This is a genomic window from Streptomyces sp. NPDC058697 (assembly GCF_042715345.1).
In the GTDB taxonomy this organism is placed as follows: domain Bacteria; phylum Actinomycetota; class Actinomycetes; order Streptomycetales; family Streptomycetaceae; genus Streptomyces; species Streptomyces liliifuscus.
The window spans coordinates 1-55,931 of the sequence record NZ_JBHXSU010000046.1 but is presented as its reverse complement, the minus strand read 5'-3'; the positions used below and the strand labels follow the sequence as shown (position 1 = coordinate 55,931).

General features: G+C 70.0%; 51 protein-coding genes (1 of these 51 running past the window's edge). 22 read left to right on the top strand and 29 right to left on the bottom strand.

Translation table 11 applies throughout. The features are described 5' to 3' along the window. Window positions 1-1,760, bottom strand: the 5' portion of a protein-coding gene (locus tag ACFWXQ_RS46195; protein WP_383954768.1) for a PhoX family protein. It extends 313 nt beyond the left edge of the window; the window shows 1,760 of its 2,073 coding nt (coding positions 1-1,760); it begins with the start codon at window positions 1,758-1,760; its stop codon lies off the left edge, out of view. A gap of 246 nt (window positions 1,761-2,006) precedes the next feature. Between ACFWXQ_RS46195 and ACFWXQ_RS46190 the strand changes: the two genes are divergently transcribed. Then, the gene (locus ACFWXQ_RS46190) at window positions 2,007-3,980 is read left to right on the top strand and encodes a VWA domain-containing protein (protein WP_383954766.1); all 1,974 of its coding nucleotides are present in this window, start codon (window positions 2,007-2,009) and stop codon (window positions 3,978-3,980) included. Between the two features lie 177 nt (window positions 3,981-4,157). Beyond that, window positions 4,158-5,882 (top strand): methionine--tRNA ligase, encoded by a 1,725-nt coding sequence (gene metG / locus ACFWXQ_RS46185; protein WP_383954764.1) that lies wholly within the window; start codon window positions 4,158-4,160, stop codon window positions 5,880-5,882. A gap of 110 nt (window positions 5,883-5,992) precedes the next feature. Here metG and ACFWXQ_RS46180 read toward each other — a convergent pair whose 3' ends face one another. Together ACFWXQ_RS46180 and ACFWXQ_RS46175 are read right to left on the bottom strand one after the other, a co-directional pair. Continuing rightward, complete coding sequence (locus tag ACFWXQ_RS46180; protein WP_383940050.1) at window positions 5,993-6,709, bottom strand: class E sortase; 717 nt, start codon at window positions 6,707-6,709, stop codon at window positions 5,993-5,995. Between the two features lie 145 nt (window positions 6,710-6,854). Further along, window positions 6,855-7,904, bottom strand: a complete 1,050-nt coding sequence (locus tag ACFWXQ_RS46175; RefSeq protein WP_383940047.1) for a saccharopine dehydrogenase family protein — start codon at window positions 7,902-7,904, stop codon at window positions 6,855-6,857. A gap of 71 nt (window positions 7,905-7,975) precedes the next feature. Here ACFWXQ_RS46175 and ACFWXQ_RS46170 point away from each other — a divergent pair, with 71 nt between their 5' ends. Next, a complete protein-coding gene (locus ACFWXQ_RS46170; protein WP_383940044.1) occupies window positions 7,976-8,986 on the top strand; it encodes a helix-turn-helix domain-containing protein in 1,011 nt (336 codons plus the stop codon). 19 nt (window positions 8,987-9,005) lie between these two features. Here ACFWXQ_RS46170 and ACFWXQ_RS46165 read toward each other — a convergent pair whose 3' ends face one another. Then, a complete protein-coding gene (locus ACFWXQ_RS46165; protein ID WP_383940040.1) occupies window positions 9,006-9,284 on the bottom strand; it encodes a helix-turn-helix domain-containing protein in 279 nt (92 codons plus the stop codon). 72 nt (window positions 9,285-9,356) lie between these two features. On the opposite strand from ACFWXQ_RS46165, the gene map reads away from it, so the two are divergent. Further along, window positions 9,357-10,124: a type I methionyl aminopeptidase gene (map, locus tag ACFWXQ_RS46160; protein WP_383940037.1), complete on the top strand. Its 768-nt coding sequence runs from the start codon at window positions 9,357-9,359 to the stop codon at window positions 10,122-10,124. Window positions 10,125-10,216: 92 nt separating this feature from the next. Here map and ACFWXQ_RS46155 read toward each other — a convergent pair whose 3' ends face one another. Next, window positions 10,217-10,633: an ATP-binding protein gene (locus tag ACFWXQ_RS46155; protein ID WP_383940034.1), complete on the bottom strand. Its 417-nt coding sequence runs from the start codon at window positions 10,631-10,633 to the stop codon at window positions 10,217-10,219. 223 nt (window positions 10,634-10,856) lie between these two features. On the opposite strand from ACFWXQ_RS46155, the gene ACFWXQ_RS46150 reads away from it, so the two are divergent. Both ACFWXQ_RS46150 and ACFWXQ_RS46145 read left to right on the top strand, forming a co-directional pair. After that, window positions 10,857-11,708, top strand: a complete 852-nt coding sequence (locus ACFWXQ_RS46150; protein ID WP_383940031.1) for a helix-turn-helix domain-containing protein — start codon at window positions 10,857-10,859, stop codon at window positions 11,706-11,708. An 8-nt stretch (window positions 11,709-11,716) separates the two neighbouring features. After that, window positions 11,717-11,914, top strand: a complete 198-nt coding sequence (locus ACFWXQ_RS46145; RefSeq protein WP_383940028.1) for a DUF397 domain-containing protein — start codon at window positions 11,717-11,719, stop codon at window positions 11,912-11,914. A 56-nt stretch (window positions 11,915-11,970) separates the two neighbouring features. Here the strand turns inward: ACFWXQ_RS46145 and ACFWXQ_RS46140 are convergent, their stop codons facing one another. After that, entirely contained in the window at window positions 11,971-13,314 is a 1,344-nt protein-coding gene (locus tag ACFWXQ_RS46140) for a polysaccharide lyase family 1 protein (protein WP_383940026.1), read from the bottom strand. Window positions 13,315-13,432: 118 nt separating this feature from the next. Next, complete coding sequence (locus tag ACFWXQ_RS46135; RefSeq protein ID WP_383940053.1) at window positions 13,433-14,266, bottom strand: DUF3152 domain-containing protein; 834 nt, start codon at window positions 14,264-14,266, stop codon at window positions 13,433-13,435. A 339-nt stretch (window positions 14,267-14,605) separates the two neighbouring features. Between ACFWXQ_RS46135 and ACFWXQ_RS46130 the strand changes: the two genes are divergently transcribed. Genes ACFWXQ_RS46130 through ACFWXQ_RS46120 form a run of 3 tightly spaced genes read left to right on the top strand, consistent with a single transcriptional unit; the run spans window position 14,606 to window position 17,434 of the window. Then, window positions 14,606-15,304, top strand: coding sequence for a response regulator (locus tag ACFWXQ_RS46130; protein ID WP_383940024.1), 699 nt, complete (start codon window positions 14,606-14,608; stop codon window positions 15,302-15,304). 58 nt (window positions 15,305-15,362) lie between these two features. Continuing rightward, the gene (locus tag ACFWXQ_RS46125) at window positions 15,363-16,874 is read left to right on the top strand and encodes an ATP-binding protein (RefSeq protein WP_383940020.1); all 1,512 of its coding nucleotides are present in this window, start codon (window positions 15,363-15,365) and stop codon (window positions 16,872-16,874) included. Continuing rightward, window positions 16,871-17,434, top strand: coding sequence for a hypothetical protein (locus ACFWXQ_RS46120; protein ID WP_383940018.1), 564 nt, complete (start codon window positions 16,871-16,873; stop codon window positions 17,432-17,434). Before ACFWXQ_RS46125 ends, ACFWXQ_RS46120 begins: the two co-directional genes overlap by 4 nt. 57 nt (window positions 17,435-17,491) lie before the next feature. Here the strand turns inward: ACFWXQ_RS46120 and ACFWXQ_RS46115 are convergent, their stop codons facing one another. After that, on the bottom strand, window positions 17,492-18,178 hold the full coding sequence (locus ACFWXQ_RS46115) for a hypothetical protein (RefSeq protein ID WP_383940016.1): 687 nt from the start codon (window positions 18,176-18,178) through the stop codon (window positions 17,492-17,494). Between the two features lie 422 nt (window positions 18,179-18,600). Here ACFWXQ_RS46115 and ACFWXQ_RS46110 point away from each other — a divergent pair, with 422 nt between their 5' ends. Next, on the top strand, window positions 18,601-19,077 hold the full coding sequence (locus tag ACFWXQ_RS46110; RefSeq protein ID WP_200397143.1) for a hypothetical protein: 477 nt from the start codon (window positions 18,601-18,603) through the stop codon (window positions 19,075-19,077). A 57-nt stretch (window positions 19,078-19,134) separates the two neighbouring features. Here ACFWXQ_RS46110 and ACFWXQ_RS46105 read toward each other — a convergent pair whose 3' ends face one another. The 3 genes from ACFWXQ_RS46105 to ACFWXQ_RS46095 are packed head-to-tail and all read right to left on the bottom strand — an operon-like array spanning window position 19,135 to window position 22,399. Continuing rightward, complete coding sequence (locus ACFWXQ_RS46105; RefSeq protein WP_383940013.1) at window positions 19,135-20,991, bottom strand: carbohydrate-binding domain-containing protein; 1,857 nt, start codon at window positions 20,989-20,991, stop codon at window positions 19,135-19,137. Beyond that, window positions 20,988-21,776, bottom strand: a complete 789-nt coding sequence (locus ACFWXQ_RS46100; RefSeq protein ID WP_383940010.1) for a polyphosphate polymerase domain-containing protein — start codon at window positions 21,774-21,776, stop codon at window positions 20,988-20,990. Before ACFWXQ_RS46100 ends, ACFWXQ_RS46105 begins: the two co-directional genes overlap by 4 nt. Continuing rightward, on the bottom strand, window positions 21,773-22,399 hold the full coding sequence (locus ACFWXQ_RS46095; RefSeq protein ID WP_383940007.1) for a DUF4956 domain-containing protein: 627 nt from the start codon (window positions 22,397-22,399) through the stop codon (window positions 21,773-21,775). The genes ACFWXQ_RS46100 and ACFWXQ_RS46095 overlap by 4 nt, the downstream gene beginning before the upstream one ends. Before the next feature lie 324 nt (window positions 22,400-22,723). Here ACFWXQ_RS46095 and ACFWXQ_RS46090 point away from each other — a divergent pair, with 324 nt between their 5' ends. Together ACFWXQ_RS46090 and ACFWXQ_RS46085 are read left to right on the top strand one after the other, a co-directional pair. Next, window positions 22,724-26,404 (top strand): tetratricopeptide repeat protein, encoded by a 3,681-nt coding sequence (locus ACFWXQ_RS46090; RefSeq protein WP_383940004.1) that lies wholly within the window; start codon window positions 22,724-22,726, stop codon window positions 26,402-26,404. Window positions 26,405-26,424: 20 nt separating this feature from the next. Beyond that, the gene (locus ACFWXQ_RS46085) at window positions 26,425-26,802 is read left to right on the top strand and encodes a hypothetical protein (RefSeq protein WP_383940001.1); all 378 of its coding nucleotides are present in this window, start codon (window positions 26,425-26,427) and stop codon (window positions 26,800-26,802) included. Here the strand turns inward: ACFWXQ_RS46085 and ACFWXQ_RS46080 are convergent, their stop codons facing one another. Genes ACFWXQ_RS46080 through ACFWXQ_RS46070 form a run of 3 tightly spaced genes read right to left on the bottom strand, consistent with a single transcriptional unit; the run spans window position 26,803 to window position 28,289 of the window. After that, window positions 26,803-27,261, bottom strand: coding sequence for a hypothetical protein (locus tag ACFWXQ_RS46080; RefSeq protein ID WP_383939998.1), 459 nt, complete (start codon window positions 27,259-27,261; stop codon window positions 26,803-26,805). A 2-nt stretch (window positions 27,262-27,263) separates the two neighbouring features. Further along, window positions 27,264-27,443 carry a DUF397 domain-containing protein gene (locus ACFWXQ_RS46075; protein ID WP_383939996.1) on the bottom strand — a complete coding sequence of 60 codons (180 nt, stop codon included), beginning with the start codon at window positions 27,441-27,443 and terminating at the stop codon, window positions 27,264-27,266. Between the two features lie 3 nt (window positions 27,444-27,446). Further along, window positions 27,447-28,289 (bottom strand): helix-turn-helix domain-containing protein, encoded by an 843-nt coding sequence (locus ACFWXQ_RS46070; protein ID WP_383939993.1) that lies wholly within the window; start codon window positions 28,287-28,289, stop codon window positions 27,447-27,449. 248 nt (window positions 28,290-28,537) lie between these two features. Here ACFWXQ_RS46070 and ACFWXQ_RS46065 point away from each other — a divergent pair, with 248 nt between their 5' ends. Next, window positions 28,538-28,957 (top strand): ATP-binding protein, encoded by a 420-nt coding sequence (locus tag ACFWXQ_RS46065; RefSeq protein WP_383939990.1) that lies wholly within the window; start codon window positions 28,538-28,540, stop codon window positions 28,955-28,957. 88 nt (window positions 28,958-29,045) lie between these two features. Beyond that, window positions 29,046-30,494, top strand: a complete 1,449-nt coding sequence (locus ACFWXQ_RS46060; RefSeq protein ID WP_383939987.1) for an ATP-binding protein — start codon at window positions 29,046-29,048, stop codon at window positions 30,492-30,494. A 72-nt stretch (window positions 30,495-30,566) separates the two neighbouring features. Here ACFWXQ_RS46060 and ACFWXQ_RS46055 read toward each other — a convergent pair whose 3' ends face one another. The 10 genes from ACFWXQ_RS46055 to ACFWXQ_RS46010 form a co-directional block, all read right to left on the bottom strand. Continuing rightward, the gene (locus tag ACFWXQ_RS46055; RefSeq protein WP_383939984.1) at window positions 30,567-30,959 is read right to left on the bottom strand and encodes a hypothetical protein; all 393 of its coding nucleotides are present in this window, start codon (window positions 30,957-30,959) and stop codon (window positions 30,567-30,569) included. Window positions 30,960-31,210: 251 nt separating this feature from the next. Next, window positions 31,211-32,200 (bottom strand): intradiol ring-cleavage dioxygenase, encoded by a 990-nt coding sequence (locus tag ACFWXQ_RS46050; RefSeq protein WP_383939981.1) that lies wholly within the window; start codon window positions 32,198-32,200, stop codon window positions 31,211-31,213. A gap of 101 nt (window positions 32,201-32,301) precedes the next feature. Then, window positions 32,302-33,264, bottom strand: coding sequence for a JmjC domain-containing protein (locus tag ACFWXQ_RS46045; protein WP_383939977.1), 963 nt, complete (start codon window positions 33,262-33,264; stop codon window positions 32,302-32,304). Window positions 33,265-33,273: 9 nt separating this feature from the next. Beyond that, complete coding sequence (locus ACFWXQ_RS46040; RefSeq protein WP_383939974.1) at window positions 33,274-34,710, bottom strand: hypothetical protein; 1,437 nt, start codon at window positions 34,708-34,710, stop codon at window positions 33,274-33,276. Then, complete coding sequence (locus tag ACFWXQ_RS46035) at window positions 34,707-36,128, bottom strand: MFS transporter (protein ID WP_383939971.1); 1,422 nt, start codon at window positions 36,126-36,128, stop codon at window positions 34,707-34,709. The genes ACFWXQ_RS46040 and ACFWXQ_RS46035 overlap by 4 nt, the downstream gene beginning before the upstream one ends. After that, a complete protein-coding gene (locus ACFWXQ_RS46030; protein ID WP_383939968.1) occupies window positions 36,125-36,976 on the bottom strand; it encodes a hypothetical protein in 852 nt (283 codons plus the stop codon). The genes ACFWXQ_RS46035 and ACFWXQ_RS46030 overlap by 4 nt, the downstream gene beginning before the upstream one ends. After that, window positions 36,973-37,866: a DUF692 family multinuclear iron-containing protein gene (locus ACFWXQ_RS46025; RefSeq protein ID WP_383939965.1), complete on the bottom strand. Its 894-nt coding sequence runs from the start codon at window positions 37,864-37,866 to the stop codon at window positions 36,973-36,975. The genes ACFWXQ_RS46030 and ACFWXQ_RS46025 overlap by 4 nt, the downstream gene beginning before the upstream one ends. A 21-nt stretch (window positions 37,867-37,887) precedes the next feature. Further along, window positions 37,888-39,687, bottom strand: coding sequence for a B12-binding domain-containing radical SAM protein (locus ACFWXQ_RS46020; protein WP_383939961.1), 1,800 nt, complete (start codon window positions 39,685-39,687; stop codon window positions 37,888-37,890). 1 nt (window position 39,688) lies between these two features. After that, the gene (locus tag ACFWXQ_RS46015) at window positions 39,689-39,997 is read right to left on the bottom strand and encodes a hypothetical protein (protein WP_383939959.1); all 309 of its coding nucleotides are present in this window, start codon (window positions 39,995-39,997) and stop codon (window positions 39,689-39,691) included. A 77-nt stretch (window positions 39,998-40,074) separates the two neighbouring features. Continuing rightward, entirely contained in the window at window positions 40,075-40,245 is a 171-nt protein-coding gene (locus tag ACFWXQ_RS46010) for a hypothetical protein (protein ID WP_160147698.1), read from the bottom strand. A 369-nt stretch (window positions 40,246-40,614) separates the two neighbouring features. Between ACFWXQ_RS46010 and ACFWXQ_RS46005 the strand changes: the two genes are divergently transcribed. Next, on the top strand, window positions 40,615-40,905 hold the full coding sequence (locus ACFWXQ_RS46005; RefSeq protein WP_383939956.1) for a hypothetical protein: 291 nt from the start codon (window positions 40,615-40,617) through the stop codon (window positions 40,903-40,905). A 139-nt stretch (window positions 40,906-41,044) separates the two neighbouring features. Here ACFWXQ_RS46005 and aspS read toward each other — a convergent pair whose 3' ends face one another. Then, window positions 41,045-42,808, bottom strand: coding sequence for an aspartate--tRNA ligase (gene aspS / locus ACFWXQ_RS46000; RefSeq protein ID WP_383939953.1), 1,764 nt, complete (start codon window positions 42,806-42,808; stop codon window positions 41,045-41,047). A gap of 179 nt (window positions 42,809-42,987) precedes the next feature. Between aspS and ACFWXQ_RS45995 the strand changes: the two genes are divergently transcribed. After that, window positions 42,988-45,228 carry a SpoIIE family protein phosphatase gene (locus ACFWXQ_RS45995; RefSeq protein WP_383939950.1) on the top strand — a complete coding sequence of 747 codons (2,241 nt, stop codon included), beginning with the start codon at window positions 42,988-42,990 and terminating at the stop codon, window positions 45,226-45,228. Here ACFWXQ_RS45995 and ACFWXQ_RS45990 read toward each other — a convergent pair. Further along, entirely contained in the window at window positions 45,225-46,322 is a 1,098-nt protein-coding gene (locus ACFWXQ_RS45990) for an AI-2E family transporter (protein ID WP_383939947.1), read from the bottom strand. The genes ACFWXQ_RS45995 and ACFWXQ_RS45990 overlap by 4 nt on opposite strands. 91 nt (window positions 46,323-46,413) lie before the next feature. Here ACFWXQ_RS45990 and ACFWXQ_RS45985 point away from each other — a divergent pair, with 91 nt between their 5' ends. Beyond that, window positions 46,414-47,820: a cytochrome P450 gene (locus tag ACFWXQ_RS45985; RefSeq protein ID WP_383939944.1), complete on the top strand. Its 1,407-nt coding sequence runs from the start codon at window positions 46,414-46,416 to the stop codon at window positions 47,818-47,820. Between the two features lie 137 nt (window positions 47,821-47,957). Here ACFWXQ_RS45985 and ACFWXQ_RS45980 read toward each other — a convergent pair whose 3' ends face one another. Next, window positions 47,958-48,929: a pirin family protein gene (locus ACFWXQ_RS45980; protein ID WP_383939941.1), complete on the bottom strand. Its 972-nt coding sequence runs from the start codon at window positions 48,927-48,929 to the stop codon at window positions 47,958-47,960. A gap of 230 nt (window positions 48,930-49,159) precedes the next feature. Continuing rightward, window positions 49,160-49,657: an SseB family protein gene (locus ACFWXQ_RS45975; RefSeq protein WP_055615632.1), complete on the bottom strand. Its 498-nt coding sequence runs from the start codon at window positions 49,655-49,657 to the stop codon at window positions 49,160-49,162. A gap of 275 nt (window positions 49,658-49,932) precedes the next feature. Here ACFWXQ_RS45975 and ACFWXQ_RS45970 point away from each other — a divergent pair, with 275 nt between their 5' ends. From ACFWXQ_RS45970 to ACFWXQ_RS45960, 3 genes are all read left to right on the top strand, one after another. Beyond that, on the top strand, window positions 49,933-51,759 hold the full coding sequence (locus ACFWXQ_RS45970; RefSeq protein WP_383939938.1) for an acyl-CoA dehydrogenase: 1,827 nt from the start codon (window positions 49,933-49,935) through the stop codon (window positions 51,757-51,759). A 280-nt stretch (window positions 51,760-52,039) separates the two neighbouring features. Next, window positions 52,040-53,338, top strand: a complete 1,299-nt coding sequence (locus tag ACFWXQ_RS45965) for a M18 family aminopeptidase (RefSeq protein ID WP_383939935.1) — start codon at window positions 52,040-52,042, stop codon at window positions 53,336-53,338. Between the two features lie 181 nt (window positions 53,339-53,519). Next, complete coding sequence (locus ACFWXQ_RS45960; RefSeq protein WP_200397116.1) at window positions 53,520-53,765, top strand: hypothetical protein; 246 nt, start codon at window positions 53,520-53,522, stop codon at window positions 53,763-53,765. A gap of 35 nt (window positions 53,766-53,800) precedes the next feature. On the opposite strand, the gene ACFWXQ_RS45955 is transcribed toward ACFWXQ_RS45960, so the two are convergent. Next, window positions 53,801-54,202, bottom strand: coding sequence for a cupin domain-containing protein (locus tag ACFWXQ_RS45955; protein ID WP_383939933.1), 402 nt, complete (start codon window positions 54,200-54,202; stop codon window positions 53,801-53,803). 52 nt (window positions 54,203-54,254) lie between these two features. On the opposite strand from ACFWXQ_RS45955, the gene ACFWXQ_RS45950 reads away from it, so the two are divergent. Together ACFWXQ_RS45950 and ACFWXQ_RS45945 are read left to right on the top strand one after the other, a co-directional pair. After that, window positions 54,255-55,301 carry a GlxA family transcriptional regulator gene (locus ACFWXQ_RS45950; RefSeq protein ID WP_383939930.1) on the top strand — a complete coding sequence of 349 codons (1,047 nt, stop codon included), beginning with the start codon at window positions 54,255-54,257 and terminating at the stop codon, window positions 55,299-55,301. After that, entirely contained in the window at window positions 55,298-55,792 is a 495-nt protein-coding gene (locus ACFWXQ_RS45945) for an LURP-one-related/scramblase family protein (RefSeq protein WP_383939927.1), read from the top strand. The genes ACFWXQ_RS45950 and ACFWXQ_RS45945 overlap by 4 nt, the downstream gene beginning before the upstream one ends. Window positions 55,793-55,931 lie beyond the last annotated feature (139 nt).

The following is a 55,931-nucleotide window of genomic DNA, read 5'->3' as shown; positions in this document are numbered from 1 at the left end:
AAGGCCACGTTGTCCGGGCAGGAGATCTGGCTGACCTTCTCCTTCGGGAAGCCCGCGAAGTAGGTGGCCGGGTCCTTCGGGTCGCCCGCGACGAGGAACAGCGACCAGGCGAAGGTCGTGGCGTCGGCGCGGTTGCGGCGCTCGGTGAGCTCCAGGATGTGCCCGTGCTTGTTGGCGTTGCGCGGGTTGGCCTCGTCGGCCTTGGCGTTGGAGCCGACACCGCGGTTGGTGTTGTTGGTGAGGGCGACGTAGACCTTGCCGGTGTGCGGCGAGGGCTGGATGTCCTCGGGGCGGTCCATCTTCGTGGCGCCCACCTTGTCACCGGCGAGGCGCGTGAAGACGTACACCTCCTCGGCGGTCATGCCCTCGACGTGCGAGACGGCGCCCTTGGCGGTGGCGGTGGCCAGCGGGATCCACGTACCGCTGCCGTCGAACTCGCCGTCCGCCGGGAGCTTGCCCGTGCCGTCGATCTCGGTCGCCGGGGAGTCGCCGGTGAGCTTGGCGACGTACAGGGTGCCCTCGTCGAGGAGGGTCAGGTTGTGCTCGCGGGCGGAGCGGCTGTTGCCGTGGCGCATCCGCTTGCTGCCGACGAACTTGTACATGTAGTCGAAGCGCTCGTCGTCACCGGTGTAGGCGACCGGGCGGCCGTCCTCCGTGAGACGGATGGTCGCGCCCTCGTGCTTGAACCGGCCGAGCGCGGTGCGCTTGCGGGGCGTCGAGGTGGGGTCGTACGGGTCCAGCTCGACGATGTAGCCGAAGCGGTGCACCTCGTTCGGCTCCTGGGCGACGTCGAAGCGCTTGTCGAAACGCTCCCACTTGCGCTCGGAGGCGCCGGTGCCGATGCCGTAGCGCGCGTCCGTGGGACGGCTCGCGTTGGCGAAGTACTGGTTGAAGTTCTCCTCGCCGTGCAGCGTGGTGCCCCAGGGGGTCTCGCCGCCGGCGCAGTTGTTGAGCGTGCCGAGGACCTTCTTGCCGGTCGGGTCGACGGAGGTCTTGAGGAGGTTCGAGCCGGCGGCGGGGCCGGTCACCTTGAACTCGGTGGTCGCGGTGACGCGGCGGTTGAGGTGGTGGCGGGGTACGGCGGTGAGTCTGCCGCTCTTCCGGTCCTCCTCGACCACGACGACGCCCAGACCGTGGGCGGCCCAGGCGATCTCCACCTGCTCGCGGGTGGGGTTGGCGGCGTCGTATCCCTTGAACATCAGGATTTCGTCCGTGTACTCGTGGTTGGCCACGAGCAGCTGGCGGCCGCGCTCGCCCCGCAGCGGGAGCAGGGCGAGGAAGTCGCAGTTGTAGCCGAACTGGCCGGCCTGCGCCTGGGCGGTCTGCCGGTTCGGGTCGAAGGCGGGGGCGCCGCGCAGGATGGGCTCGCCCCAGCGGATCACGACGTTCTGGCCGTAGCCCTCGGGGACGGTCACGGCGTCGGCGGTGTTCGGCGCGACGGGCGTGAAGCGGAGGCCGCGGGCGGCCTTGCCGCCGGTGAAGGCGGCGGGCGTGCCCTCGGGCGCCTGGGCGGCGGCCGGGGTCGCGCCGGCGCCGACGACCGCGCCCCCGGCGGCGGCGGTGACGGTCACGGCGGCCGCCGCGCGCATCATGGAACGGCGGCTGAGCGCTCCGGCGATGACGTCGCCGACGTATTCGTTGTCGCTGGTGTTGGGCGCCGGGTGAAAGCAGGCGTTACCACAGCGGTACCGACAGGTCATCTCGGAACGGCCGCCCGGGTGTGAGCCGGTCGAGCCGATCAACGGCAGCAGGTTGCGCACGTTCCCTCCCCTATGTCTGTGTCCGGCGTGACGCTATGGGCACGCCCGTGCGGGGGCGCAGCCAAGAGGTGAACGGGGGGTGAACCCCCGGAGTCCGCAGGGGAGTCGAGGCAAAGGGAAGGTAAGGGGAACCTAACTTGGGGGCCATAATCGACCCTGCCCAAGATCTCCAAATCCTGCGGCTAACCTTACGTGTCCGTCCTGGCCAGGGATTGACGGAACCAACTCATGCGAAGGGTTGCGCACATGGGCATTCTCACCCGCCTGCGGAATGCGTTCGGAAAGTCACGCAAGGGGGACGCTGCCGTTGCTGCCGCCACCCCTGCCGCCGAGCCGAGCGTGCCGGCGGCCCGACAGGAGACGGCTCCCGAGCCGGCACCGGCACCTACGGCGGCCGAGCCGCAGGCCACCGAGCCCAAGGCATCAGTGGTGGACGAACTGGTGTCGGCGGCCTTCGACAATGTGACGGTCCCGAAGCAGTCGTCTCCGACGGCTGAACAGACAACCAAGGCTGAGCCGACCGAAAAGGCCAAGCCCAACCCGGCGATCGAGACGAAGCCGACGCCGGAGCCGAAGGCTGAGCCGGCGCCGGAGACGAAGGTTGAGACCGAGCCGGCGCCGAAGGTTGAGGCCGAGCCGGCGCCAGAGCCGACGGTTGAGGCCGAGCCGGCCGTCGAGCCGACTGCCAAGGCTGAGCCGGTCATCGAGGCTGAGCCGGCGGTTGTGGCTGAGCCAGCGGTTGTGGCTGAGCCGGTGGCAGAGGCCGAGCCGGTCGTCGAGACCAAGCCTGAGCCGGAGACGAAGGCCGAGCCGGTCGTGGAAGCGGAGGCTGAGCCGGTCGTCGAGGCCAAGGCGGAGCCCATCGTCGACGCCGAGCCCGTCGTCGAGGCTGAGCCGGTCGTGGATGCCAAGGCCGAGCCCGTCGCCGAACCCGAGCCGGTCGTTGAGCCCGAGGCCGAGGCGAAGCCCGTCGTGGAGGCGGAAGCGGAGACTGAGGCGGAGGCGGAGTCCAAGGCCGAGCCCGTTGTCGCCGTCGAGCCGGAGGCCAAGGTCCAGGCCGAGCCCGCCGTCGAGCCCGAGCCAGTCGTCGAAGCCGAGCCCGAGCCGGAGCCCGTCGTCGCCGACGTGACCCCGGAGCCCGAGCCGGTCGTCGAGCCCGAACCCGAGTCCGTGGTTGTCGAGACCGTCCCCGAAGCCGAGCCCGAGCCCGTGGTTGCTGAGGTCATTTCCGAGGCAGAGCCCGTCACCGCACAGGCGGACGAGCCCGCAGTCGCCGACGGCGATGACGCCCCACAGGGGCCACCCGCAGTCGACGACGAAAGCATCACGGGCGGTGCGGGTGGGAAAACCGACGCGGACGAAGGCGAAGCCGAGTCCGAAGTGCCGGCACCCGAAATCACCACCGAACCCGACCCGGCCCTCCCGGCGGAGCCCATCGCCGCCGACGGCGGTCAGGCCCCACAGGGGCCACCGGCAGTCGACGACGAAAGCGTCACGGGCGGAGCGGGTGGGGAAACCGGCGCGGACGAAGGCGGAGCCGAGTCCGAGGGGGCGGCACCCGCCACCACCCTCACCACGCTCAAGACCCGCGCCCCGGGCCTAACCACCGCCTACAACGCCGCCGCCACCACCCTCACAAAGAACAACCTCACCGGCACCCGAGCCAAGGTCTACCTCGTCCTGGACCGCTCCGCGAGCATGCGCGCGTACTACAAGGACGGCTCCGCCCAGGCCCTCGGCGAGCAGACCCTCGCCCTCGCCGCCCACCTGGACCCCACCGCCACGGTCCACGTCGTCTTCTTCTCCACCGAACTGGACGGCACCGGCGAACTCGCCCTCCCCGACCACGAGAACAAGATCGACGAACTCCACGCAGGCCTCGGCCGCATGGGACGTACGAGCTACCACGCCGCCGTACAGGAAGTCCTCACCCACCACGAGAAGTCGGACGCCCCCACGGCCCCGGCCCTCGTGATCTTCCAGACGGACGGCGCCCCGGACGCCAAGACCCCCGCGACCCAGTCCCTCACGGACGCGGCGAAGAACCACCCCGGCGTCTTCTTCTCCTTCGTCGCGTTCGGCGAGCAGGACAACAAGGCCTTCGACTACCTCCGCAAGCTCAAGACGGACAACACCGCGTTCTTCCACGCGGGCCCGACCCCGCGCGAGCTCACGGACACGGAGGTCTACGAGGGCGTACTGGCGAACTGGCGCCCGTAAACCCACCGGCGTAGCCCCACAGAAACAACCCCCGGGCCGCCCGCCTCCCACCCCTTAAAAGGGGGAGCGGGCGGCCCACCCATGTCGGCTACGATTTCAAGGTTCGTAAGACGGTCGACGATCGAAGCATCACCCACCGAACCGTCACCCCACGTAACGACCCGGGAGCAGCCCGCAATGGCTCGACACCTCATCACCAGCGCCCTTCCGTACATCAACGGGATCAAGCACCTGGGCAACATGGTGGGGTCCATGCTCCCGGCGGACGTGTACGCCAGGTACCTCCGCCAGCGCGGCCACGACGTCCTCTACATCTGCGCGACGGACGAGCACGGCACCCCGGCCGAACTGGCGGCGAAGGAGCAGGGCCTGCCGGTCGACGAGTTCTGCGCCCAGGCGCACGACGCCCAGAAGGCGGTCTACGACGGCTTCGAGCTGGCCTTCGACTACTTCGGCCGCAGCTCGTCCCCGCAGAACCGCGAGATCACGCAGCACTTCGCCCGCCGCCTCAACGAGAACGGCTTCATCGAAGAGCGCGCGATCCGCCAGGTGTACTCCCCGGTGGACGGCCGCTTCCTCCCCGACCGTTACGTCGAGGGCACCTGCCCCCACTGCGGCTACGACAAGGCCCGCGGCGACCAGTGCGAGAACTGCACCCGCGTCCTGGACCCCACCGACCTGATCAACCCCCGCTCGGCGATCTCCGGTTCGACGGAGCTGGAGGTCCGGGAGACGAAGCACCTCTTCCTCCTCCAGTCGAAGCTGCAGCACGAGGTCGAGGAGTGGGTGGCGCGGCACGAGGAGGAGTGGCCGCAGCTGGCCTCCTCCATCGCCCGCAAGTGGCTGACCGAGGGCCTGCACGACCGCGCGATCACCCGTGACCTGGACTGGGGCGTCCCGGTCCCGGCGGACACCTGGCCGGAGCTGGCGGCCGAGGGCAAGGTCTTCTACGTCTGGTTCGACGCCCCGATCGAGTACATCGGCGCGACGAAGGAGTGGTCGGACAAGGACCCGGAGAACCGCGACTGGAAGTCCTGGTGGTACGAGGCGGACACGGGCGAGAACCCGGTCCGCTACACGGAGTTCATGGCGAAGGACAACGTCCCGTTCCACACGGTGATGTTCCCCGCCACGGAGCTGGGCGTACGCGAGCCGTGGAAGAAGGTCGACTACGTCAAGGCCTTCAACTGGCTGACGTACTACGGCGGAAAGTTCTCCACGTCCCAGAAGCGCGGCGTCTTCACCGACCACGCCCTGGACATCCTCCCCGCCGACTACTGGCGCTACTTCCTGATCGCCAACGCCCCGGAGTCGGACGACTCGTCCTTCACGTGGGAGCACTTCACGGCCACGGTGAACAAGGACCTGGCGGACACCCTCGGCAACTTCGTCAACCGAGTGCTCTCCTTCTCCAAGAAGCGCTTCGGCGAGGAGGTCCCGGCGGGCGCGGAGGCGGGCGGGCCCGAGACGAAGCTGGGCGAGGAGATCGCCGCCCTGCTCTCCGAGTACGAGACCCAGATGGAGGCCCTCCAGTTCCGCAAGGCCGCGGCCGCCCTGCGCGCCCTGTGGTCGGCCGGCAACTCCTACCTGGAGGAGAAGGCCCCCTGGCTGGAGATCAAGACCAACCCGGACGGCGCGGCCCTCACCCTCCGCGTCGCGATGAACCTCATCCACCTCTACTCGGTCATCTCCGAACCCTTCATCCCGGCCTCCTCCAAGGCGATGCGCTCGGCGTTCGCCCTGCCGGACGACACGGCGACGTGGGTGACGGCGGCCGAGGCGAAGTCCCTGAACTTCCTCCCCGCGGGCACCCCCTTCACGGTCCCCCCGGTCCTCTTCGCCAAGATCACGGACGAGGACCTGGAAACGTACAAGGAGCGCTTCGGCGGCGCACCGGAGTAACCGCAGCACGCACATAGGAGGCGGGGAGGGTCGTCGCACGACGACCCTCCCCGCCTCCCGCGTTCCTCCTGCGCAGTCGACGTCAGAACACCGACGTCAGGACACCGACGTCAGAACACCGACGTCAGTACGCCGATCTTGTCGATGCGGTGTTCGGGATTGCCCCGGTCGTCGCGCCAGAAGTTCCCGGCCGCGTTGTCCTCGGGGGTCGCGCACGTGGAGATGGTGATCATGGCCTGGGTGGGGGTCCTGTCCGGGAAGCCCGGCACCGCCGCCCGCTGTTCGGCGAGCGAGCGCTCGGAGCGGAAGGAGGTCTCCCTGGTGCCGGTGATCTCGTACTCGTACACCGTGCCGCCGGACGTGACGACGACCGAGTCGCCCTCGTCGAGGGACGGGAGTTCGCGCAGCGGGCCGCCGGCGGAGAGACGGTGGGCCGTGACGAGGTAGTTGCCGACCTCACCGGGCCCGACCCCGCCACGACTCCCGTACGGACTGGCTCCGACGCCGTCGTTCTGGATCCGCGTGCCCGGCCAGTCGTCGGTCGTCCCCTCGTACGGGACGACGCGCAGGTCCTTGAGCCCGATCGCGGGGATGGCGAGCCGGGCGGTCCGGGTCCGGGTGTCGCTCTCCGGGGGTGACGGGCTCGCGGAGGAGGACGGGGTCGGGGCCGGGGTGGCGGGAGCCGTCGGGACCTGGGCCGTCGCGGGGGCGGTGTCCGTTGGGGGCTTGGCAGAAGTGCCCGTCGGAACCGTCTCACTGGAACACCCCAGGAGCAGCGCGACAACCGCGCCCGTGAGCGCGCCGGAAAGTGCTCGGGAACGGGACATGGCACTCGGGATCGGTAGCCGGTTCGGGTCGTACCACCACGCGTCGTACCACCACGCATGGCGGCCACCCCACTCAAAGACAAGAACGCCCGGACCGGCCCAGGCGTTCCCGCACGACGCGACAGCGGAACGCTCTGCCTCGCTGCTAACCCAATTCGACTTCGACAGTGATGTGTGGCGCCAGTGCACGCAGAAGGTCGGCGGCGTCGAAGATCTCCCCCGCGGAGGCGACGCCGACCGTGCGGGTCCGGCCGGTGAGGATGCGGTGGACCGCCTCCACCGCGAGCGGCGCGGTCACGGCGTAGATGTCCTGGCCCCGCGCCACGGCGTGCCGTGCGCTGTCGCCCAAGCGGACGACGACGTCGACGAGGAAGGTCTGGTCGGAGCGGCCGTGCTCGTCGACCGCGGAGGGTGCCGGGGTGTCCGGGGCGGCCAGGTCCCCGGCAGCCTCGACCGTCATATAGGTGCGTACCTCGGGGATGGTCAGATGGCTGGGGATCGTGACGACGTCGGCCATCGTGAACTCTCCGATGACCGCGCGGGTGCCCATCGGGTCGGGGAAGGGCCACTTCAGGGTGGGCAGGGCGTCGCTGTGGTACTCCAGCCGCCCGTTCATGTAGCGGACGCGTCGGCCGTTGCGCCGCTCCCCGGAGATCCGGCCCGCCTCGCGGGTCCCGGGCGTGGGGTGCCAGCTGTTCAGGCCGTACGCGATGTGCGCCTCGTCGGCCGTCGTCCAGTCGCCCATCGCCGCGGTGACCAGCAGGTCGCCGAGGCCGCCGTAGAAGGCCATCGCGGGGACGATCACCGCTCCGGCGGTGCGGGCGCGGTCCGTGAAGTGGGCGAACGTGTCGGCGTTGGCCTCGATCTCGGCCGCGACGTCCACGTACGGGATCCCGGCGCGCAGGGCCGCCTCGATCACGGGTGCGGCGGTGGTGGCGAAGGGTCCGGCGCAGTTGATCACCGCCGCCGTGCCGGCGAGGGCCCGGTCGAGCGAGGCCACGTCGTCGACCGACGCCGGCCGGACGGCGAGCCCGGGACCGGACGCCGCCGCCAGCTCCCTCAGCCGGCCCTCGTCACGGCCGGAGAGCACCGGCACGAACCCGCGCTCCAGCAACTGCGCCACCACGAACCGCCCGGTGTGCCCGTACGCGCCGAACACGGCCACCGTCTGCCCCGAACCCGCCTCTGATCTCATACGGACATCCTGACGAGGACGGGCACCCCACCGTGAGTGTCCGGAACGCCATGCCCCATACAATTACGGACATGAGCGGGGACATGAAAACGGTCACGGGCACGACCGCAGGCGGGCGAACGGGCACGAGCACTGTCGCGCTGGCCGTCACCGACGGGATGCTGCACTTCGAACTGTCCGTGGCGTACGAGGTGTTCGACTCCGCGCCGGTCGGCGTGGCCGGTCCCTGGTACGACGTGGCGGTCTGCGGGTCGGCCGCCGTGCAGGTGGGACGGTTCAGGCTGGAGCCCGACCACGGGCTCGACCGGCTCCGATACGCCGACACCGTGATCGTCCCCGCCTGGGCGGACGTGGACGAGGACCCGCCCGCCGACCTGGTCGACGCGGTGCGTGCCGCCCATGAGGCGGGCGCCCGCGTGGCCTCCCTCTGCACGGGCGCGTTCGTGCTGGCCGCGGCGGGCCTGCTGGACGGACGGCGCGCGACCACGCACTGGGCGCACACCGACGTCCTGGCCGCCCGCCACCCCGAGGTGGAGGTCGACCCGGACGTGCTCTACGTGGACAACGGGAGCGTGCTCACCTCCGCGGGCAAGGCCGCCGCGCTGGACCTGTGCCTGCACCTCGTGCGCCTCGACCGCGGCTCGGCGGTCGCCAACGCCGTCGCCCGCCGCCTGGTCGTGCCGCCGCACCGGGCGGGCGGCCAGGCCCAGTTCGTCGCCGCGCCGGTGCCGGCCCGGGACGACCATCCGCTCGCCGACCTGCTCCCCTGGGCCGTCGACCGTCTGGACCAACCGCTGACCGTGGAGGACCTGGCCCGCCAGGCACGTATGAGCTCCCGCAACCTGGGCCGCCACTTCCGAGCGGCCACCGGCACCACCCCACTCCAGTGGCTCCTCACCCAACGCATCCGCCGGGCCCAGGAACTCCTGGAAACCACCGACAACAGCATCGACACCATCGCCACGGCCACCGGAATGGGCACCGCCACGACCCTGCGCCGCCACTTCAACCGCACGATCGGCGTGCCACCGGACACGTACCGCCGCACGTTCCGCACGGGGACCCCGCGGCCGGAAGGCTGAGCGGCCGGGCGGGCAACGGTCAGGCGGACATGGCCTGCTCACCTCCATCGGCGTCTCCGGCCGCACAGGCGGTGACCAGGTCGTCCAGGGACAGGTGCAGTGCGTGGGCCAGGGCGGCCACGGTGAAGAAGGCCGGGGTCGGGGCCCGGCCGGTCTCGATCTTGCGGAGTGTCTCGGCGGACACTCCGGCGGCGGCTGCCACGTCGGCCATGCTGCGGTCACCGCGGGCCCGGCGGAGCAGGAACCCGAAGCGCTCTCCGCGTTGCCGCTCCTGCGGACTCAAAGGAACTCTCACCATGACCGTGATACTAATACCGGTATAAGTATTGGGCAGCGTCGCATGGCGTCGCACGGCAGGGAGTCACGACACATGGTGGAGATCAAGACGGACACGGCACTGGAGGCGATGCGGGAAGCGGGGCGCGTCGTGGCCCACGCACTCGCGGCGGCCCGCGCGGCGTCGGCTGTGGGAGTTCGCCTGCGCGAGCTCGACGAAGCGGCCCGCACCGTGCTCACCGAGGCCGGAGCGAGCTCTCCGTTCCTGGGCTACCAGCCCTCCTTCGCCCCGGTCCCGTTCCCCGCCGTGATCTGCGCCTCCGTGAACGACGCCGTGTCGCACGGCATCCCCGGCGACTACCGTCTGCGCGACGGCGACCTGGTGAGCATCGACTGCGGAGCGGAACTCGACGGCTGGACCGGCGACGCGGCGATCAGCTTCACCGTCGGCACCCCTCGCCCCGCCGACGTCGAACTCATCGCCGCCACCCAGCAGGCCCTCGACGCCGGTATCGCCGCCGCCACCGTCGGCAACCGCATCGGCGACATCTCCCATGCCATCAGCACGGTCGCCCGCAAGGCCGCCTGCGGTATGCCGTCCGACTTCGGCGGCCACGGCATCGGCCGCCAGATGCACGAGGACCCCCACGTCCCCAACCACGGACGCCCCGGCCGCGGCTTCCCCCTGCGCCACGGACTCGCCCTCGCCATCGAGCCCATGCTCATGGCCGGCGGCCACAACGACTACCGCACCGACCCCGACGGCTGGACCCTGCGCACGATCGACGGCAGCCAGTCCGCCCACATCGAACACACCATCGCCATCACCGACTCCGGCCCCCGAATCCTCACCCTCCCCTGACAAGCCCGACGCCGGCATCAGCCCTCCTCGAAAAGCCCCGCGGCCTCGGTCGCATGCACCGCCCGCCGCGCCCAGAGCTCGATGCCAACGCGCTACGCGGCACCAAGGTCACACCACACGTACTTGCCGCGGTCGGCGCCTCTGGCCAGCGGGTGCCAGCCCCAGACGTCGGCGCAGGCCTGGACGAGGGTCAGGCCTCGGCCCGTTTCCGAGTCCAGGGAGGACTGGCCCAACGCCGGTGCGGGGTCAGGGGGTTCGGGGTTCGCGTCCCACGCTCCGATACGGAGGACTCCGTCGCGCCAGCGGAGGCGTAGGGCGGCGGGGCCCTTCGTATGGCGTACGGCGTTGGAGATCAGCTCCGTCGCCAGGAGTTCGGCGACGTCCGTGAGGCGGATCAGGCCGTGGATCGTGAGGATGAGGCGGAGGGTTCGGCGGCAGACCGTCACCGCGCGGGGGTCGTGGGGGATGTGGAGCGTGTACTCCCAGGGCTCGATGGCGTTTTGTGGCATGCGTGAACTCCGTTTCGTGAGTGAGGGGTTGAGGTGGGGAAAGGTGGCATGCCGCAGCCGTCGTGGCAGGACGGAGCGGTGCGCTTCCGGGCCCCGTTGATTTCACAGAGTGCGCCTCGCGTCACCGACGGTATGGGTAAAATTTGGTGCCACGCAAGCCGCAGCCATAATCTGCCCCTCGAACGAGTCACTGCCTCACGACAGTTGAGGCAAGGAGGAAGCCATGCCGCGTAGACGGCAGCCCACCGCACGCCAGGAGCGCCTGGGCACTGAACTGCGGAAACTACGCGAAGCCGCAGGGCTCAAGGCACGCGAAGCCGCCACGCTGGTCGGCTCCGACTCGGCGCAGATGAGCCAGATGGAGTCCGGGATCGGGGGTGTGAGCGAACAGCGCCTGCGCAGACTTGCCGCTCATTACTCCTGTACGGACACGGAGTTGATCGAGTCGCTGGTGGCGATGGCGGCCGATCGGACGCGCGGCTGGTGGGAGGAGTTCCGGGGCCTGTTGCCCACACCGTTCCTGGACATCGCCGAGCTGGAACACCACGCTGTGCAACGGCGCGACGTGGAGTCCCTGTACGTCCCCGGACTTCTTCAGACAGAGGACTACGCCCGCGCCGTCTTCTCGTACCGGGTACCTGAACTTCCCGAATCCGAGACGGAGTTGCGAGTTCGCCACCGGATGCAGCGCAAGCTCGTCGTCGAGGGCCCCGCCCCCATCCCGTACGAAGCGGTGATCCATGAAGCCGCGCTGCGCATCAGGGTCGGCGATCGCGCCGCTGCACGGGCTCAGCTGACCCGCGTCCTGGAACTCTCCGAAGCGAACCACATCACCGTGCGGGTCATCCCCTTCGACCTGGACGGCTTCGCCGGAGCCTGGAGCACCATGATGTACGCGGGCGGAACCGTGCCCGAACTGGACACGGTCGTACGCGACGCACCTCACGGCGTCGCCTTCATCGACTCCCAAGCCCAGCTCAGCGCCTTTCGAACGCTCTTCCGTAAAGTGAAGGCTGCGTCACTCGAACCCGAACGGTCGCGTGACTTCATCCACAGGCTCACGAAGGAACTGTGAGGCGCACCATGACCACGCCCCAGAACTGGCAGAAGTCGTCGTTCTCCGGCGGCGGCGATGGCAACAACTGCGTCGAACTCGCCTCCACCCCCCACACCATCCACCTCCGCGAGAGCGACGCCCCCTCCATAGAACTCGTCACCACCCCCACCCCCCTCTCCCACCTCCTCCACGGCATACGTTCCGGCACCCTCGGCGGTGTATGAGAGAGGCCCGGGACGGCGGCAAGTCCCGGGCCCAGCTCACTTGTTCAACGGTGACGTCAGGAAAGAACCCCCGCACCCGTCGTCTTCAGCAGCTCAGCCGGCAGGCCGTTCGCCGACGTCTGGAGGCCCGCCGTCAGGGTCGGCTTCCAGTTGACCGTCGTCTTCAGCTTCTTCGAGTTCGCCGTGTTGTACGCGGCGACGAGGTCCGTGGACTTGCCGTTGACGAGGTTGCCGCTGCCGGCGACCGAGCCCGTGCCGTCGCCGCTCAGGAGCTTGGCGACAGACGCGCCGGACGGGAGGGTCCAGGAGTTGTGCTCGGCGACGACCTGGGCCTTGGCGCGGGAGTCGAGGCTGTACTTGGGGGCGTAGCCGTTGAGGGTCGTCGTGTCGTAGACGTTGTTGTAGAGGTGGATCTGGCCGATACGGGCCAACGGGGCGCGCTGGGTGATGCCCTTCCACACGTTGTGGTGGATGGAGACGCGCAGCTTGCCGACGCTGTCGGTGTCGCTGCTGCCGATCAGCATCGTCTTGTCGTGGTTGGTGAACTGGTTGCGCTCGACGGTCACCAGGTCCGATCCGTTGGTGATGTCGAGGGCGCCGTCGTGGATCTGGTACTTGCGGCCGAAGTACGTCTGCTCGGACTTGTCGAAGAACGGCGCGTCGCTGAACGTGTTGTGGTCCGCCCACACGTGGGTCGCCCCGCGCAGCGTCACCGAGTCGTAGTTGGAGTTCCACTCGCCGGCGGAACCGTCCGTCGGGTCCCACTGCGGGAAGCAGTCCTCGGTGGCGGTGAGGGAGAGGTTGCGGATGATGACGTTGTCGACGTCCTGCACCTGCAGACTCCCGCCGGTGATCCCGGCCTTGGTGCCCGGGACGCCCACGACGGTGGTGTTGGCCGGGACCCGGAAGACGATGCTCTTCTTCTGCTTGGTCTGGGCGGCCGCGCGGGCCTTCTCCTGCGTGCCCGCGGGCGCCTTCTTGCCGTACGTGGCCGGGTCGAACGCCTTCAGATACGCCGAGAGTGAATAGCCCGTGCCTGAGGCGTAGTCGGCGCAGGTCAGCTTCTTGCCTGCGGCGTCCGTGTTGGCGTCGATCGTGCCCTTGACCTTGATGATCCTCGGCGTGGTGTCGGTCGCCGAGCCGAGTGCCTTCACCAGCTCGGCGCGGGTGGCGACGGTGAAGGTGTGCGCCGCGTCGGCCTTCGAACCGCCGGTCGTGCCCGAACCGGACGCCGCCCAGCCGTCCTTGGCGGGCAGGGCCTGGTGCGCCAGGTCGACGGCACCCGCGTTCGCGTTCATCACGAAGGGGACGGCGCCGAGACCCGCGGCCGCCACGGCGGCGACGGAGAGAAGAGCGGTGCGCCGCTTGCGGAGGGACCTGCGGTGGGAGGGGGATGCCACGGATGAGTCCTTACGTGGTTCTTGTGGGGCTCGTGCGTTGTGTGGAGCCCCTGTGAAAGGGGTTCCGACTCATCTGTGGTCGCGGCGACCGGAAAGGTTGCCATGAGTTTTCCGGTCGTCAGGACACCGCCGGCCCCGTGACGAACCGTCCCTTCGCGTCGTACGGCCAGACGTTGGGCTTGCAGCCGAGCATCCCCTTGATCTGCTGCATCATCGCCGGGGCCGGCTTCCCCGCTCCCGGGCACGTCACATGGCCGTGGCCGAGGAAGTGGCCGACCTCGTGGTTGATGATCAGCGCGCGGTAGGCGTCCACGTCGGCGGCGTACACCGGGGTCGCCAGCAGCCACCGCTTGAGGTTGACCACGACGTCCTTGCCCACGTTGCAGTTGACCTCGCCGCGCGTGTTCAGGCCGTACTTGCCGCAGATCGCGTCCACCGTTCCCGGCGTGGCGAACCGTACGACGAAGTCGGCCGTACCGCTGGAGACGCGCCGGAAGCCCGACCGGCCGTCGGCCGTCCAGCCGCGCGGGTCGGCGAGTATGCCCTCCACCTGCTCGGCGACATCGGCCGCCGACTGCGTGAGGCCGTCCTCCACGACGACCTTGTAGCTCAGGACCCGGCTGCCCTTCCCGACGGTCCCGCTCCCCCCGCCCGCGGTGGCGAACGTCCCGGGACCCGAGGCCGGGATGCTGGGCGCGGAGGAGGAGGACGAGGACGCGGAGGGGCTGCCCTTTCCGGACGGCTCGCTGCCGGCCTCTTCGCCGGCCTTCCCGCCGTCCTCCTCGGCTGGCTTCCCGCTCGCCCCGGCCGACTCCGTCCCGCCGCTCGGTTCCGGTGTCAGGTCCGGCGTCGAAGCGGAGGGCGACGAGGAGGCGGATCCGTCGGCGGCGTCGGAGGACGAGGACGTCGTCCAGTTCACGGCCACAGCGGCGGCGATCACCAACGCGACCAGCGCCGCCAGGCCGCCGAGTAACGGACCCTTGCCCCTCCGGCCGCGCCCGCCCGAACGCCCGCCGGACTGCCCCCGGCCACCGGATTGCGCGGAGCCTCTGCGACGACGCCGGGACGGTCTGGAGGCGGAGGACCCCCTGGTCGAGGACGGCTTCGTGCGACGGGCAGTCGTGTTCATGGTCATCAAGAGTGAGTACGGCATGTGATGGGATATCGCTCAGCGGATAACGAAAAGATAACGGTCGATCACCCGTCCGGCCTATGTGATCGTCCCGTAACAGTTCCCCCGCCGACGCCGGTGGCTCCCTCAACTCTCCTGAGCCGTACGGATACTGAGCACATGCCACGCGTCCTGCTGATCGAAGACGACCGCGCCGTACGGGAGGGCGTCCGGCTCGCACTGCGCCGCCAGGGACACGACGTCACCACCGCCGGGACCGGCGAGGACGGACTGGCCCTGCTGCGGTCCTTCCGGCCGGACGTCGTCGTGCTCGACCTGATGCTGCCCGGCCTCAGCGGCCTTGAGGTGTGCCGCCGGATCCGTACCGAGGACCAGGTGCCGATCATCATGGCGACCGCCCGGGGCGAGGACACGGACATCGTGGTCGGTCTTGAGGCCGGGGCGGACGACTACGTCGTCAAGCCGGTGCAGGCACGCGTACTCGAAGCCCGTATCCGCGCGGTCCTGCGCCGGGTCGGCGGCGCGCCCAACCCCGACGGCATACCGAAGATCGAGACCCACGGCGACGACGGCGAACTGACCATCGACCGGGCCGGGTTGGCCATCACCCGGCGGGGCGCGCCCGTCGCCCTCGCCCCTTCCGAACTGCGGCTCCTGCTGACCCTCTCCGCCTCGCCCGGCCAGGTGTTCTCCCGGCAGCAGCTGCTGGAGGCGGTCTGGGAGCACAGCTACCACGGCGACTCCCGGCTGGTGGACGCGTGCGTCAAGCGGCTGCGCACCAAGATGGGCGAGCCGGCGGGACAGCCGCGCTACATCCAGACCGTGCGCGGCTTCGGCTACCGGTTCCAGTCCCGGTGAGCGGCACCTGGATACGTACCTGGGTACGCGGGTCGGCCGAATACGGACGGGCGACCCGGTGAAGCGACCGCTGCGCGGTCTGCGTGGCCGGCTGCTCGTCGCCTTCGTGCTGGTCACCGCCGTCGCCACCCTCACCACCGGTGCCCTCACCTTCCGGGAGGCCCGCATCGCCGTGCTCCAGCAGAGCCAGGACACCATCATCAAGAGGCTGCGGGCTCACGTCGACGGCCTGGCGCCCGGCATCGCCTACCCGCCGACCCAGAGCGACCTGGAGCTGGTCGCCCAGGAGGTGGCCGCCGCCGAACCGGCCCAGAACTGGCGGGTGTTGGCCACCTACCGCGGCCTGCGGGCCACCTCCAGACCACAGGACACGTTCGCCGAGCTGACGGCCGACATGCGGTCGGCCGTGGGATCCCGGCGGGCCGCCGTCTTCCAGCGGGTGAGCGCGGACGGCCGCTCCTCGCTCGTCGTCGGCCTGCCGGTCACCTTCGGCGAGCCCGCCGAACGCCCCGCGTCCGGGGTCGCGGTCTTCCTGACGGTGCCGCAGACCGGCGAACAGGGATACGTCGACGCCCTGGTCACCGCCATCGGACGCGCCGTCGTGCCCGCCATCGGCCTCGCCGTCCTGCTCGCCCTGCTGGCCGCCCGCGGAGTGCTGCGCCCCGTACGCGAACTGCGCCGCGCCACCCGGAGCATCGCCGAGGGCCACCTGGACACCCGGCTCGCCGTCAACGGCTCCGACGAACTCGCCGACCTGTCCCACACGTTCAACGAGACCGCCGCCGCGCTTGAGGAGTCCGTGGCCGAGCTGCGCCGCATGGAGGCCCGCGCCCGCCGTTTCGTCGCGGACGTCTCGCACGAGCTGCGCACCCCGCTGGCCGCGATGTCGGCCGTCACCGACGTCCTGGACGAGGACGCGGCCCGGCTCGACCCGGACACCGCGATGGCCGTACGGCTCATCAGCGGAGAGACCGTGAAGCTGGCCCGGCTCGTGGGCGACCTGATGGAGATCTCCCGCTTCGACGCGGGCGCGGCCGGCCTGCAACTGGACGACCTCGACCTCGCGGAGTCCCTGCGGCGCACCCTCGCCGCCCGCGGCTGGCAGGACACGGTGGACACCCGGCTCCCCGGGCCCGGCGAACTGCGCGGCCGGGTCGACCCCCGCCGCCTCGACGTGGCCGTCGCGAACCTGGTCGGCAACGCGCTCCGGCACGGCGCACGCCCCGTACAACTGCGCCTGTACGCAAGGGAGATGCCGGACGCCGCCGACGGCACGGCGTGGGCCGTCATCGAGGTGACGGACAGTGGGCCCGGCATTCCGGCGGACGTCCTGCCGCACGTCTTCGACCGCTTCTACAAGTCGGACACCGCCAGGACCCGTTCGGAGGGCAGCGGCCTCGGACTCTCGATCGCGGCGGAGAACGTCCGGCTGCACGGGGGTACGGTCCGGGCGGCGAACCGGGCGGAGGACGGCGGGGCCGTGTTCACGGTCGAGATCCCCCTGCGCCAGGAGGAGAAGGATGAAAGAGAGGAAGAAGAAGAGAAAGACGAAGAGGTACGAGGGATATGAGGCGGCTGCTCACGAGGCGAGGGCAGCGGGCGGTGCGGTGCGGGCTTTCGCTCACGGCCGCCGCGTTGCTGCTCTCCTCCTGCGGGATTCCCTCGACCGGTGTGGTGGAGGCGGGCGAGGCGGCCACCGGCATACGGCCGGCCTACGTCCTCTACTTCGTCGGGCAGGACACCCTGCGCGGCGTCCGCAGCCAGGTCCCCGGCACCTTCGGCATCGGGACGGCGGTGGACCTGCTCTTCCGGGGGCCGGACGCCCTGCCCGGCCGCGAGGGCCTCACCACGGAACTTCCCCTGCTGACGTCCCCGCCGGCCGTCCGGGCGAACGGGGCGCGGGTGTCGGTCGAACTGCCCCGGGGCACCAGGCCCCTGACCAGGACGGCCCTCGCCCAGCTGACGTGCACGATCGCCGACGCCCACGTTGTCGCATCCGCGGGCTCTGGGAATGGGGGCGGGGGCGGGGATGACACAGCCTCGTCGACGAAGGTGACCGTGACGATCCCCGGAGTCGGACAGGCCGAGGGCTCGGCCAAGACGTGCCCCGGCTCCGCGACAGCGGAGTGACCGGGGTGCCGCGCGCGCCCGGCTGCAGTCCTGCGCGCGCGGCTATCCGGGCCAGTGTCAGGAACCCTGCGGAACGCGGTTCGGGTCAACCGGGGACACCATGTCGCCCTTCTCGCGGGTCGTGAGGTCCTCGTCGTCGTCGCTCGGGGTCTCCAGCTTCCTCCACTTTTCGTCCCAGACGAAGTCGCTGCCGTCCGTGTCACCGTGCGTCTCGTAGACGCGGCCGTTCGTCGTCAGCACCTTGACCCAGGCCTCGTCCCCATCGGTCGAGATGGAGATGGCGCAAGCGTTCTTGGGGTAGTTCCGATTGTCGCTGATCTCCTCCCACTCGTAGTCGCCCGGCGGCGTCGAGAAGAGGTCTCGCCGCTGCCCGACGTACGCCTTCTTGCCGGTCAGCACCGCGCTGTACTCCTCGTCATCGCCCGCAGCGACCGAGTCGATGTCCGAGCACTCGTGCTTGTCGCGGTCCCGGTCGCGGTCCTCGCACTTGTCGTGACCCGGTCCGACGGGCGTCTGGGCCTTCCCCTCCACGGGGTAGTCGTGGTGCCCGTTCTCCTTCTTGCAGTCGTCGTCGTTCGACGGGTCCGCCACGACGGTGCCGGCACCCGGGGTGACCGAGGCCGACGCGGGAGTCGCGACGCCGGCGAACACGAGGGCGAGGGAGGCGACAGCGCCGCCGGTCAGCCACGCGCCACGAGCGGCGAGCGGGCTCAGAGAGGACTTGGCCCTGAGTACAGGACTCATACACTGCTCCTTTGATCCGAAATGTACAGGTGTGCGAGAGCACCGGAAGCAAGTTCGAGCTTCCCCTGCAAACATCGGGTCGCAGACGCAACGACTGAAGGACTTCTCCGTACGATCAACACATCAGCCGACACGCGAAACTCCAATGGGTTCCTGCGCGAAAGCGAATCGGAAACCGGGTATTGGGCAAGCCGCGTCAAGGCGGACGGGGTCACGTACGGACGGTCTCCCTGGTCGAGTCGCCGACAGTTGTGTTGCCATGAGGCCGCCGATCTGCCTCGGCGCGATCGGGAGGCACAACCGTCGGAAACGAGTCGAACAAGGCGAACGTCTCGAACACACCTTGCATCCGCACGGAGTCCGAGGACTGTTACGGTGGCCCCGCCTGTGGCATGTCCACGATTCATCCGTATGGTTTCGCCATGGCAGTCCCCGAGGTCATCCCGATCGCCTACGAGCCGCGCCACCGCACCGAGGCCATCGGTCACTACGCGGAGGGGCAGTTCCTGGGGTCGATCACGTACGCGTTCCCCGAGGGGTACCGGCCCGACGACGGCTGGGAAGAGCACAAACGTCTCTACGCGGTGCTCCACACCTTCGACGCCGAGGGCCGTTACCGGGACTCGGACATCTGGTGCGCCGGCACGTGGGCCGAGCAGCAGCGCGCCCCGCACGGCCAGGACTCTGTCCTGGCCCGGGCCCAGGCCCACCTGGCCAAACTCCTCAGAAGCCTCCCCCGGCGCCGCTACACGGACATCGCGATCCGTCCCTTCCGGCTCACCGTCGACGGCGTGCTGTTCGGCATGCTGACCGGCGAGGACGAAGGGGAGCCGTGGGCAGAGCTCTACCCGGACCGGCTGGGCTTCGGCCCACCCTGGGACGGGCTGTACGAGACCTGACGGGGCACGCTGTACGAGACCTGATCCGGCACCTGTACGGGACCTGACCGGGCGCGCCTAGGGCCGTCGCCCGCCCCCGAAGCCTCCCTCCGGGGCCTCGCCCGCCGTCACCGTGGCGATCCGCTCGGCCGAGCCCAGGGTGCCCGAGGAGGCCAGACCTCCCGTACCGGTGCCCGACTTCGTGCCGCCCGAGTAGATCTCGTACTCCTCGCCGCTCTTCACCGCGGACGACGAGTACACGACGTTCTGGATCGACTTCGAGGTGACGTACGTGGCGACCACCTCGCCGTCGGAGTCGACGACGTGGAGGGTCGTGCCGGCCGGGACCGACGAGTCGAGGGTGGCGGAGAGCCAGCCCTGTTCGGAGTCGGTGGACGGGGCGACGGCCATGCCCGCGCTGCCGGCGGCCAGCAGGACTCCGCCGCTGATGCCGAAGTCGCCGTTGACGTCGAGGGCACCGTTGCCACCCTGCTGCGGGCCGTTGACGACGACCGTGCCGCCGGTGATCTCGGCGGTGCCGTTGGAATCGAGCCCGTCGCCCTCGGAGTCGACCACCAGGGTGCCGCCGGTGACGATCAGCTTGTAGTCACCGACGCCCTCACCGCCACCCGGGCCTCCGCCCCCTCCGGAGGAACTCGTACCACCGGCCGCGTTGATCCCGTCGTCGCTGGACCGGATGTCCACCGTGCCGCCGTTCACGGAGATGTCGGCGCCCTCGACGCCCTCGACGGCGGACGTGACCTTCAACGTCCCCTTGTCGACGGTCAGATCGCCCTCCGCGTGGACCCCGTCGTCACCACTCGCGGCCGTCACCTTCGCGCCGTTGACGTGGACCGCGCCGTCGCTGTGGACGGCGTCGTCCGAGGCGTTCACGGCGACGGTGCCGCCCTCCAGGACGTTGATCACGCCCGCCTTCAGCCCCTTCGTGGACGCGTCGTCCGAGGGCTGCGTCCCGCTGCCGCCGCCGCTCTCGACGGTCAGCGTGCCGCCAGTGGCCACCAGATCGGTGGCCGCGTCGATCCCGTCCCCCTCGGCGGTCACCTTCACTGTGCCGCCGCCGACAGCGACGTAACCGGAGTCCTCGTCCTCGGAGTTGTCGGCCTTGAGCCCGTCGCCACCGGCCGTGACGGTCACCGAACCGCCCTCGACGATCAGGTAGTCCTTGCCGCGGATGCCGTCGTCGACAGCGTCGACCACGATCGTGCCGGAGGCGATCACCAGACCGTCCGTGCTCGCGATCCCGTCGTTTCCGTTGCCCCGCACGGTGAGCTTCCCGTCACCCGTGACCGTCAGGTCGGCGGCGCTGTGGAGCGCGGCGTTGGCTTCGACATCATCGGCGTACGAATCGGCGTCGCCGAGGGTGTTCTCGCTGCCGTCGGCGAGGATCACGACGGCCTCGTCCGCCTCGGTGACGTCGATCGCCGCACCGGAGGAGTGGGAGATCTTCACCCCGTCGAGTACCAACTTCACTTCCTGGTCAGGTGCGTTGACGACGATCTGCCCGTCGGCGAGGGTGCCGCTGATGCGGTAGGTACCGCCGGCGGTGACGGTCACGGTGGCCCCGTCAACCGTGACGCCGTCCCCGCCCCCGTCCACGGAGGCCGATTTGCCGTTGAGCCGAACCGCGACGGCGTCCGACTCCTCCCATTCGGCGTCGGAGTCATCGGAGTCCTCGGCGTGCGACTCCTTGTTGTCGGCGAGCACGGCGGCGGCGTCCTGGCCTCCGTCCACGGCGGCCGCAGACCCACTGGAACCCGAACCGGCGGACGAGGAGCCGGAGTCGGAATCGGAGTCGCTCCCGGAGGAACACCCGGCCAGCGCGGCCGTGGCGAGCACCAGCGAGGCGAGGCCACCGGCCGCCTTCGTACGAAACCGTCGTGCCGTCCGCGAGGACTTGCTGAGGTACGTGTTCATGCGGGGCTCCCGTCGAGCGCGGTCGGAAAGTGGCGCCGCAGTACGGGCAGCCAGCGGTTGGAGGGCAGATCGGGGCGCAGTGCGGCGAGCCCGGTGCCGTACTTCGACACGGGACAGGGCCGGTGCTTGAGCGACCAGAGCAGCCGGTCGGCGCCCGAGCCCGCCCGGCCCGCCTTCGTCTCGACGATGGCCCGGTCCGGGGTCGCCAGCGAGGCCCCGTCGGGCAACGCCCACATCAGATCCGTGTCGACGGTCAGCCGGCTCCCGGTGGCCGGGAGGAAGAGGGTCGTACGCCGGTAGTACGTGGTCAGCGCGGGTACGAAGCGCAGGCGCCCGGAGTTGATCCCGGCCTCGGCGAGCACGGTGTCGGCGTACGCCCGGGCATCGGGTCCGAGCCGCCGGACGTCCCCCTCGTACGGGATGCGCTGCTTGACCGTGGTGCCGCGCGGGCCCCGGGTCTTGACTTCGAAGAAGTGCAGACCTGAGTCGAGGTAGGTACGGATCCGCAGCTTGAACCGCCGCCGCCGGTGCCGGGCGGCGCCGAGGTACCCGTCCATCTCCGGGGTGTCGAAGTAGACGGACCGGTACGCGAACTCCCGCGCTCCGTCCACGTCCAGGACCCGAGTGTCCTCGTCGAGGCCGCCGAGCACGAGGGGCAGATCGGCGACCGGCAGCATGTACTTGCGGTCCAGCCGGGTCAACAGCGAGGCCTGAGCGACGAGTTCGTCAAGCCCGATGGCCGGCAGCGCACCGACCACGCGTGAGAAGGGGGCGGGGGCTGTCATGCCCGTACTCCGCGCCCGCGGGGGGAGTCGTCGGTACGGGGGCTGCCCTCCCGGGGCTTGGCAACTGCCGCCCGGGACGCGTTCGGCACCACGTACCGGACCTCGACGAGGGTCGTGTCGTTGACGAGGTCGATGCCCTTGACCGAAATGTTCAACACCCGCCCGTCCAGGAGGACTTCGAGGTGGGCGCGCAGGGCCTCCTCGTCGGTGTACGCGGAGTCCAGGCGCAGCTCCCGCTGCCGGTGGCGGGGGAAGAGCCGGGGATGGTCGCCGGCGTAGAGGGTGCCCACGACGAGCACCATCAGCCCGGCGTGGAGAAGGTCGAGGGACTCGGACAGCCCGGTCAGCAGACCGAGCGCCAACGCCGAGAAATAGTAGGCGATCTCGTGCTGCGCGATCTCGTACGACCGCAGCCTGATGATCGACAGAACCCCGAAGAGCCCCATCCCCATCCCGATCCCGACCGACGTCGACCCGAGCACCATCGCCACGGCGAGCACCCCGACATTGACTCCGAGAAACGCGGCGACCAGATCCCGCCGGTGATGCCGCGGGAAGTAGACCGCGAAGGTCAGGAGGCAGATGGCGACGAGATCGGCGCCCACGAGAAGCAACCGGTCCATGTCAGCGGTCTCCCTGGGATCTGCCGTCGACTGCGACGAATGCGATGTATACGACGACTTCAATGGCTGCGCTCATGGTGACGACGATCGGGGGTCCGCCTGTGGGTTCCCTTTGGGTTTCCTTAACCAGCTTTGAGAAGTACGCACGGGAAATCCGAGGTGAACTGGACGCGGCAGAAGGCATGTTGTGTGCGAGTTCCGCCCGGATCCGATCACTTCGGGCGTTGCCCTTTTGATGACAGAGAGTGGTGGATAAAGTCGCTGATGTGAGCGGCCGAGGGACCGATGGGCCGTTGAACGGCAGCCGTCACGGGGGCGATGGGCATGGCGGAGCGGCTTCTGCTGGACGTGGACGAAGACGGCCGGGTGAGCGTGTCGGCGTGGCGGTCCGGTGAGACGCTTCACAATCGGGTTGGCGACCCGATCCCGCTGGTCTGGCCGCTGGACGGGCCGGCGCTGGAGGAGTTGCGCTGGTATCTGGAGGACTACCTTCGGGCACCGTTCGGCGTGTACGGGGAGCGCGGGCCACGGGTGGAGGCCCAGTTCCCGAAGTGGGGCGCCCAGGTCTTCGAGGCGGTGTTCGGTTCCGGTCCGGCGCGGGATGCGTACATGCGGGCGCGGGCCCGGGGTGGCCCGGTCGAGATCGTCGTCCGGTCGGGAACGGCCCAGCACTTGGGTCTGCCGTGGGAACTGATGGCCGACCCGGAGCGGCCGACACCCATCGCGCTCGACGACCAGGTGGTGGTGTCCCGCAGCCTGCCGACGGCGGCCCTGGGCAACGTGTTCACGGTCGGGGGCTCCCGACTACGCGTGCTGATGGTCATCTCGCGCCCGTCCGGTACGGCCGACGTTGGCTACCAGATGATCGCCCGGCCGCTGCTGCGCCGTCTGGAGGCGGTGCGGGGGCAGGTGGACCTGGTGGTGTTGCGACCACCGACGCTGGAGCACTTGCAGAAGACGCTCGAAGAGGCGAGGGAGGCGGGGGAACCGTTCCAGATCGTGCACTTCGACGGGCATGGGGTGTTCGGGCAGGCGCCGGGTGGTGGGGGCGGCTGGCCGTCGTCGGTCATGTTCAATGGGCCTGGTCCGCAGGGAATGCTGGCGTTCGAGAAGGAAACGGGCGGCTCCGACCTGGTACCCGCCGGGCGCGTCGCGCAGGTGCTGAAGAAGTCCCAGGTTCCGGTGGTGGTGCTCAACGCCTGCCAGTCGGCGGTGCTGGGCTCCCAACTCGAAGCGGCCGTCGCGACCCGGTTGCTGCAGGAGGGCGCCGGCGCGGTGGTCGCGATGGCGTACAGCGTGTACGCGGTCGCGGCGGCGGAGTTCATGACGGCGTTCTACGAGCGGTTGTTTGCCGGAGATCTGCTGTCGGCTGCGGTGTCGGCGGGGCGCCAGCGTTTGGACCGGCATCCGTTGCGGCCGTCTCCGAAGGGGTTGATGCGGCTGGCGGACTGGGTGGTGCCGGTCGTGTATACGCGGGCTGACGTGCACTTTGCCGGGTTGCGCACCGGTCGCGGTCAACAGGAGTCGTTGGACGAACTGTTGGACAGGATGCGGGAGCAGCCAGCTGCCGATACCGCCGACGGCCGGCAGGTGGACCCGGAATCAGCACTGACAGCCGTGGGCGAGTTCACCGGCCGCGATGCCTTGCTCTACACCCTGGATACGGCTGCCCGATTGGACCGAGTCGTTGTCTTGTACGGGCCCGGGGGGACCGGCAAGACGGAGCTGGCCAAGGGGTTCGGGAGGTGGTGTCGGGACACGGGTGCGCTGGACGACGAGCGCGGGGTGATCTGGCACTCCTTCGAGCCCGGAGTGGCGAGGTTCGGCCTGGACGGGGTGATCAACAGTGTCGGACTGGGGCTGTTCGGTGCGCAGTTCGCCCTCTTGGACCGGGCACAGCGCCAAGGCGTGGTCGAGCAAGTACTCGTCACTCGCCGGTTGCTGCTGATCTGGGACAACTTCGAATCCGTCCACACCTTGCCCGATCCGACCCATGCCACCCAGCCCCTGACCGAACCCGAGCGCGAGGAACTGCGCGGCTTCCTGGACCGCATCGCGGCCAATGGCAAGAGCGCGATCATCGTGACCAGCCGCACCCCGGAGACCTGGCTCGGCACCGAGCAACGGCGGATCAAGGTGGGCGGCCTGAACACCGACGAGGCCAACGAGTACGCGGAACAGCTTCTGTCCTCCTACCCGGACACCAAACGGCGCCGGGAGCCAAAGGCATTCGGCGAGCTGATGCAGTGGCTGGAAGGACACCCGCTCAGCATGCGGCTCATCCTGCCCCGCCTGGACAGCACCGGCCCTCGGGAACTGCTGGACGGCCTCCAGGGCACCACGCCCTTGGCGGACACCGACGGAGGCGACCGCACCACGTCGTTATCCGCCAGCATCGCGTATTCCTTCACGCACCTGTCGGCGCCGGATCAGCATGCGCTTACCGTGCTCAGCCTCTTTCACGGGGTTGTTGATGCTGACGTGTTGGGCCTGCTTTCAGCAGCCCCCGAGGCGCCCGAGTGGTATCAGCGCCACACCTCCTCCGAGTGGACGCAAGTGTTGGAGCGGGCAACGGAGGTAGGCCTGCTGACCTCTCTGGGCGCGGGCATGTACCGCATTCATCCGGCCCTGCCCGCCTATCTGACCGCTTTCTGGCAGACCCTGGCCCCTGACAGCCACCACGAACTGCGCAGAGCTGCCGAGCTCGCCCTCCTCGACGCGTACGCCTCTTTCTGTGGATGGCTGCTCCAGCAGATTCGGAGCGGGGAAGCCCAGTTGGCCATGGAGTTGATCCACCTCCAACGGCGGACGCTGGGGGGCCTGCTTGGTTATGCGCTCGACCACAGTCTGTGGGACCAAGCACAGAACATCGTCCAGCCACTGGACGAATACTGGAACGCGCGCGGACTGGTGGAGGAAGCACGTGCGTGGGTCGACCGGGCACGAGTGCTCCTGGAGAACCTCGACAACAGGGTCCCTGACCTGGACTGCTACGCCGGCACACTGTGGCTGTTCCTTACCGGCTCTCAAGCGGGCCGACAAGTCACGGCCGGTCAACTCGATCAGGCGGAACGCACCTACGGAGACATCCTCTTCGCCCTGCAACTACAACCGGCCTCCTCCCAGCAGCACGGCCATATCGCCATCGTCTACCACCAGCTCGGCAGGGTTTCCCAGGGGCGAGGCCGGTTGGACGAGGCTGAAGAGCGGTACCGCCAATCCCTCACCATCAAAGAAGACCTCGGCAACCGGCCCGGCATGGCCAGCACCTACCACCAGCTCGGCATGGCCGCCCAGGACCGGGGACGGCTGGAGGAAGCCGAGAACTGGTACGGCCAATCCCTCGCAATCAACGAAGACCTCAACAACCGACCCAACATGGCCACCACCTACCACCAACTCGGCAGCATCGCCTACCTCAGAGGTCGATTGGACGAGGCCGAAGACTGGTACCACCAATCCCTCACAATCGACAAAGGCCTCGGCAACCGGCCCGGCATGGCAATCACCTACCACCAGCTCGGCATCACCGCCCAGGACCGGGGTCGGCTGGAGGAAGCCGAAGAGTGGTACCGCCAATCCCTCACCATCAAAGAAGACCTCGGTAACCGGCGCGGCATGGCCAGTACCTACCACCAACTCGGCAACATCGCCCTCCTCAGAGGTCGGTTGAACGAGGCCGAAGACTGGTACCACCAATCCCTCACCATCAACGAAGACCTCGGCAACCGGCCCGGCATGGCCAGCACCTACGGGCAACACGGGCTTCTGGCCGAGAACCGGCAGCAACCGGAGGAGGCTCTCAAGTGGATGGTCCAATGCATTGCTCTGTTTGAACAGTTCCCTCATCCATCGACCGGCCCCGGCCCAGCCCATCTCAAGCGCCTGACCCAATCTTTGGGAATCGACGCCCTCGAACGGACCTGGCAGTCAGTCACCGGCAGCCTCCTGCCCCAGCCCGTGCGCAACTTCGTCCACGCAGAAGACCCACCCCCCACCGACTGAGCACCGCAAGGAGACCAAACATGGCCGACCCGGTCGAACTCGGCGCCCGTGCCGCGGCGAAGCGGCTGATCACGCCGCATGCCCCGGCGCTGTCCACGGACGTGGAAGTCGCCCTCCACACCCGCGGCACCACCACCCGCCCCGACCAGTACGTCGACCCCATCTCCCTCGGCGCCCTCATCGTGAGCATCGCGAGCCTCACCTGGACCGTCTACAACGACCTCCGGAAGAACACCCCCACGCCACCACCCGACGCCGTCACCCGCCGCGTCCGCGTGCAGCTCGACCGGCTCGACACACCCCAGGCGGGGATCAGCCCGGCAGAGCGCGAGCGCTGCATCGACATCACCATCGAGGAAACGCTCAACAGCGCCCAGAACGGCGACGAGCCGACCTGATCACCGGCCTCGCCGTGCGCGTTTTGGTCCGCCTCGGCCTCGGCGAAACGCTCGGCCGCTCACGCCCTCACCCGCTTCCGACACAGGCAGTTCACCGACGCGGGCCGCGGTGCCGCCGGTACTCGGGCAAACCCAGACCGCGTCCCCCTCTTCCACGGTCGCGGCCAGCGGGTGCGTGTCCGGGTGCGTCGGGCATTGCGGCCAGACCGCCGGCTCGCCCTGCCCCCACAGGGCCTCCACCGCCCACTCCTGAACCTGGTCCGCGACATGGGCAAGCAGCACGGCGGGCCTGCCATCCGGCTCGGCGTACACACCCTGGCCGGAGCCATCGGGGGCGTAGAGCATGACCCCGCGAAATTCGTCGTCGCCCTTGCGGATGTCCGGCTGTACGGGGCACTGCGCGCGCAGGTCTCGCAGGACGGTTTTCAGGGCGGACGTGAACTCCTCGTCGTCGTCCACGGTCAGGGACGGTTCGCCCGGAGGTGGTGGAGGAGGGCGGCGAGGGCGTCATGGGTGACGGGGAGTATTCGGTCGGGTTCGTCGCTCTCGCGGAGGAGCAACGAGCTGTCACCGGGGGCAAGTTCGACGCACTCGTTGCCGTCTCCGCCACCGGAGAATGAGGACTTCTGCCACTGGAACACGGCTCACAGCTCCTTCGTCAGTCGGCTGATGTAGTCCCGAGACTGGGCAGGTGTCATGGCTGCCGACTCCACCCTACGGAAGAGCGTTCGCATGGCCAGCAGTCGAGCAGAGGCGTCAAGGAACATCGAACCGTACGGGGCGTCCCGCTGCACGGTGTCCAGTGCCGGTACTCGCCCACCGGCGTAGAGCATCATCGCGCCCGCCCCGGCAAACCCATCGGCGTCGAACGGGATCACCCGCAGGCTGACGTTCGACCGCTCCGACTGGCTCAGCAACTCGTCGAGTTGAGCACGGGCACCCCGGCGATCGGCAACGCGCGTGCGCAGTACGGACTCGTGGAGCACCGCCTCGTAGGGGGCTCCGGAGAGGATCTGCCGACGGCGCATCCGGTGCTCCACACGCAACTCCACCTCGTTCTTGGGAAGTTCCGGCACCACGTACGAGAACACCGCTCGCGCGTACTCCTCGGTCTGAAGCAGTCCGGGCACGTGGACGGTACCGACCACCCGCATGAAGGTGGCGTGGTGTTCCAGCTCCGCCAAGTCCTGGAAGACGGCGGGCAGCAAACCTCGGTACTCCTCCCACCAACCGCGCGTACGGTCTGTCGCCATCTCCACCAGGGCGTCGATCAACTCGGTGTCGGAGCAGTCGTACTGCACCCCGAGCTTGCGCACGCGCTCTCCGCTGACTCCCGCGTTGCCCGCTTCGATCTGACTCATCTGAGCCGGGTTGGTCCCCAGCAACGCGGCCGCCTGCCGGGAGGTCAGCCCCGCCGCCTCCCGCAGTTTCCGCAGCTCAGCACCGAGGCGAACTTGCCGAGCGGTCGGCTGAATCCTCGCGGGCACGCTGCCCCCACTTCCTGAACAACACGGTTCTCAGACGGGGTTGAACGTCCCCGATCGGGTGTCAGGTTACGCGAACGACTTGCCCGGGCGAAACATTTGGCCCTACCGTCAGTGACGCGACGCCCACCCTGCGGAACCCCGGGACCCCGGAAGCGCACCGCCCCGCCACGCCACGACGGGAGCGACACAGCCACCGCCCGATAGTCGCCGCGTACCCCATCTCACTGACCACGAAGCGGAGTTGACGCATGCCTGAAGCCGTCGAAGAACCCTTGGAGTACACCCTCCACATCCCCAACGACCTCCGGGCCGTCACGATCTGCCGCCGCACCCTCCGTCTCATCCTCACCGCCCACGGCCTTCCCCACTTCTCGGAGGCCGCCGAGCTCCTGGCGACCGAGCTGATCACCAACGCCGTGCAGCACACGAAGGGTCCTGCCGCCATACGGCTCCGCGTCACCGCCGGAGCCCTGCGCATCGGCGTGTGGGACTCGGACCCCACCCCGCCGAGGCCGTCGCACGGCATCGCACCGGACGCCGAACACGGCCGCGGCCTGGCCCTCGTCCACACCTGCGCGGACACCTGGGGCTGGACCCTCCAGCGGGACACCAGGAGCAGCGGTGAGCCCGGCAAGTACGTCTGGTGCGAACTGACCCCGGCGGCGTGAACGCCTGACCGGACACCCGTGGGAATGTTATGTAGATTGAATCTACGTAGAATGCTTCTAGGTAGATTCCCTGTCCGGGAGGCGCGCCATGCCCACCCCCTTCGTAGGCCGTCAGACCGAGCTGGCTCTCCTTCACAAGCGCCTCGACCGCGTCACCGCCGACGGCGCAGGGGCGGCCCTTGCCATAAGAGGGCGGCGGCAGGTGGGGAAGTCGCGGCTTGTGCAGGAGTTCTGTGACAGGGCCGGGCGGCCGTATGTCTTCTTCACCGCGACCAAGGGGGCCTCCCCGGTGGAGGGCATCGCCGCGTTCATGGCCGAGCTGCGAGAGTCCTCCCTCCCGGCCGACCCCGAACTCGTACCGAAGAGCGCCCCGACCAACTGGCCCGACGGCCTGCGCGCGCTCGCCGCCGTCCTGCCCGAATCCCCCAGCATCGTCGTCCTCGACGAACTGCCCTGGCTCGCCGAACAGGACCCCGTGTTCGACGGCGCGCTCCAGACCGCCTGGGACCGGCTGCTGGCCAACCGGCCCGTGCTCCTGTTGCTGCTCGGCAGTGATCTCCACATGATGGAACGCTTCACGGCGTACGACCGGCCCTTCTACGGGCGGGCCGACAGCCTGGTTCTCGGGCCGCTCAACCCGGCCGAGACCGGGGCCGCGCTGGGGCTGGACGCGGCGGACGCCATCGACGCGCACCTCGTCTCCGGCGGGCTGCCGGGGATTCTGCGCGCCTGGCCGCACGGCACCCCGGCTCTCGGCTTCATCGAGGCCGAGTGCGCCGATCCCGCCTCACCGCTCTTCGGCGTCCCCGAGGCAGCCCTTATGGCCGAGTTCCCCGCCCCCGACCAGTCCCGCCGGGTACTGGAGGCGGTGGGAAGCGGCGACCGTACGCACGCCACCATCGCGGCGACGGCCGGGAGCCAGAGCGGAGCGCTGCCGTCCGGGATACTGTCCCCTCTTCTGCGGCGGCTCACGGAGGAGAAGCGCGTCCTCGCCTCCGACACTCCGCTCTCCACACGCCCCGGCAAACCCGCCCTCTATCGCGTGGCCGACAGCAGCCTGCTTCTGTATCTGGCCGCGATGCGTTCCGCGCAGGAGCTGTCGAGGCGAGGCCGACCCGAGGCCGCGTACCGGCTCGTCCAGCGACGATGGGCATCCTGGCGGGGGCGGGCCGTCGAACCGCTGATTCGCGAGGCACTGGAACTGGCCGCCGCCTCAGGTGACTTCCCCTGGCCGGACACCGAGTTCGTGGGCGGCTGGTGGAACCGGCAGTTCTCCCCGGAGATCGATCTGGTCGGCGCGGACCGTGCCCCCGTCGCGGGCACCCTCTGCTTCGCGGGCTCCGTGAAGTGGCTGGCCTCGCCGTTCGACCAGCACGACCTGACCGCCCTGCGGACGGGCGCCGCCCAGGTTCCCGGCTTTGTGCCGGGCTCCACGGGGCTGGCCGTGGTGTCCCTCTCGGGGGCGACGGGGCCCGTGGCCGAGAGCGGGGTCGAGCTGATGTGGGGCCCGCGGGACCTGATCTCCGCCTGGTCCTGAGAGCGGGACATCACGCGTCGCCTCCCCGGGTCCGGACGGGATCTCGTTACGGGATCTCGCTACGGGGTCTCGCTACGTCCGGACGTGATCTCTTTGGTGCCGGCGTTGGCCCGAGGGCGGGGCGATGCCCAGTGCCGTGCGGGCCGCGCGGACATGGTGCATGCCCTCCAGGGCCGTGCGGGTCACCACCGCGTACTCGGCGGGGGTGCGGGCGGTGGCCAGTTGGTGGCGGGCGGTGCGGTGGCGTTCGGCGGCGGCCGAGAGTTCGCGTGCCGCGGTCCGGTCGGCACGCGCCCCCGCGGTGAAGGCGGACAGGCTGCCGCCCAGCCGGACCACCCAGCGGTTGGCCTCGGCCTCCGCGTCCAGGTCGGACATGGCGCCCGCGCCGTTCGACCGCCGCTGTACGACGACCGCGGCCACCGCCCCGACGATCAGCAGCAGTGCGAGCAGCACGGCGAATCCCATGATCTCCTCCGGTGGTCTCCTCCGGCGCTGCCGGTCTCCTGCGGGAGGTTCTCATCCCGCACCACCCATCAGACTCCCTGCCGCTGTGCGTCTCCGACGAGAATCCTGTGCGCCACCTGATCAGGTGCCCACAAATCGCCGGTTCATGGCCGCCGAGCGAGCAGGGGCGGGCCCGGGGTCCCACTCCCCGGACCCGCCCCTGCTGTCAGCTCGCCGAACCGAACCGAACCGAACGAACCGAACGAAGTGGACTACGAGGCCGAAGCCGACGCCGAAGCCGACGCCGTCGCCGACGCGCCCGGCTGCACCGCGTCGTCCGTGCCCTCGTGGGTCGCGTCCGGGTCGACGCCCATGGTGATGGTCCCGACGACGCCCTTCGCGATGCCGTTCTTCTTGTACTTGAGCTTGAGGAGACCGCCGGCCGTACCGGACTGGTCGTAGATCGTGTCCTCGGTGAGCGTCGTGCGCTCGGTCGTCGACGTGGAGTACGGCTCGACCTCCGCCGAGGCGAGCACCGACTCCTCGTCGAAGAAGAACTGGCCGGTGTGGCAGGTGTTGCCGCCCTCGTAGCCTGCGTCCGTCCAGGTGCCGCTGACGTGCACCTTGGTGTGGATGTGGACGCAGCGGCCCTGGTACCAGCCCGGGAAGACCGTCTTGAAGGTGACGAAGCCCTGCTTGTCCGTCCTCCACGTGCCGCGCAGGTAGCGCTTGTCGTCGGTGGGCTCCTGGTGGCCGCCACCACCGCCCCCGGGCGGGGCGCCGGTCGGCGTACCGGACGGAACATCCGTGGGCGTTCCGCTGGGCGGCGTGCCGCCACCGCCACCGCCACCGCTGGAGGAGTCCTCGTAGCCGGAGTAGAGGCCCAGCGCGTCACAGTGCCAGATGTCGACGGCGGCGTTTCTGATGGGCTTGCAGGTCTCGTTGTCGATCACCTTGAGGCGCAGGGTCAGCGGGATGCCCTCCCGGTCCTCGGTGATGTCCTGGCGGAGCTTGTCCGCGTCGATGTAGTACGGGCCCTCGGTGGTCTCCGACGTGAGCTTGTAGCACGTCTCCGAGGAGGTGGAGGAGGCGGTCGGCGAGGCGCCCTTCTTCGTCTGGCCGGCGTTCGCGGTCGCGGCGATCGTGCCGCCCACACCCACCGCGGCGACTGCCGCGCCACCTGCCACGACGACCTTTCGGCGCGTCACGTTCCGCTTGTGTTTCGGACCTTGGGCTGTTTGGTTTCCTTGGATTCCCGTCATGGACAGGGAAGTTAGGTAAGAAGACTGTCAAGGGCGTGGGCACGGACTGTGGGTTGCTGTGTCCATGAAGAACGTGGCGCGAATCGATCGGACCCTGTGGCTCAGCGGCTGCCTCGGGTCTCGGCCGCGCGGCGCGACAGGTCACGTACAAGCGCGGCCCGGTCCACGCGCCCGAGTGCCTCGGCGAGCCGGGTGAGCAGTTCGTCCGCGGTCTGCTCCCGCTCGGCGCCGGTCCCCGAAAGGGTCGCGTGGTCCGGGATGCGCGCGAGGCAGGCGCGTACGGCCAGTTCGACCGTGTCCCGCAGCCGGGGTTCCCTGATCGCGACGGTGACGTGCACGGACTCCGTGTCGAGGGTGCGGGTGTGGTGGGCGATGCCCTCGGGCAGATACAGCACCTGGCCGGGCCGCAGGTCGACCGTCTGGGCGCTCGCCAGGTCCTCGACGTATCCGGGGCTCCAGTCGGCCGCGTCGCGCGGGGTGTCGTACAGATACCAGCGCTTGGTCCCGGAGATCTGCACGACGAACAGGTGGCCGTCGTCGCGGTGGACGCGCAGGCCGTCCTCCCCCGCCCGCGTCCAGAACGCCACGGCTCCTGCTTTGGCCGAGAACAGCTGTGCCAGTCGACGGCACAGCTGCTGGGCGGGGCGATGCCACTCGTGCAGGTTCTGTACGACCACGGTGGCCCCGGCGGCCAGCTGGAAGCGGACCTTCGCGCCGTCCACGTAGCCCGCGCGAGGGTCGCCGGACACGTGCATGACCCTGGTCAGCGCCTCGGGCGGCACCGGGGTGCCGCCGCGCATCGCGTTCAGCACCGGATAGTGGAGCAGGCTGCAGTCCAGCCAGTCCTCCAGGTCCTGCCGGGACACGATCCCGGCGACTTCCGGCGCGGCGCCGAAGACTGCGTGTGCCTCGCCCCACGGCAGATCGTCCGCGGTACGGGGGTCATCGCAGAGCAGCCGGAGCCCGTCCCGCGGGCCGGCGGTCACCTTGTCCGCTGGGCTGGTCGCCTTCTCGGTCGCCGTCCTCTCGGTCGCCGTCCTGCCCGCTGCGTCGGTCGTCGTCATCGAGCCTCCTCATGGGGTCGGGGGCGTGCGGTGTGTGCTTGGCATGCGTGGTGTCGGCTCGGGAAGTCGAAGCGCGTCGAGGAATCCCGCGGCGGACCCTGCCGCCCCGGTTCGGGCCAGCGCGCTCCGGAGCAGTGCCCAGGCCTCGTCCCGGTCCGCCCAGCCGGCCTCCTCGCCCTCTCCTTTGCCGTCGGCTTCGCAGAAACGGGAGTCGAGTTCCGCGTGGACCGCGTCCCGCCAGGCGTAACCCGCGAGATAGGAGCGCCAGTGCAGGACGCGGGTCTGCCGCAGCAGAAGCAGTTCAGGAGCCCACCCCAGTCCGGTGGCGGTCGCGACGGCCGACGCGGCCTCCAGCGCTTCGGCCGACGTACGGCAGCCCGCGAGGTCCGTGTCGAGCGCCAGGTCGGCCGCCATCAGGCCACGGCTGAAGCGCTCCTCCTCGGCGTAGAAACGGGCGAGGACCGCGGCGGTCTCCTCCGCGATCCCCAGCCGGGCGAGAAACGCGGTCGATCCCGCCAGTTGCTCCAGCAGCAGGGCCCAGCCCTCCGACCGCAGCGGATCGAACGTCCACCGTTCGACGAGCGGGGCGTCGGCCGGACGCAGCGCGTGCTCGGCGAGATGGGCCAGCTCGTGCAGCAGGTACTGGACCGTCACCGGAGTGACCGCGGTCGGCAGGGACAGCAGCGAGGAACCCGGCAGCCGTACGGGCATCACCATGGACGGGGTGTTCGGGCGCCGCAACACCTTCACCTTGTGGGCGAGCGGCAGCAGTCCGCGCCGCCGCGCCCAGCCGACGAGCAGGGTGATCAGCTCGTTCAGCGGGGGCAGCACCTCGCCGGACACACCACCGGACACCCCGCCCGACGGCCCGAGCACGCCCTTGCCGAGCAGCAGCCAGCGCCAGTTGTACTCGGCGGTGGCGCTGCCGCGCAGTCCGGCCGGGCGGGCCCAGGCGGCGGCGACCTCCGACAGGTCCCGCACCGGAACCGTCACCTCGGCGAGCCGCCGTACGGAGTCGCGGGGCAGCGGGAGCGCCGACTCACCGCACCACCAGGGGAGTTCACCGGCGGCCCGGCGCCGCTCGGTCAGCCACCGCCAGACCTCGTCGGTCAGCTCACGGGCCTCGGCGCACCAGACCTCGTACGAGGCCCGTCGGCCCTCCTCGTCCGCCTCCAGGTCGAGTACGGCCCCGGGGGCGGGCGCGGGTGCCGTCTCACCGCGGAGTTCGGCGACGAACCTGGAAAGGCCCAGCGCGTCCAGCTCGTCGGCGGCCTGCCTGGCACGCCGGGCCGCCGGGACCAGGTCGCTGCCGGGTAGTCCAGCACGCTCCAGCTGGAGGTCTGCGAGCAAGTCTTCGACGTATACGACATCTGCGGCGTCGGATCCTGCGGGGCGTACGGCGTCGGGTACGGCGGGGCGTACGGCGTCGGGCAGGGCGGCGGTCATGGCGCGCGTACCTCCTGGGGCCCGGTCGATCCGGTCGTGGAGGTGGTCGGTGCCGTCCCCGGGCGTACGGCCAGGGAGGCCACCCACAGGCCCGCGACACCGAACCCGGCGGCGGCGAGCGGCCAGGCCAGGGCGGTGCTGCCGAGGTCGCCGACGGCCAGTCCGGTCAGGATCAGGCCGCCACCGGTGAACAGGCTGTTGAACAGCGAGGCCACGGACAGGACGGTGGCGCGGTGACCGCTGTCGATGCGTTCGTTCATGGCCGCCCGCACACCGGGCATGCACAGGCCGAACGCCGTGGAGAAGCACACATAGCAGACGATCGAGAGGGCCGGTTCCTTCACGGCGGCGGCGCAGACGAGTGCCAGGGCACCGGCCGTGGACGCGGTGACGATGACGGTCCGGCGCGCGGACGCCCGGCGTTTCTGCAGGCTCAGGGTCCAGCCGAGCAGGGGGATCTCCAGCAGGGAGCCGACGCTGCGCATCGCGCCGAGCACCAGCAGATTTCCGCCGACGAGTCCCTCGTACACGACCGTCCACTGCACGCCGGGGATACCGCGGAACAGCCACAGGAGTGCTGCGGCGACGATCAGGGCGATCAGTACCTTGTCGCCCCGCAGGGTGAGGCGGGTCCCGGTCATGACCTCGCCGAACGATTCCCGCAGCCGTGGTGCGAAGGCTTCCCGGTGCCTCGGGGCCGGGGAGCCGTCCGGGGCCGGGGGTCGCTGCTGAGCCGGGCGCCCGGTCATCAGCCGCAGGGACAGTACGGCCGCCAGTGCGCAGGTCAGGCCCGCGACGATCTGGGGCAGCGCCAGGTCCAGCGTGCCCAGTGCGGCGCCGGTCAGGGTGCCGAGGACCAGGCCGGCGTTCTCGGCGATCTTTCCCTGGGCGAAGAGCCGGTCCAGGCCGCGCGGGTCCTTGGCCCCGGTCTCGTCGACGGCCCAGGCTTCCAGGGCGCCGGACGCGAAGGTTCCGCCCAGCGCGGAGAGCAGGACTCCGGCGGCGGCGACGTACACACTGCCGCTGAAGAACAGGGCGCTGTAGCCGACCGCCCGCAGGACGAAGCTGATCGCGACCGAGGCGCGCCGGCCGAGCAGGTCGGCCAGGATGCCGGTGGGGATCTCGGAGACCCCTTCGACGATCCACACCGCGGCGATCAGGGCGAACACCGCACCCGACCCCATGCCCAGCGACTGCAGCAGCAGGACGGACGTGACGGTGAGGAGCATGTCGCCGAAGTAGTCGAGACCGGAGACCAGCAGATAGCCGCGGCGGACGCGGTTGACGTGGCTGGCGTGACTGGCGTGACTGGCATGGCTGACGAGGCCGGCGTGACTGGCGAGGTCCTGGTCGGCGGAACCTGGCGGACCCGGGCTCGCGTTCTCGTGTTCCGGGCCGGGAGAGGTCCCAGAGGTCACTGAGCGGCCCCGTCCACCAGTCCGGCGCCGGCCGCCTTGGCGTAGGTGGGCGTTCCTGAGAAGTCCTCGGGCACCGGCACGTCGGCGTCCCACAGCCAGCGCAGCGCGGCGACGGTGTCGCCCGTGAGCCGCACCCGGCGGACGCGTTCGCCGGCCGGGACCGAGATCGGGACCGAGACCACGGCGAGCGGCGCGGGACGGCGTTTGACCAGCAGCAGCGCCTCGGTCCACGGGTCCACGGTGCCCCGCTCGCGCAGCAGCCTGCCGTACGCGGGAACGTCGAACGTGGCCTCGGCGGTCCAGGCACCCGGCACCAGACGGGGTCGGCCGGGGGAGTCTCCGCGGCACGGGCGGGTGTCGACCGTGGCCCGGCCGAAGAGGTAGGCGTCCTCGAAGGCGAAGGCCTCGCCGACCCAGTCCTCCTGGCAGGTGATCCAGTCGGTGGACCGCAGGAACCCGCCGAAGGCGGCCGACGCGGTGGCCGCGGGCGGGAACACGGAACCGGGCTGGGCGGGCCGCCGCTGCCAGAACTCGCTGTCCAGGAAGGTGTGCAGGCCCTCCGCGCCGGTCCGGCCGTAGTACGCGAAGAAGGTGACCGGGAAGCTGACGTTCAGCACGTTGGCGACTGTCTTGCGGCGCCGGGCCTGCTCCATGTCGAAGCCCGGTCCCCTGGTGCCCTCGGCGACGACGGCACGCTCGGCCGGGGGCAGCTCGGCGAGCAGCTGGGCCCGCCGCTTCGGGGTCGCGTTGAGGATGCGCCAGGTCGTGTCGGTCACCCTCGCGTAGTCGAGAGCGACTCCTGAACCGACATCGAAGGCATTGAAGGCATCGAAGGTATCGAGGGTCATGAGGCACTCCACCAGTGGTCGGCCCGGCCGGCGAAGCGCCGTACGCTGTCGGTCAGTTCGTCGGCCGTCATGCCCTCCGCCTCGGCCATCACCGACCGCAGATGGGGTGCGCGGGGGAGCAGCGCGTCGGCCAGTTCCCACACCTCGTCGCTGACCGGCCAGTCGTGCTTGTCGTCGACAAGGCGTACGCCGCCCTCGAAGCGGCGGACGAACGTGCCGCTCATGTGCGCCTCGACGACCCGGTCCCAGGCGATGTCGTCGTCGCTCGGCAGCACCGGGGGCAGCCCTCGCTGGACCCGCAGTCCGTAGAGGTGGCCGACGTCGATGGTCATCAGGCAGTCGGCCCGCTCGGCGATCCGTGTCATCAGGGTGAGGATGTCCCGGTCGCCGACCACGAACGGATAGGGCGCGTTCTCGATGGTCAGCGGGCGGCCGATGACGTCCTGGGCGTGCTTGATCCGGTCCACCGCCCAGTCGACGGCCTCGTCGACGAGCGGCATGGGCACCAGGGACTCCAGCAGGGTCTCCCCCTCGCGGACCCACATCGCGAGGTCGATGTTGAGCCAGGGCGAGTTCAGTTCACCGGCCCGCTCGCCGAGCAGGCGCAGCAGGCGGTCGTCGAGCGGGTCGGTGCCGCACACGTCCAGGTCCAGCGGGTGGAACAGCGCGTGCAGCCCGTGCCGACGGCAGAACTCCGCGCAGCGCAGGGCGAGTTCCTGGTCCGTGGCGAGGACACCGACGCTGTACCAGGTGGCCGTGGAGCCGAGCCTGGTCGCCGTCTCCTCGGCGATGTCCATGTCCTTGATCGAGTCGCAGCTGAAGCAGATCCCGTGGACACCGGGCGGACCCAGTTCGGGGATCGGGGACCCCGTGCCGGCTGCTGTGGGCATGTGGTCGGTCCCTGCCATGTGCTAGTCCCTCCCGTGCGGGGCGGCGGCGCCCGGGGCCTGCGCGAAGCCTGCCTCCCGCGCGACGGCCTCGGTGCGTTCGATCAGGTCGTGCAGATGGACGTGGTCGTGCCCGAGGCGGGGCAGCAGTGCTTCGAGTCCGCCCGCGTCTCCGGCCCCGTCCCCGCCCTCGTCTCCGGCCTCGTCTCTGGCCTCGTCCAGTCGTGGAAATCCGGCTTCGGCGTCCTCCAGCAGCCGTTCCATGAAGAGGTTGGGCGCGTGCCGCAGCGACACGACGTCGAGTTGCAGCCGGGCGTGCGACTCCCGGGGGAAGTCCGAGCCGTCCCAACCATCCGATTCGTCCCACCCGTCCGAGCCGTCCCAACCGTCGGCCATGGAGGCGAGCGCGAGTTCCCCCTGGGCCAGGGCGTCGTCGATCCGGTCCTGCCACTGCTTGCGGAAGGCCCGCAGTGTGTCGCTGAACCGCTGCACCTCGGGCAGTTCGAAGAGCGTGAAGGGGCTGGGCAGATCGTCCGGGTCGAAGACGACACCGAACCGCCGGGCGTAGAAGTCCCGGATCGGCGTGCCCTCGTAGAGCACGAGCGCGGTGTAGAGGTGGTCGTGCGGCACGTAGTCGTAGAAGCCGGCCTCGCGCAGGAATTCCAGGTTGGCGCGGATGTCGGGCAGGGTCGTGGCCGGGTCCAGCATGATGAAGTCGAGGGAGATCTCGATGCCCAGGCGCTTCAACAGGCGTACGGCCGCGACGTTGACCTCGGGTTTCACATGCTTGGCGAGCCGTTCGAGGACCGGTTCCGAGGCGGACTCGATGCCGAGCTCGATGAACCGCAGCCCGCACTCCTTGAGCCGGGGCAGCACCTCGGCGGCCTTGAGGATCTGGTTGACCCGGGTGCCGAAGCTGAAGGTGACCTGCGGATCGGCCTCGTACAGCGCCTCGGCGACCTCCAGGGCACGGGTCGGCGAGACGAAGAAGTTGGCGTCGCTGAAGTACACGTGCTCGTAGTTGACGCCGTGCCGCGCGCGGAAGTGGAGCAGTTCCGCGACGACCCGTTCCGCCTCGCGCGAGCGGTACTTGCGGCCGATGGTGAGCACACCGCAGAAGGAGCAGTTGTACGGGCAGCTGCGGCTGCTGCAGATCGTCAGCGCGGCCTTCAACCGGCCCTGCACCTCGTCGTAGTACGTGAGGTCGGGGTAGCCGGAGTGCGAGGTGAACTCGGCGTCGGGGAACGGGATCTGGTCGAGGTCGGGCACGAAGTCCCGGTCCTCGTTGACCAGGAGGCCGGCCCCGTCGGGCGCCCGCCAGGTGGTGCCCTTGATCCCGGTCAGCCGGGTCAGCCCGGCCCGGTCGCCCACGTCCCCATCCACATCCCCGTCCACCTTCTCGCCCACGTCCAGGCCGCGTACGAGATCGAGCATCGCCTCCTCCCCCTCGCGCCGGACCACGACGTCGACGCAGGAGTAGCGGCGCAGGATGTGCTCGTGCACGGCGGTGGCGTGCGGGCCGCCGAGGACGATCAGGCAGTCCGGTCTACGGTTCTTGATCCACTCGGCCATGGCGATCGCCGCGCGGAACGACTCGTTGTAGACGGAGAATCCGACGACGTCGAAGCGGTCGAGGCCGTAGTGCGCGGCGAGTTCGACGGCGTCGTCCTCGGAGTCCCCGAAGTCGAAGCCCGAGCTGGGAAATCCGGATTTCTCCAGGTAGGCCATGATGTAGGCCAGCCCGATCGGCTTGGACTTGCGGCGGTCCGAGAAGCCGACCGAGGGGTTGACGAAGGCGATGGCGGGCCGTGTCAGCGTGCCCATCTCAGACTCCCTCGGACGAGGACATGGGCGCGGGCACCGAGGCTGACGCCGGCGCTGTCGTGGATGCGGGCCGTGTCGCGGATGTCGGCGCGGGCGCGGTGCGCAGGACACCGTTCCGGGTGAGGCCCAGGAGGAAGTCCCGGTCGGGCTCGGGCAGGGTGTCGAGGTCCACGGGGCGGCGCAGGGCCTCGCGCCAGATGCGGGAGGCGTGACGGTTGAGCTTCAGACAGGACCGTGCCGGTCCGGCGAGCGGCACGTAGACATGACCTGCCTGGTCCAAGTAGGGCAGTTCCGAGGTGATGCGCAGCATCGACGGGCTCTCCGGGGTCCGGCGCGACGGATCTCGGGGCCCCGGCGCATCGCACGCCGGAGCCCCAAGGGGAGCGGTCAGGCGTAGATCTTGCCGAGCATCTTGGTGTAGCTGGCGCCGCCGAGGCTGACGATGTCCGCCTCGGGGGTCTCGACCTCGTCGAACCCTGCGATCTCCAGCTCGTCGTGGGTGCGCTCGGTCAGCGACTTGCGGACCGGCTTCTGCTGCTTCTCCGCGCTACGGGCCATCGTTGGTCTTCCTCTCGTCCGGCCCCGGGCAGCCTGGGGCCCATCCGGAGTCACCCTGAGCAACAGGGAGACCGCGTGCCCAAGGAGCGTGTGGGCCGGGACGCTTTGTCGTCAAACAGGCAAATGGCCAGTAAGTGACGTCGCACGAGGGAGAGTTGAGGAGCGTGAAACGGGGCGCGTTTTCCGCCAGGGCAAGGCGCACAAGGTGGCGCCGACCAGGGAGGAAGCACGACACTCCCGGGAAGATCGCGGCCGCGGCACACCCGCGCTGTCCGGATCTCTACGGCGCACGAAGAATCTTCGTCACCCACATGGCAGCATCCGGAAATTCACTCTCCGTGACCGCCGGTTCGTGCCACTCTGTGACACATGACAGACGAATCCGGCGGGAGCCGGGACGACCCGGAGGACGTCACGCCCGGGGAGGCGGCGGCCGCCCAGGAGCGCTCGTTCTGGGAGACCCGCCGACGGTACAACGACCTGGACGACGACGAATCCGGCCGCCGCGAGCGCCGCCGACTCAGCAAGCAGTCCCGCCGCATGAACCTCCAGGTACGCATACACCGCTACACCCGAGGCCACGCCGACGAGGGCCCGCTACCACCCGACCTACGACTCCCACCCCTGCCGAACCCCGAGGACGATCACGCCCCAAGCTGAGAAGGCAAGGTCGGCCCCACGCCCCGAAAGGGGCGCGGGGAACTGCGCGCCCAGCCACAACGAACCCGCAGACGAAACGAGCCCGCCCCGCGGAGCGCCCCGCGGAGCCGAACCCCAAGAAAGCGGGGCCCGCAGGGCCCTACTTCGGCTGAGGCTTCCGCACCGAAAGGTGCAACTCCCGCAGCCGCGTCTCGTCCAGCTCCGTCGGCGCGCCCATCATCAGGTCCTGCGCGTTGCCGTTCAGCGGGAACGCGATGGTCTCCCGGATGTTCGGCTCGTCGGCGAGGAGCATCACGATGCGGTCGACGCCGGGGGCGATGCCGCCGTGCGGCGGGGCGCCGAAGCGGAAGGCGCGGAGCATGCCGGCGAACTGCTCCTCGACGGTCTCACGGTCGTAGCCCGCGATCTCGAAGGCCTTGAGCATGATGTCGGGCTCGTGGTTCCGGATGGCGCCGGAGGACAGCTCGACGCCGTTGCAGACGATGTCGTACTGCCAGCCGAGGATGTCCAGCGGGTCCTGGGTCTCCAGGGCCTCCAGACCGCCCTGCGGCATCGAGAACGGGTTGTGCGAGAAGTCGAGCTTCCCGGTCTCCTCGTCCTTCTCGTACATCGGGAAGTCGACGATCCAGCAGAACCGGAAGACGCCCTCCTCGAAGTGCCCGGCGCGCTTGGCGGCCTCGACGCGGACCGCGCCCATGATCTTCGAGACCTCGTCGAACTCGCCCGCGCCGAAGAAGACGGCGTGGCCGGCCGCGAGCGACAGGCGCTTCGTCAGCTCGGCGACGTTCTCCTCGGTCAGGAACTTCGCGATCGGGCCGGTCAGCGAACCGTCCTCGGCCACCCGCACCCAGGCCAGGCCCTTCGCGCCCTGCGAGACCGCGTAGTCACCGAGCTGGTCGAAGAACTTGCGGGACTGCGCAGCCACGTCCGGCACCGGCAGGGCCCGTACGTGCTTGCCCGCGAAGGCCTTGAACTCCGAGCCCTCGAAGACGTCGGTGATGTCGACCAGCTCCAGCTGGGCCCGCAGGTCCGGCTTGTCCGAGCCGTACTTCAGCATCGACTCGCGGAAGGGGATGCGCGGGAACGGGGACGTCACATGACGGCCCTTGCCGAACTCTTCGAACAGCTCGGTCATGAGCTTCTCGATGGGCTGGAACACGTCCTCCTGCTCGACGAAGGACATCTCCACGTCGAGCTGGTAGAACTCGCCCGGCGAACGGTCGGCGCGCGCGTCCTCGTCACGGAAGCAGGGCGCGATCTGGAAGTACCGGTCGAAGCCCGAGATCATCAGCAGCTGCTTGAACTGCTGCGGCGCCTGGGGGAGGGCGTAGAACCTGCCCGGGTTCAGACGGGACGGGACCACGAAGTCGCGCGCGCCCTCGGGGGAGGTGGCGCTGAGGATCGGGGTCGCCATCTCGTTGAAGCCCAGCGCCGTCATCTTGTGACGGATGGCGGAGATGACCGACGTACGCAGCAGGATGTTGCGGTGCATGCGCTCGCGGCGCAGGTCGAGGAAGCGGTACTCCAGACGCCGCTCCTCGTTCACACCGTCCTCGGCGTTGATCGTGAAGGGCAGCGGGGCGGCCGCGCCGAGCAGCTCGACCTCGCCCACCTCGACCTCGATCTCGCCGGTCGGCAGCTCCGCGTTCACGTTCTCCGTGCCGCGCGAGACGACCTTGCCGTCGATGCGGACCGTGGACTCCTTGGAGAGCTTGTCCAGTGCCTCGTACGCGGGGGTGCCGGGGCGGGCGACGAGCTGCGTGATGCCGTAGTGGTCGCGCAGATCGATGAAGAGGATGCCGCCCAGGTCTCGGCGATTGTGCAGCCAGCCGCTCAGCCGGACGTCGGTGCCGACGTCAGAGGCGCGGAGCTCGCCGCAGGTGTGGGACCTGTACCGATGCATCGTCGTTTCATCCAGTCTTCGCGGTCGGGGGCGGTGTTTCACGTGAAACACCGCAAGCCTACCGGCCGCCCCAAGATCGCCGTTCGCAATAGTTGCGCCACCCGCCGGCCCCGGGCGCCCGCCCCGCCTCTCACCTGCCTCGGTGGCAGCCTTCGTTCACCTCTTCATACAGTGGGGCAATGCGCATCGGTGATCCCCTTCCCTCAGTGGGGGACGTCCTCGCCACCCTCGCCACCGGCCTGTGGAGGTGGGACGACGCCGCCGGGAAGGTCACCCTCGACGCCGAGGCCTCCCGGCTCCTCGGCCTGCCTGCAGAACCGACCGTGCTCACGGAGGCAGGTGTACGCGCCCGTTTCCACCCCGTCGACTGGAACGAGGTCAACGGGGTCGTCCAGCTCGCCGCCGCCGAGGGCACACTCGCCGAACTGCGGCTGAGGGTCATGGACGAGCAGGGCCATGTGATCCGTACCGTACGCAGCCGCTCCAAGCCGTCGATCGACCCGGGCACCGGGTCGTACCAGCTGATCGGCACCATGCAGGAGGTCACCGAGCCGCAGCCGGGCGCCGCCGCGCGTACGCCGGTCACGGGTGACTGGAGACGCTCGCGCGAGGCGTTCCTGCTGGACGCGGGGCGGGCGCTGGCCGAGGCGCGGTCCACGGCGGAGGTGCTGCGGGTCGCGGCGGGCCTGTCGATGCCGGGCTTCTCGCCGGACGGGCTCGCGGTCTTCGGCGCGCAGGGCGACCGGCTGACGGTCATCGGCCACCACGGGCACAACCCCGGGGACGAGGAGCCGTTCACCCAGATGCCGCTGGACACGGACTATCCGGCCGCGGAGGTCGTCCGCACCGGCCGTGCCGTCTATCTCTCCTCGCCCGACCACTATCGCGACCGCTATCCGGCCTCCTGGCCGCTCGCCCAGCACTTCGACCGCCAGTCCTGGGCGTTCCTGCCGCTCACCTTCGCGGGCCGCACGATGGGCGCGTGGATGGCGGCCTTCACGTACCCCGTCACCTTCACGCCCGACGAGCGTTCCGTGCTGACGACGGTGGCACGGATGCTGGCGCAGGCCCTCTCGCGGGCCGGTGTCGCCGAGTCCGAGCGGGAGCTCACGGACGGCCTCCAGCGCTCGATGCTGCCCACCCTGGGGCCGCAGATCCCGGGCATGAGTCTCGCGGCCCGGTACGTGCCCACCGGCGGCGGACTCCAGGTGGGCGGCGACTGGTACGACATGATCCCGCTGCCCGGCGGCACCTCCCGGACGAGCCCCGGCGGCGGCCGCTTCGCCCTTGTCATCGGCGACGTCCAGGGCCATGACGTACGCGCCGCCGGGCTGATGGGCCAGCTCCGGATCGCGCTGCGCGCGTACGCCTCGGAGGGCCACCGCCCGGACGCGGTCCTCTCCCGCGCCTCCCGCTTCCTGTACGGGATCACGTACGACGAGGAGATAGCGGACCTGCGCTTCGCGACCTGCCTGTACGTGGAGGTCGATCCGGAGAGCGGGGTCCTGGAGATAGCCAGGGCCGGGCATCCGGACCCGGCGATACGTATGGCCGACGGGACCGTGCTGACCCGGCCGACCCCGGGCGGGCTGCCGCTCGGCATCGATCCGGACGCCGACTATCCGACGACACGGCTCGTCCTGGAGCCCGGCGAGACCATGCTGATCTGCACGGACGGGCTCATCGAGACCGGCGGGCACGACCTGGACACCGGCTGGCGGCGGATCCGCAGGATCCTGGAGAGCCACGACGGCGACATGGAGGAGCTCGCCGACGCACTGGTCCAGGCCGTGCACGGGCCCTCCTCGCACCACACGACCGGGCCGCTGGTGGACCGCCGCGAGGACGACATAGCGGTGCTGCTGCTGAGCAGGGCGGGGGAGAGCCGCGGCTGCGGCGACACCGTCACCGAGCGGCCCTCCGTACGCCGGACCATGGTGACCGTCGCCCAGGCCGAGCACGAGAGGGTCGCGGGAGCCCGGCAGCAGCTGCGGGAGTTCCTGCACGACTGGGCCTCCGCCGACCAGGTCGACTCGGCGGTCCTGCTGGTCTCCGAGATGGTCACGAACGTCCTCGTCCACACCGACGCGGACGCGCTGCTCGTCGCCGAGATGACGGGCGGGGCGGGGGGCCGTCGGATACGGATCCAGGTGTCGGACGGGAGCGACGATCTGCCCCACAAGCGGCATCCCGGCGAACTGGCCTCCTCCGGGCGGGGCCTGGTCCTGATGGAACTGCTCGCGGACGCGTGGGGGGTGGACCCGCGGGGCGAGGGCAAGAGCATCTGGTTCGAGCTCTATGAGGAGGGGCCGGGTGGCGAGGGGACCGGCGGGGAGGTGCCGGGCGGGGACGAGCCGGGCAGCGAGGAACCGGGCGGCGAGGCCACGCCCAGGGCTTCCGGACTGCCGGGAGTTGCCTAGCTCTTCGGGCTTTCCGGCTTCGTCAGGGTCACCGAGGTCTCCTCGGACGCGTAACGCCCCCGCAGTTCCGCGATCACCCCGAACGCCGCGGCCGTCAGGGGCACCGCCAGCAGCATTCCGAGGATGCCCGCCACCGACGCGCCCGCGGTGATCGCCAGCATGACGACGGCGGGATGCATCTGCACGGTCCGGCTCTGGATCATCGGCTGGAGCACATGTCCCTCAAGGACCTGCACGGCCAGGACGACCCCCAGCGCCCACAGCGCGATCACGAAACCGCGGTCCGCGAGGGCCACCAGAATCGCCACCGCACCGGAGAGAAAAGCGCCCAGGTACGGGATGTAGGCGCCGACGAACACCAGCGCGCCGAGCCCGACGGCCCCCGGCACCCGCAGCACGAGCAGACCCACGGTGATGCAGATCGCGTCGATGAGCGCGATGAACGTCGTCCCGCGCATGAATCCCTCGACGGCCTGGTACGCCCGCCGCGCCATCGCCTCGGTCACGTCGCCCGAGCCCTGCGGCACCAGCGAGCGCAGCGTCCCGGCCGCCCGGTGCGAGTCCCGCAGGAAGAAGAAGACGAGCAGCAGCGCGAGGACGGCCATGGCGATGGCCTCGCCCACGACGCTGATCCCGCTGATCACCCCGGACGCGGCCGTCCCGCCGAACTTGCCCAGCAGTTCCTTGGCGTTGGAGGCGATGTCGTCGAGCGAGGTGCCGGCCGCCCCGAAATGCTCGGACAGCGACTTCGCGGCCTGCTTGAGCGAGGCGGTGATCTCGTCGCCGGTGTCGATCAGCGCGGCCACCACGATGTACGTGGCCCCGCCGACGACGGCGAGCACGGCGACGCAGGTCACGCCGGCCGCGATCGACCGGTTCACCTTCGCCCGCACCAGCCGCCGGTACAGCGGCCCGAGCAGCGCCGTCCCGAGCAGTGCGAGCAGCACCGGCACCACCGCGGTCTTGAACTCGACGCACAGCCGGACCCCGACCACCACGACCCCGGTGACCAGCAGAGCGACGACGCACCAGGCGGCCACGCGGCGCACGGGTTCGGGCAGGAGCCGGGCGGATTCCGGAAGCAGGGGCTGCACGCCTCCACCTGACCATGCGTCAGTCGGGGCGGCGCTCCGGGAGGGCTGAAAGGGGGACCTGTCCGGGGACCCGTGCGCGATGATGCGAACCATGGCCGCCATCACTGAGATACCAGGGCCCAAAGGCCTTCCCCTGCTCGGCTCGGCACTCGACCTCCGGCGCGATTCGCTGGACGTCTTCCTCCGCGCCCGGCGGGACCACGGCGACGTGGTGCGTCTCTCCGCGGGCCCGCCGGGAGCCCGCACGGTGCTGCACTGCGTCTTCTCCCCGGAGGGCGTGCAGCAGATCCTGGCCTCGCAGGCGGCCAACTTCCGCAAGGACAACCAGTTCTACGAGGAGCTGAGGCAGTCCGCCGGAAACGGCCTGCTCACCGCGCAGGACGCCGACTACCGGCGCCAACGCCGTCTGATCCAGCCGCTGTTCACGAAACGGCAGGTGGACTCCTATGCCACGGCGGTGACGCTGGAGGCCGACAGCACGGTCGAGCGCTGGCGGGACGCGGCCGACGGAGTGGTCGACTTGGTGCGGGAGATGGACCGGCTCGCGCTGCGCACGGTCTCCCGCATCCTGTTCGGGGCGGACGTCGAGGCCGCGGTCGACGTCATCCACGACAACTTCCCCGTGGTCAGCGAGTACGTGACGCGGCGCGGCTTCTCCCCCGTCAACCCGCCGCGCTCCTGGCCCCTCCCGTCCAACCGCCGGGCCGAGGCGGCGTCCCGGGCGGTGTACGCGGTCTGCGACCGGATCATCGCGGAGCGCAGGGCGGCCGACGCGACGGCCGGAACCGCCTCCACCGGAACCGACTCCGCCGAGGCCGCCTCCGCTGAGGGCGACGACCTGCTCTCGCTGCTCTCCCGGGCGAGCAGCGAGGAGGACGGCAGCCTCGACGCGGCCGAACTCCGCGACCAGGTACTGGTCTTCCTGGTCGCGGGCCACGAGACGACCGCGACGTCCATGGCCTTCGCACTCCACCTCCTCGCCTGTCACCCCGAGGCCCGTAAGCGGGCCCAGGAGGAGGCCGACCGGCTGCCGTCGGGGCGGGCGCCCTCGGCCGCCGACCTCGACGAACTCCCGTACCTGACAAGGGTGCTGAAGGAGGCCATGCGGCTGTATCCGGCCGCTCCGGTGGTCGGCCGCCGGTCCGTCGAGGCCGCGGAGGTCGACGGGCACCTCATCCCGGCGGGCGCGGACGTCCTGGTCCTGCCCTGGGTCACCCACCGCCACCCGGACCTGTGGGAGGACCCGGAACGCTTCGACCCCGACCGCTTCACCCCCGAGCGGGAGGCGGCCCGCCACCGCTATGCCTGGTTCCCCTTCGGCGGCGGCCCGCGCGCCTGCATCGGCCAGCACTTCTCGATGCTGGAGTCCGTACTGGCCCTGGCCGCCCTGCTGCGCTCGTACGAACTGGAGGCGGTGGACACGGAGGTCCCGCTGACAGCGGGAATCACCCTCCAGGCGACGGGACCCGCACGCGTACGGCTACGGGCCCGCGGCTGAGCGCACACAACGAGACCCGCGGCCGACCGCACGCAACGGAAAAGGCCCGAAGCCGCAGGACGAACCTGCGGCTTCGGGCCTTCTCGTGCGGTACCGGATCCGCGGACGGTCGCGTGCCCGGCGCGTCGAACGGGCGACTACAGCCCGCCCTCGCTCATCCCGTGCACCGCCGGGATCGTGCCGAGGCGGCCCTTCTGGAAGTCGTCGAAGGCCTGCTGCAGTTCCTCGCGGGTGTTCATGACGAACGGGCCGTAGTGGGCCATCGGCTCCCGGATCGGCTGTCCGCCCAGGATGACGACCTCCAGGTCCGGGGTGTTGGCGTCCTGCTTCTCGTCCGCGCGGACGGTCAGCGAGGAACCCGCGCCGAAGACGGTCGTCTGCCCGGTGTGGACCGGGCGGCGGTCCGTACCGACACTGCCGCGGCCCGCCATCACGTACGCGAGGGCGTTGAAGTCCTCGCGCCACGGGAGGGTGAGCTCCGCGCCGGGCGTCACGGTCGCGTGGATCATGGTGATCGGCGTGTGCGTGATGCCGGGGCCCTGGTGGCCGTCCAGCTCACCGGCGATGACGCGCAGGAGCGCGCCGCCGTCGGGCGTGCTGAGCAGCTGGACCGAGCCGCCGCGGATGTCCTGGTAGCGCGGCGCCATCATCTTGTCCTTGGCCGGCAGGTTCACCCACAGCTGGAGCCCGTGGAAGAGACCGCCCGACACGACGAGCGCCTCCGGCGGGGCCTCGATGTGCAGGAGGCCCGAGCCCGCGGTCATCCACTGGGTGTCGCCGTTGGTGATGGTGCCGCCGCCACCGTTCGAGTCCTGGTGGTCGAAGACGCCGTCGATGATGTAGGTCACGGTCTCGAAGCCGCGGTGGGGGTGCCAGGGGGTGCCCTTGGGCTCGCCCGGCGCGTACTCCACCTCACCCATCTGGTCCATCATGATGAACGGGTCGAGATGGCGGTAGTTGATCCCGGCGAACGCGCGGCGGACCGGGAAGCCCTCGCCCTCGAATCCGCCCGGCGCGGTGGTCACGGCGAGCACAGGACGTGCCACGGCCTCGGTCGACGCGGCCACACGGGGCAGGGTCAGCGGGTTCTCGACGGTCACTGCAGGCATGTCGGTACCTCCTTGTGCTCGAAGTTTAGTTGAATCTCGAACTTTCTGCCACCTGGAACGCAGAACGCCCGGAGGGCATTCCCTCCGGGCGTCACGTGTGGAGCGGGTCGTACGGGCCGGTTGTACGGGCCGGCTGTGCGAACCGGTCGTACGGGCCGGTCGTACGGAGCAGTACGCGCTTGCCGCCTGCGTGCGGCGGTGTCTGTGGGCCGCCTGTGGAGCGGTCGCGGTCAGCCGTACATCCGGCGCATGGCGAAGTCCACCATCTGTTCGACCGCCTTCGCGTCGAAGACGATGCGGTGCTCGCCCTCCATGTCGAGGACGAAGCCGTAGCCGGTGGGGAGCAGGTCGATCACCTCGGCACCGATGACCACGAAGTACTTGGACTCCTTGCCGGCGTACCGGCGCAGTTCCTTGAGCGAGGTGAACATCGGGATCACGGGCTGCTGGGTGTTGTGCAGCGCCAGGAATCCGGGGTTGTCACCGCGCGGGCAGTAGACCTTGGAGGTGGCGAAGACCTGCTGGAAGTCCTCGGGGGTCAGCGACCCCGTGGTGAACGCGCGCACCGCGTCGGCGAGCGACGGCGGCGACGGCTCGGGGTAGAGCGGCGGCTGCTGGCCGTATCCGCCGACCCCGCCGACACCACCGGGCATCTGCTGCTGCGGCGGCGGCTGGGACTGCGCGTACTGCTGCTGCCCCGGTCCCACGTTCTGGTCGTAGCCGTACATGGGGGCAAGACTACTGGCGGGGCGGGCCGCCCGGTCGTCCCCGGCGGATTTCCTCGAACAGGTGGCGGAGCCGTGCACTCCCACCCGAAGGTGGACCGCGAAATATAGACCCTGCTCACACTTGGGCAATCAGGGGTTGATTCTTATTACCGACGGGTAGCATCATCGTAGCTACTAGTTGGTACGTGGACCAGATGCGCACCAGACTCGAACCAGGTACGAGGACTCGTCACCGAGGACTCACCCACCTCCCCGATCTTTACGGAGCCGTCGCCATGGGGCACTACAAGTCGAATCTCCGCGACATCGAGTTCAACCTCTTCGAGGTGCTCGGGCGCGACAAGCTGTACGGCACCGGCCCGTTCGCGGAGATGGACACCGAGACCGCCAAGAGCATCCTCGAAGAGCTGACCCGCCTCTCGGAGAACGAGCTGGCGGAGTCCTTCGCGGACGCCGACCGCAACCCCCCGGTATTCGACCCGGAGACCAACACCGCGCCCGTCCCGGCGTCCTTCAAGAAGTCCTACCAGGCCTTCATGGACTCCGAGTACTGGCGGCTCGGCCTGCCCGAGGAGATCGGCGGCACCACCGCCCCCCGCTCCCTGATCTGGGCGTACGCGGAGCTGGTGCTCGGCGCCAACCCCGCCGTGTGGATGTACTCCTCCGGCCCGGCCTTCGCGGGCATCCTCTTCGAGGAGGGCAACGAGGTCCAGAAGCACATCGCGAAGATCGCCGTGGACAAGCAGTGGGGCTCCACCATGGTGCTCACCGAGCCGGACGCCGGCTCGGACGTGGGCGCGGGCCGCACCAAGGCGGTCGAGCAGGCGGACGGCTCCTGGCACATCGAGGGCGTCAAGCGCTTCATCACGTCCGGTGAGCACGACATGTCGGAGAACATCCTCCACTACGTGCTCGCGCGTCCCGAGGGCGCAGGCCCCGGCACCAAGGGCCTCTCCCTCTTCCTCGTCCCGAAGTACGAGTTCGACTTCGAGACCGGCGAGCTGGGCGAGCGCAACGGCGCGTACGCGACGAACGTCGAGCACAAGATGGGCCTCAAGGCCTCCAACACCTGCGAGATGACGTTCGGCGACCGCCACCCCGCCAAGGGCTGGCTCATCGGCGACAAGCACGACGGCATCCGCCAGATGTTCCGCATCATCGAGTTCGCCCGCATGATGGTCGGCACGAAGGCCATCTCGACGCTGTCGACGGGCTACCTGAACGCACTGGAGTACGCCAAGGAGCGCGTCCAGGGCCCCGACCTCGCGCAGTTCATGGACAAGACCGCGCCCAAGGTCACCATCACGCACCACCCGGACGTGCGCCGGTCGCTCATGACGCAGAAGGCGTACGCGGAGGGCATGCGCGCCCTGGTGCTGCACACCGCCGCACTCCAGGACGAGATCCAGGTCAAGGAGGCCGAGGGCGAGGACGCGTCCGTCCTTGAGGCCCTCAACGACCTGCTCCTGCCGATCGTGAAGGGCTACGGCTCCGAGAAGGGCTACGAGCAGCTCGCCCAGTCGCTCCAGACGTTCGGCGGCTCCGGGTTCCTGCAGGAGTACCCGATCGAGCAGTACATCCGCGACGCCAAGATCGACACCCTGTACGAGGGCACGACCGCGATCCAGGGCCAGGACTTCTTCTTCCGGAAGATCGTCCGCAACCAGGGCGCCGCGCTGAACTCGCTCGCCGAGGACATCAAGAAGTTCCTGGCGCTCGGCACCGGCGGCGAGGAGCTGTCCGGCGCCCGCGAGCACCTCGCCAAGGCGGCCGTCGAGCTGGAGGCCATCGTCGGCCTGATGCTCACCGACCTCGCGGCGACCGAGCAGGACGTCAAGAACATCTACAAGGTCGGGCTGAACACCACCCGCCTGCTGATGGCGTCCGGTGACGTGGTCGTCGGCTACCTGCTCCTGAAGGGTGCCGCCGTCGCCGCCGAGAAGCTGGAGACGGCCTCGGCGAAGGACCGGCCCTTCTACTCCGGCAAGATCGCCGCGGCGAAGTTCTTCGCGGCGAACGTCCTGCCGGGCGTCACCGGTGCGCGCAAGCTCGCCGAGGGCGTCGAGCTGGACCTGATGGAGCTGGACGAGTCGGCGTTCTGACCGGGGCCCACCTCCGGGGGCTGCCGCCCTTCTTCAGGGCGCGGGGAACTGCGCGACCGGCCCCCACGCACCTGCGGGCTCGATGCTCAGACCGTGCCCACGCACCCGCGGGCTCGGTGCGCAGACCGTGCCCCCACGCACCCGCAGGGTCCGCGCCCAGGCCGTGAGCCGTCACGTTCGCGCCGAACGTCCGGACCCGTCCCACCGTCTGTACACACCCCTCACGAAGGCCCGTTCCCATCCCAGGGAACGGGCCTTCTCGCGTCGTTAAGGTGAACCCATGCGCACACCCCCACGCTTCGACCGCGGCCACACCGACGACCTCATGTCCTTCCTGGCGGCGAGCCCGTCCCCGTACCACGCCGTGGCGAACGCGGCCGAGCGGCTGGAGAAGGCGGGCTTCCGGCAGGTCGCGGAGACCGACGCGTGGGACGGGACGAGCGGTGGAAAGTACGTGCTGCGCGGGGGCGCGATCGTCGCCTGGTACGTGCCGGAGGGCGCCGAGCCGCACACCGCCTTCCGGATCGTCGGGGCGCACACCGACTCCCCCAACCTGCGGGTGAAACCGCGCCCGGACAGCGGTGCGCACGGCTGGCGCCAGGTCGCGGTCGAGGTCTACGGCGGCCCGCTGCTCAACTCCTGGCTCGACCGGGACCTGGGCCTCGCCGGACGGCTGTCGCTCCGGGACGGCTCGACGCGCCTGGTGAACATCGACCGGCCGCTGCTGCGCGTGCCCCAGCTCGCCATCCACCTGGACCGGTCCGTCACCTCGGACGGCCTCAAGCTCGACAAGCAGCGGCATCTCCAGCCCATCTGGGGCCTGGGCAACGACGTGCGCGACGGCGACCTGATCCGCTTCCTGGAGGAGGAGTCGGGTCTGCCCGAGGGCGAGACCACCGGCTGGGACCTGATGGTCCACTCCATCGAACCGCCCGCCTACCTGGGCCGCGACAAGGAACTGCTCGCGGGCCCGCGCATGGACAACCTGCTGTCCGTGCACGCCGGTACGGCGGCCCTGGCGGGCGTGGCGACGGCCGACGACACCCTCTCCTGCATCCCGGTCCTCGCGGCGTTCGACCACGAGGAGAACGGCTCGCAGTCGGACACGGGGGCGGACGGACCCCTCCTCGGCAGCGTGCTGGAGCGTTCGGTGTTCGCGCGCGGCGGCTCGTACGAGGACAGGGCCCGCGCCTTCGCCGGCACGGTCTGCCTCTCCTCCGACACGGGTCACGCCGTGCACCCGAACTACGCCGAGCGGCACGACCCGACGCACCACCCGCGCGCGGGCGGCGGCCCGATCCTCAAGGTGAACGTCAACAACCGCTACGCGACGGACGGTTCGGGCCGCGCCGTGTGGGCCGCCGCCTGCGAGAGGGCCGACGTGCCCTTCCAGACCTTCGTCTCCAACAACTCCATGCCCTGCGGCACCACCATCGGCCCCATCACCGCGGCCCGCCACGGCATCAAGACGGTCGACATCGGCGTGGCCATCCTCTCGATGCACAGCGCCCGCGAACTCTGCGGCGCCACCGACCCGTTCCTGCTGGCGAACTCCCTGGTGGGGTTCCTGGAGGGATGACCGGAGCGGTTCCAGGAGGGGTGGCCGGTGCGGTTCCAGAAGGGGTGGGCGCGTTCCGTGGGGCAGGCCGCGGAGACCTCCCCTGCATGGAGGGACCGGGTCCGGGTACTCGCCCCGAACCCGGGAACCGCACGGTCTCCGGGCCCGGAACGAACTGTGTTTCAAACAGGAGGCGACACCCATGGGCCTGGGCGGGTGCATCATTCTGATCGCCACAGGAGCGATCCTCACGTTCGCGACCGACTGGGACATGCAGGGGGTCAACCTCGACCTGGTCGGCATCATCTTCATGATCGTCGGACTGATCGGTGTGGCGACGTTCAGCAGCATCGCCAAGCGGCGCCGGGTCGTTGTGCGGCCGGGCGCCCCGGTGGTCGACGAGGAGCCGCGCAACCGCAGCGGCTACAGCGACGGCTACGGCGTCTGACCGCTGACGGTCGCGCCGTTCGACCGCCGTACGAATCAGCTGTTCAGGACGTGCCCGGTGGTGGCGTCCACATGGTCGGGGACCTCCTCGTGGCGGTCCCCGACCGACAGCGTTCCGGTGGGCTCGAAGACGAGGATCGCCGCGCCGGAGGGTGAACTCGGCTTGTGCTCGGTGCCGCGCGGGACCGTGAAGAACGAGCCCTTGGGCAGGACCACCGTGCGCTCACCGCCGGACTCGCGCAGGGCGATGCGCAGTTCGCCCTCCACGACCAGGAAGAACTCGTCCGTGTGGTCGTGGGTGTGCCAGACGTGCTCGCCCTTGACCTTCGCGAGGCGTACGTCGTAGTCGTTGACGGCGGTGACGATGCGCGGGCTCCACAGGTCGTCGAAGGAGGCGAGCGCGGCGGCGAGGGAGACGGGTTCGCTGTTCTGGGCCATGCGTTCATCGTGCGGCGGGACGGCAGGGGCGTACGAGTGCTAGAAATCGCACATGCCGCAAGGATCCTCGCAGCACCATGTTCCGACTCCGTCTTCGCGTCGGACTCCGTCTCCGGGGCGTCGGCCGCACCGCGTCGCCGTGATCGTCGACGAGGGCACCAACCCCTTCGAAGTCGGCGTCGCGACCGAGCTGTTCGGACTGCCGAGACCCGAACTGGGCCTCCCTGAGCCCCTGTACGAGCTGACGCTGTGCACCCCCACCCCCCGGGTCCGGATGAACCACGGCTTCTTCACGCTGAGCGGGGTGCCCGGGCTCGACGCGGTGGACGACGCGGACACGCTTGTCGTCCCCGGCCGCCCCGACAACGTCGTGCCGCGCGGCGAGGCCGTACTCGACGCCGTCCGGCGCACCCACACCCGCGGGGCCCGTGTCGTGAGCCTGTGCACCGGGAGCTTCGCGCTCGCCGAGGCCGGGATCCTGGACGGGCGCCGGGCCACCACCCACTGGCGCTGGGCCGACCTCTTCCGGGAGCTCCACCCGAAGGTCCTCCTGGAGCCGGACGTGCTCTTCGTGGACGAGGGGGACGTGCTGACCGCGGCGGGCAGCGCGGCCGCGCTCGACCTCGGGCTGCACATCGTGCGCCGCGACCACGGCGCCGAGATCGCGAACGCCGTGTCCCGGCGGCTCGTCTTCGCCGCCCATCGCGACGGCGGGCAGCGGCAGTTCGTCGAACGCCCCCTGCCCGACGTACGGGACGAGTCGCTGGCGCCGCTGCTGGCCTGGGCGCAGGCGCGGATCGGCGAACCGCTGACGGTCGCGGACCTCGCGACGCACGCGGCCGTGTCGCCCGCCACGCTCCACCGCCGCTTCCGTGCCCAGCTGGGCACGACCCCGCTGGCGTGGCTGACGGGCGAACGGGTGGCACTGGCCTGCCGGCTCATCGAACGCGGCGAGGAACGACTGGACGTCGTCGCCGAACGCAGCGGTCTCGGCACCGCCGCCAACCTGCGGGCGCGGCTGCGCCGCGAGACCGGGCTCAGCCCGTCGGCCTACCGACGGCGTTTCGGACCCGCTGCCGGGGAACCGCTAAGAGCATGAAATTCCTCGTACGCGACCGGCTCCTGGGCATCGGTGACGACTACTGGATCGAGGACGAGCACGGCCGCAAGGCCTTCCTCGTCGACGGCAAGGCGATGCGGCTGCGGGACACCTTCGAGCTGAAGGACGCGCAGGGGCGGGTGCTGATCGACATCCACAAGAAGATGCTCGCCCTGCGGGACACGATGGTCATCGAGCGGGGCGGTGAGCCGCTGGCGACCATCCGCCGCAAGCGGCTGTCGCTGCTCCGCAACCATTACCGCGTCGCCCTCGCCGACGGGACCGAGCTCGACGTCAGCGGCAAGATCCTCGACCGTGAGTTCGTCGTCGAGTACGACGGCGAACTCCTCGCCCACATCTCGCGCCGGTGGCTCCGGGTCCGGGAGACCTACGGCGTCGAAACCGTACGCGACGACGCGGACCCGGCCCTGCTGATCGCGGTAGCGGTCTGCGTGATCCACTTGGCAGAGAGAGAACGAGACGCGGACTGACGCCCTTTTTTCGCCCCCGCCGCCCCTACCCGTCCCGTCCCCTGGGGCTCCGCCCCAGACCCCGTGGGGGTGTGTTGTCGGGTGCGGGCCCGGATGTGGCTGGTCGCGCAGTTCCCCGCGCCCCTAGGTACCTAGGCTG

Bases quoted from the DNA above. Each gene is read 5' to 3' on its own strand.
- ACFWXQ_RS46190 (WP_383954766.1), top strand. From the start codon at position 2,007: ATGGGCATTCTCACCCGCCTGCGGAATGCGTTCGGAAAGTCACGCAAG.
- metG (WP_383954764.1), top strand. From the start codon at position 4,158: ATGGCTCGACACCTCATCACCAGCGCCCTTCCGTACATCAACGGGATC.
- ACFWXQ_RS46180 (WP_383940050.1), bottom strand. From the start codon at position 6,709: ATGTCCCGTTCCCGAGCACTTTCCGGCGCGCTCACGGGCGCGGTTGTC.
- ACFWXQ_RS46175 (WP_383940047.1), bottom strand. From the start codon at position 7,904: ATGAGATCAGAGGCGGGTTCGGGGCAGACGGTGGCCGTGTTCGGCGCG.
- ACFWXQ_RS46170 (WP_383940044.1), top strand. From the start codon at position 7,976: ATGAGCGGGGACATGAAAACGGTCACGGGCACGACCGCAGGCGGGCGA.
- ACFWXQ_RS46165 (WP_383940040.1), bottom strand. From the start codon at position 9,284: ATGGTGAGAGTTCCTTTGAGTCCGCAGGAGCGGCAACGCGGAGAGCGC.
- map (WP_383940037.1), top strand. From the start codon at position 9,357: ATGGTGGAGATCAAGACGGACACGGCACTGGAGGCGATGCGGGAAGCG.
- ACFWXQ_RS46155 (WP_383940034.1), bottom strand. From the start codon at position 10,633: ATGCCACAAAACGCCATCGAGCCCTGGGAGTACACGCTCCACATCCCC.
- ACFWXQ_RS46150 (WP_383940031.1), top strand. From the start codon at position 10,857: ATGCCGCGTAGACGGCAGCCCACCGCACGCCAGGAGCGCCTGGGCACT.
- ACFWXQ_RS46145 (WP_383940028.1), top strand. From the start codon at position 11,717: ATGACCACGCCCCAGAACTGGCAGAAGTCGTCGTTCTCCGGCGGCGGC.
- ACFWXQ_RS46130 (WP_383940024.1), top strand. From the start codon at position 14,606: ATGCCACGCGTCCTGCTGATCGAAGACGACCGCGCCGTACGGGAGGGC.
- ACFWXQ_RS46120 (WP_383940018.1), top strand. From the start codon at position 16,871: ATGAGGCGGCTGCTCACGAGGCGAGGGCAGCGGGCGGTGCGGTGCGGG.
- ACFWXQ_RS46115 (WP_383940016.1), bottom strand. From the start codon at position 18,178: ATGAGTCCTGTACTCAGGGCCAAGTCCTCTCTGAGCCCGCTCGCCGCT.
- ACFWXQ_RS46110 (WP_200397143.1), top strand. From the start codon at position 18,601: ATGGCAGTCCCCGAGGTCATCCCGATCGCCTACGAGCCGCGCCACCGC.
- ACFWXQ_RS46105 (WP_383940013.1), bottom strand. From the start codon at position 20,991: ATGAACACGTACCTCAGCAAGTCCTCGCGGACGGCACGACGGTTTCGT.
- ACFWXQ_RS46100 (WP_383940010.1), bottom strand. From the start codon at position 21,776: ATGACAGCCCCCGCCCCCTTCTCACGCGTGGTCGGTGCGCTGCCGGCC.
- ACFWXQ_RS46095 (WP_383940007.1), bottom strand. From the start codon at position 22,399: ATGGACCGGTTGCTTCTCGTGGGCGCCGATCTCGTCGCCATCTGCCTC.
- ACFWXQ_RS46090 (WP_383940004.1), top strand. From the start codon at position 22,724: ATGGCGGAGCGGCTTCTGCTGGACGTGGACGAAGACGGCCGGGTGAGC.
- ACFWXQ_RS46085 (WP_383940001.1), top strand. From the start codon at position 26,425: ATGGCCGACCCGGTCGAACTCGGCGCCCGTGCCGCGGCGAAGCGGCTG.
- ACFWXQ_RS46065 (WP_383939990.1), top strand. From the start codon at position 28,538: ATGCCTGAAGCCGTCGAAGAACCCTTGGAGTACACCCTCCACATCCCC.
- ACFWXQ_RS46060 (WP_383939987.1), top strand. From the start codon at position 29,046: ATGCCCACCCCCTTCGTAGGCCGTCAGACCGAGCTGGCTCTCCTTCAC.
- ACFWXQ_RS46055 (WP_383939984.1), bottom strand. From the start codon at position 30,959: ATGGGATTCGCCGTGCTGCTCGCACTGCTGCTGATCGTCGGGGCGGTG.
- ACFWXQ_RS46050 (WP_383939981.1), bottom strand. From the start codon at position 32,200: ATGACGGGAATCCAAGGAAACCAAACAGCCCAAGGTCCGAAACACAAG.
- ACFWXQ_RS46045 (WP_383939977.1), bottom strand. From the start codon at position 33,264: ATGACGACGACCGACGCAGCGGGCAGGACGGCGACCGAGAGGACGGCG.
- ACFWXQ_RS46040 (WP_383939974.1), bottom strand. From the start codon at position 34,710: ATGACCGCCGCCCTGCCCGACGCCGTACGCCCCGCCGTACCCGACGCC.
- ACFWXQ_RS46030 (WP_383939968.1), bottom strand. From the start codon at position 36,976: ATGACCCTCGATACCTTCGATGCCTTCAATGCCTTCGATGTCGGTTCA.
- ACFWXQ_RS46025 (WP_383939965.1), bottom strand. From the start codon at position 37,866: ATGCCCACAGCAGCCGGCACGGGGTCCCCGATCCCCGAACTGGGTCCG.
- ACFWXQ_RS46020 (WP_383939961.1), bottom strand. From the start codon at position 39,687: ATGGGCACGCTGACACGGCCCGCCATCGCCTTCGTCAACCCCTCGGTC.
- ACFWXQ_RS46015 (WP_383939959.1), bottom strand. From the start codon at position 39,997: ATGCTGCGCATCACCTCGGAACTGCCCTACTTGGACCAGGCAGGTCAT.
- ACFWXQ_RS46010 (WP_160147698.1), bottom strand. From the start codon at position 40,245: ATGGCCCGTAGCGCGGAGAAGCAGCAGAAGCCGGTCCGCAAGTCGCTG.
- ACFWXQ_RS46005 (WP_383939956.1), top strand. From the start codon at position 40,615: ATGACAGACGAATCCGGCGGGAGCCGGGACGACCCGGAGGACGTCACG.
- aspS (WP_383939953.1), bottom strand. From the start codon at position 42,808: ATGCATCGGTACAGGTCCCACACCTGCGGCGAGCTCCGCGCCTCTGAC.
- ACFWXQ_RS45995 (WP_383939950.1), top strand. From the start codon at position 42,988: ATGCGCATCGGTGATCCCCTTCCCTCAGTGGGGGACGTCCTCGCCACC.
- ACFWXQ_RS45985 (WP_383939944.1), top strand. From the start codon at position 46,414: ATGGCCGCCATCACTGAGATACCAGGGCCCAAAGGCCTTCCCCTGCTC.
- ACFWXQ_RS45980 (WP_383939941.1), bottom strand. From the start codon at position 48,929: ATGCCTGCAGTGACCGTCGAGAACCCGCTGACCCTGCCCCGTGTGGCC.
- ACFWXQ_RS45975 (WP_055615632.1), bottom strand. From the start codon at position 49,657: ATGTACGGCTACGACCAGAACGTGGGACCGGGGCAGCAGCAGTACGCG.
- ACFWXQ_RS45970 (WP_383939938.1), top strand. From the start codon at position 49,933: ATGGGGCACTACAAGTCGAATCTCCGCGACATCGAGTTCAACCTCTTC.
- ACFWXQ_RS45965 (WP_383939935.1), top strand. From the start codon at position 52,040: ATGCGCACACCCCCACGCTTCGACCGCGGCCACACCGACGACCTCATG.
- ACFWXQ_RS45960 (WP_200397116.1), top strand. From the start codon at position 53,520: ATGGGCCTGGGCGGGTGCATCATTCTGATCGCCACAGGAGCGATCCTC.
- ACFWXQ_RS45955 (WP_383939933.1), bottom strand. From the start codon at position 54,202: ATGGCCCAGAACAGCGAACCCGTCTCCCTCGCCGCCGCGCTCGCCTCC.
- ACFWXQ_RS45950 (WP_383939930.1), top strand. From the start codon at position 54,255: ATGCCGCAAGGATCCTCGCAGCACCATGTTCCGACTCCGTCTTCGCGT.
- ACFWXQ_RS45945 (WP_383939927.1), top strand. From the start codon at position 55,298: ATGAAATTCCTCGTACGCGACCGGCTCCTGGGCATCGGTGACGACTAC.